At 59.3% G+C, this 57,671-nt stretch carries 56 protein-coding genes and 1 tRNA gene (1 of these 57 running past the window's edge); 19 read left to right on the forward strand and 38 right to left on the reverse strand.

Features of this window, described 5'->3' with window-relative positions; translation table 11 throughout:
• On the forward strand, positions 1-157 hold a 157-nt coding region (locus INT29_RS20280; RefSeq protein ID WP_413463171.1), incomplete at its 5' end, for an IS3 family transposase.
• Between the two features lie 169 nt (positions 158-326).
• On the opposite strand, the gene INT29_RS17530 is transcribed toward INT29_RS20280, so the two are convergent.
• The 3 genes from INT29_RS17530 to INT29_RS17540 are packed head-to-tail and all read right to left on the reverse strand — an operon-like array spanning position 327 to position 3,860.
• Positions 327-1,151, reverse strand: a complete 825-nt coding sequence (locus INT29_RS17530; protein WP_193072617.1) for an enoyl-CoA hydratase/isomerase family protein — start codon at positions 1,149-1,151, stop codon at positions 327-329.
• Positions 1,148-2,368, reverse strand: a complete 1,221-nt coding sequence (locus INT29_RS17535; protein ID WP_193072619.1) for a CaiB/BaiF CoA transferase family protein — start codon at positions 2,366-2,368, stop codon at positions 1,148-1,150. Before INT29_RS17535 ends, INT29_RS17530 begins: the two co-directional genes overlap by 4 nt.
• A 46-nt stretch (positions 2,369-2,414) precedes the next feature.
• Positions 2,415-3,860 (reverse strand): SLC13 family permease, encoded by a 1,446-nt coding sequence (locus tag INT29_RS17540; protein ID WP_319020933.1) that lies wholly within the window; start codon positions 3,858-3,860, stop codon positions 2,415-2,417.
• A 65-nt stretch (positions 3,861-3,925) separates the two neighbouring features.
• Here INT29_RS17540 and INT29_RS17545 point away from each other — a divergent pair, with 65 nt between their 5' ends.
• The 9 genes from INT29_RS17545 to INT29_RS17585 all read left to right on the forward strand — a co-directional run bounded on the left by INT29_RS17545 (position 3,926) and on the right by INT29_RS17585 (position 10,323).
• Positions 3,926-4,684 (forward strand): IclR family transcriptional regulator, encoded by a 759-nt coding sequence (locus INT29_RS17545; protein ID WP_193072621.1) that lies wholly within the window; start codon positions 3,926-3,928, stop codon positions 4,682-4,684.
• Positions 4,685-4,954: 270 nt separating this feature from the next.
• Positions 4,955-5,872, forward strand: coding sequence for an Abi family protein (locus INT29_RS17550; RefSeq protein ID WP_319020934.1), 918 nt, complete (start codon positions 4,955-4,957; stop codon positions 5,870-5,872).
• Positions 5,873-5,962: 90 nt separating this feature from the next.
• Positions 5,963-6,190 carry a hypothetical protein gene (locus tag INT29_RS17555; protein WP_193072622.1) on the forward strand — a complete coding sequence of 76 codons (228 nt, stop codon included), beginning with the start codon at positions 5,963-5,965 and terminating at the stop codon, positions 6,188-6,190.
• Between the two features lie 288 nt (positions 6,191-6,478).
• A complete protein-coding gene (locus INT29_RS17560; RefSeq protein WP_193072624.1) occupies positions 6,479-7,129 on the forward strand; it encodes a hypothetical protein in 651 nt (216 codons plus the stop codon).
• A gap of 24 nt (positions 7,130-7,153) precedes the next feature.
• Complete coding sequence (locus INT29_RS17565) at positions 7,154-7,567, forward strand: hypothetical protein (RefSeq protein WP_193072625.1); 414 nt, start codon at positions 7,154-7,156, stop codon at positions 7,565-7,567.
• Between the two features lie 56 nt (positions 7,568-7,623).
• Positions 7,624-8,136 (forward strand): lipoprotein, encoded by a 513-nt coding sequence (locus INT29_RS17570; RefSeq protein WP_193072627.1) that lies wholly within the window; start codon positions 7,624-7,626, stop codon positions 8,134-8,136.
• 127 nt (positions 8,137-8,263) lie between these two features.
• Positions 8,264-8,809 carry a hypothetical protein gene (locus INT29_RS17575; RefSeq protein ID WP_193072628.1) on the forward strand — a complete coding sequence of 182 codons (546 nt, stop codon included), beginning with the start codon at positions 8,264-8,266 and terminating at the stop codon, positions 8,807-8,809.
• Positions 8,810-9,384: 575 nt separating this feature from the next.
• A complete protein-coding gene (locus INT29_RS17580; RefSeq protein ID WP_193072629.1) occupies positions 9,385-9,897 on the forward strand; it encodes a hypothetical protein in 513 nt (170 codons plus the stop codon).
• Between the two features lie 78 nt (positions 9,898-9,975).
• Entirely contained in the window at positions 9,976-10,323 is a 348-nt protein-coding gene (locus tag INT29_RS17585) for a hypothetical protein (protein WP_193072631.1), read from the forward strand.
• A gap of 234 nt (positions 10,324-10,557) precedes the next feature.
• Here INT29_RS17585 and INT29_RS17590 read toward each other — a convergent pair whose 3' ends face one another.
• From INT29_RS17590 to INT29_RS17620, 7 genes are all read right to left on the reverse strand, one after another.
• A complete protein-coding gene (locus tag INT29_RS17590) occupies positions 10,558-10,875 on the reverse strand; it encodes a hypothetical protein (RefSeq protein WP_193072633.1) in 318 nt (105 codons plus the stop codon).
• Positions 10,876-11,110: 235 nt separating this feature from the next.
• A complete protein-coding gene (locus tag INT29_RS17595) occupies positions 11,111-14,206 on the reverse strand; it encodes a type I restriction endonuclease subunit R (protein WP_193072634.1) in 3,096 nt (1,031 codons plus the stop codon).
• Positions 14,203-15,330: a restriction endonuclease subunit S gene (locus INT29_RS17600; protein WP_193072635.1), complete on the reverse strand. Its 1,128-nt coding sequence runs from the start codon at positions 15,328-15,330 to the stop codon at positions 14,203-14,205. Before INT29_RS17600 ends, INT29_RS17595 begins: the two co-directional genes overlap by 4 nt.
• A complete protein-coding gene (locus INT29_RS17605) occupies positions 15,327-15,806 on the reverse strand; it encodes a hypothetical protein (protein ID WP_193072637.1) in 480 nt (159 codons plus the stop codon). Before INT29_RS17605 ends, INT29_RS17600 begins: the two co-directional genes overlap by 4 nt.
• Positions 15,803-17,368, reverse strand: a complete 1,566-nt coding sequence (locus INT29_RS17610; RefSeq protein WP_193072638.1) for a type I restriction-modification system subunit M — start codon at positions 17,366-17,368, stop codon at positions 15,803-15,805. The genes INT29_RS17605 and INT29_RS17610 overlap by 4 nt, the downstream gene beginning before the upstream one ends.
• 384 nt (positions 17,369-17,752) lie before the next feature.
• The gene (nhaC, locus tag INT29_RS17615) at positions 17,753-19,177 is read right to left on the reverse strand and encodes a Na+/H+ antiporter NhaC (RefSeq protein ID WP_193072639.1); all 1,425 of its coding nucleotides are present in this window, start codon (positions 19,175-19,177) and stop codon (positions 17,753-17,755) included.
• 45 nt (positions 19,178-19,222) lie between these two features.
• The gene (locus INT29_RS17620) at positions 19,223-20,245 is read right to left on the reverse strand and encodes an MBL fold metallo-hydrolase (RefSeq protein ID WP_193072642.1); all 1,023 of its coding nucleotides are present in this window, start codon (positions 20,243-20,245) and stop codon (positions 19,223-19,225) included.
• Positions 20,246-20,355: 110 nt separating this feature from the next.
• On the opposite strand from INT29_RS17620, the gene INT29_RS17625 reads away from it, so the two are divergent.
• Positions 20,356-21,270, forward strand: a complete 915-nt coding sequence (locus INT29_RS17625) for a LysR family transcriptional regulator (RefSeq protein ID WP_193072644.1) — start codon at positions 20,356-20,358, stop codon at positions 21,268-21,270.
• Between the two features lie 110 nt (positions 21,271-21,380).
• Here the strand turns inward: INT29_RS17625 and INT29_RS17630 are convergent, their stop codons facing one another.
• The 5 genes from INT29_RS17630 to INT29_RS17650 are packed head-to-tail and all read right to left on the reverse strand — an operon-like array spanning position 21,381 to position 26,390.
• Positions 21,381-22,154: an aspartate/glutamate racemase family protein gene (locus tag INT29_RS17630; protein WP_226842171.1), complete on the reverse strand. Its 774-nt coding sequence runs from the start codon at positions 22,152-22,154 to the stop codon at positions 21,381-21,383.
• Between the two features lie 29 nt (positions 22,155-22,183).
• Positions 22,184-23,605: an amidohydrolase family protein gene (locus INT29_RS17635; RefSeq protein WP_193072649.1), complete on the reverse strand. Its 1,422-nt coding sequence runs from the start codon at positions 23,603-23,605 to the stop codon at positions 22,184-22,186.
• Positions 23,602-24,372, reverse strand: coding sequence for an aspartate/glutamate racemase family protein (locus tag INT29_RS17640; RefSeq protein ID WP_193072651.1), 771 nt, complete (start codon positions 24,370-24,372; stop codon positions 23,602-23,604). Before INT29_RS17640 ends, INT29_RS17635 begins: the two co-directional genes overlap by 4 nt.
• Entirely contained in the window at positions 24,369-25,040 is a 672-nt protein-coding gene (locus INT29_RS17645; protein ID WP_193072653.1) for a GntR family transcriptional regulator, read from the reverse strand. The genes INT29_RS17640 and INT29_RS17645 overlap by 4 nt, the downstream gene beginning before the upstream one ends.
• Positions 25,041-25,061: 21 nt before the next feature.
• Complete coding sequence (locus INT29_RS17650) at positions 25,062-26,390, reverse strand: MFS transporter (RefSeq protein WP_226842172.1); 1,329 nt, start codon at positions 26,388-26,390, stop codon at positions 25,062-25,064.
• A gap of 813 nt (positions 26,391-27,203) precedes the next feature.
• Here INT29_RS17650 and INT29_RS17655 point away from each other — a divergent pair.
• Both INT29_RS17655 and INT29_RS17660 read left to right on the forward strand, forming a co-directional pair.
• Positions 27,204-27,773 (forward strand): dienelactone hydrolase family protein, encoded by a 570-nt coding sequence (locus tag INT29_RS17655; protein ID WP_193072654.1) that lies wholly within the window; start codon positions 27,204-27,206, stop codon positions 27,771-27,773.
• Positions 27,774-27,862: 89 nt separating this feature from the next.
• On the forward strand, positions 27,863-28,288 hold the full coding sequence (locus tag INT29_RS17660) for a hypothetical protein (protein WP_101569618.1): 426 nt from the start codon (positions 27,863-27,865) through the stop codon (positions 28,286-28,288).
• Positions 28,289-28,303: 15 nt separating this feature from the next.
• On the opposite strand, the gene INT29_RS17665 is transcribed toward INT29_RS17660, so the two are convergent.
• Together INT29_RS17665 and INT29_RS17670 are read right to left on the reverse strand one after the other, a co-directional pair.
• Entirely contained in the window at positions 28,304-29,188 is an 885-nt protein-coding gene (locus INT29_RS17665) for a glutamate ABC transporter substrate-binding protein (protein ID WP_193072655.1), read from the reverse strand.
• A 110-nt stretch (positions 29,189-29,298) separates the two neighbouring features.
• Positions 29,299-29,688 (reverse strand): winged helix-turn-helix transcriptional regulator, encoded by a 390-nt coding sequence (locus INT29_RS17670; protein ID WP_101569616.1) that lies wholly within the window; start codon positions 29,686-29,688, stop codon positions 29,299-29,301.
• 79 nt (positions 29,689-29,767) lie between these two features.
• Here INT29_RS17670 and INT29_RS17675 point away from each other — a divergent pair, with 79 nt between their 5' ends.
• Positions 29,768-30,373: an NAD(P)-dependent oxidoreductase gene (locus INT29_RS17675; protein ID WP_193072656.1), complete on the forward strand. Its 606-nt coding sequence runs from the start codon at positions 29,768-29,770 to the stop codon at positions 30,371-30,373.
• Between the two features lie 137 nt (positions 30,374-30,510).
• Here INT29_RS17675 and INT29_RS17680 read toward each other — a convergent pair whose 3' ends face one another.
• The 10 genes from INT29_RS17680 to mfd all read right to left on the reverse strand — a co-directional run bounded on the left by INT29_RS17680 (position 30,511) and on the right by mfd (position 42,355).
• The gene (locus INT29_RS17680; RefSeq protein ID WP_193072657.1) at positions 30,511-31,884 is read right to left on the reverse strand and encodes an NAD(P)/FAD-dependent oxidoreductase; all 1,374 of its coding nucleotides are present in this window, start codon (positions 31,882-31,884) and stop codon (positions 30,511-30,513) included.
• Positions 31,885-31,964: 80 nt separating this feature from the next.
• Complete coding sequence (locus INT29_RS17685) at positions 31,965-33,260, reverse strand: S8 family peptidase (protein ID WP_193072658.1); 1,296 nt, start codon at positions 33,258-33,260, stop codon at positions 31,965-31,967.
• Entirely contained in the window at positions 33,257-34,204 is a 948-nt protein-coding gene (locus INT29_RS17690) for a Ppx/GppA phosphatase family protein (protein WP_193072659.1), read from the reverse strand. The genes INT29_RS17685 and INT29_RS17690 overlap by 4 nt, the downstream gene beginning before the upstream one ends.
• A 9-nt stretch (positions 34,205-34,213) precedes the next feature.
• A complete protein-coding gene (locus tag INT29_RS17695; RefSeq protein WP_101569611.1) occupies positions 34,214-34,744 on the reverse strand; it encodes a DUF501 domain-containing protein in 531 nt (176 codons plus the stop codon).
• On the reverse strand, positions 34,744-35,235 hold the full coding sequence (locus INT29_RS17700; RefSeq protein WP_193072660.1) for an FtsB family cell division protein: 492 nt from the start codon (positions 35,233-35,235) through the stop codon (positions 34,744-34,746). The genes INT29_RS17695 and INT29_RS17700 overlap by 1 nt, the downstream gene beginning before the upstream one ends.
• 415 nt (positions 35,236-35,650) lie before the next feature.
• Positions 35,651-36,931 (reverse strand): phosphopyruvate hydratase, encoded by a 1,281-nt coding sequence (eno, locus tag INT29_RS17705; RefSeq protein ID WP_193072662.1) that lies wholly within the window; start codon positions 36,929-36,931, stop codon positions 35,651-35,653.
• Between the two features lie 107 nt (positions 36,932-37,038).
• A complete protein-coding gene (locus INT29_RS17710) occupies positions 37,039-37,845 on the reverse strand; it encodes a tyrosine-protein phosphatase (protein ID WP_101569608.1) in 807 nt (268 codons plus the stop codon).
• On the reverse strand, positions 37,842-38,300 hold the full coding sequence (locus INT29_RS17715; RefSeq protein WP_319020936.1) for a MazG nucleotide pyrophosphohydrolase domain-containing protein: 459 nt from the start codon (positions 38,298-38,300) through the stop codon (positions 37,842-37,844). Before INT29_RS17715 ends, INT29_RS17710 begins: the two co-directional genes overlap by 4 nt.
• 148 nt (positions 38,301-38,448) lie before the next feature.
• Entirely contained in the window at positions 38,449-38,643 is a 195-nt protein-coding gene (locus INT29_RS17720) for a CsbD family protein (protein ID WP_101569607.1), read from the reverse strand.
• A gap of 121 nt (positions 38,644-38,764) precedes the next feature.
• A complete protein-coding gene (gene mfd, locus INT29_RS17725) occupies positions 38,765-42,355 on the reverse strand; it encodes a transcription-repair coupling factor (RefSeq protein ID WP_193072665.1) in 3,591 nt (1,196 codons plus the stop codon).
• An 89-nt stretch (positions 42,356-42,444) separates the two neighbouring features.
• Between mfd and INT29_RS17730 the strand changes: the two genes are divergently transcribed.
• Entirely contained in the window at positions 42,445-43,905 is a 1,461-nt protein-coding gene (locus INT29_RS17730) for an arylsulfotransferase family protein (RefSeq protein ID WP_193072667.1), read from the forward strand.
• Positions 43,906-44,011: 106 nt separating this feature from the next.
• Positions 44,012-44,785, forward strand: a complete 774-nt coding sequence (locus tag INT29_RS17735) for a rhomboid family intramembrane serine protease (protein ID WP_193072669.1) — start codon at positions 44,012-44,014, stop codon at positions 44,783-44,785.
• 19 nt (positions 44,786-44,804) lie between these two features.
• Here the strand turns inward: INT29_RS17735 and pth are convergent, their stop codons facing one another.
• From pth to INT29_RS17765, 6 genes are all read right to left on the reverse strand, one after another.
• Positions 44,805-45,404, reverse strand: coding sequence for an aminoacyl-tRNA hydrolase (gene pth / locus INT29_RS17740; protein WP_193072671.1), 600 nt, complete (start codon positions 45,402-45,404; stop codon positions 44,805-44,807).
• Between the two features lie 173 nt (positions 45,405-45,577).
• Complete coding sequence (locus INT29_RS17745) at positions 45,578-46,213, reverse strand: 50S ribosomal protein L25/general stress protein Ctc (protein WP_193072673.1); 636 nt, start codon at positions 46,211-46,213, stop codon at positions 45,578-45,580.
• Between the two features lie 158 nt (positions 46,214-46,371).
• The gene (locus INT29_RS17750; RefSeq protein ID WP_180958881.1) at positions 46,372-47,394 is read right to left on the reverse strand and encodes an alpha/beta hydrolase; all 1,023 of its coding nucleotides are present in this window, start codon (positions 47,392-47,394) and stop codon (positions 46,372-46,374) included.
• 144 nt (positions 47,395-47,538) lie between these two features.
• Entirely contained in the window at positions 47,539-48,510 is a 972-nt protein-coding gene (locus INT29_RS17755; RefSeq protein WP_101569600.1) for a ribose-phosphate diphosphokinase, read from the reverse strand.
• A complete protein-coding gene (gene glmU / locus INT29_RS17760; RefSeq protein WP_101569599.1) occupies positions 48,503-49,960 on the reverse strand; it encodes a bifunctional UDP-N-acetylglucosamine diphosphorylase/glucosamine-1-phosphate N-acetyltransferase GlmU in 1,458 nt (485 codons plus the stop codon). The genes INT29_RS17755 and glmU overlap by 8 nt, the downstream gene beginning before the upstream one ends.
• A gap of 33 nt (positions 49,961-49,993) precedes the next feature.
• A tRNA-Gln gene (locus INT29_RS17765) sits at positions 49,994-50,065 on the reverse strand.
• Between the two features lie 63 nt (positions 50,066-50,128).
• On the opposite strand from INT29_RS17765, the gene INT29_RS17770 reads away from it, so the two are divergent.
• Both INT29_RS17770 and INT29_RS17775 read left to right on the forward strand, forming a co-directional pair.
• Positions 50,129-50,551: a hypothetical protein gene (locus INT29_RS17770; RefSeq protein WP_101569598.1), complete on the forward strand. Its 423-nt coding sequence runs from the start codon at positions 50,129-50,131 to the stop codon at positions 50,549-50,551.
• Between the two features lie 184 nt (positions 50,552-50,735).
• Positions 50,736-53,249, forward strand: a complete 2,514-nt coding sequence (locus tag INT29_RS17775) for a UvrD-helicase domain-containing protein (protein WP_193072676.1) — start codon at positions 50,736-50,738, stop codon at positions 53,247-53,249.
• Positions 53,250-53,347: 98 nt separating this feature from the next.
• On the opposite strand, the gene INT29_RS17780 is transcribed toward INT29_RS17775, so the two are convergent.
• The 4 genes from INT29_RS17780 to purN form a co-directional block, all read right to left on the reverse strand.
• The gene (locus INT29_RS17780) at positions 53,348-53,530 is read right to left on the reverse strand and encodes an antitoxin (protein WP_101569596.1); all 183 of its coding nucleotides are present in this window, start codon (positions 53,528-53,530) and stop codon (positions 53,348-53,350) included.
• Between the two features lie 139 nt (positions 53,531-53,669).
• Complete coding sequence (locus tag INT29_RS17785; RefSeq protein WP_226830707.1) at positions 53,670-53,906, reverse strand: hypothetical protein; 237 nt, start codon at positions 53,904-53,906, stop codon at positions 53,670-53,672.
• A gap of 106 nt (positions 53,907-54,012) precedes the next feature.
• Positions 54,013-55,596, reverse strand: a complete 1,584-nt coding sequence (gene purH, locus INT29_RS17790) for a bifunctional phosphoribosylaminoimidazolecarboxamide formyltransferase/IMP cyclohydrolase (protein ID WP_193072678.1) — start codon at positions 55,594-55,596, stop codon at positions 54,013-54,015.
• Between the two features lie 49 nt (positions 55,597-55,645).
• Positions 55,646-56,266, reverse strand: a complete 621-nt coding sequence (gene purN, locus INT29_RS17795; RefSeq protein WP_193072681.1) for a phosphoribosylglycinamide formyltransferase — start codon at positions 56,264-56,266, stop codon at positions 55,646-55,648.
• A gap of 105 nt (positions 56,267-56,371) precedes the next feature.
• On the opposite strand from purN, the gene INT29_RS17800 reads away from it, so the two are divergent.
• Positions 56,372-56,824 carry a hypothetical protein gene (locus INT29_RS17800; protein WP_193072683.1) on the forward strand — a complete coding sequence of 151 codons (453 nt, stop codon included), beginning with the start codon at positions 56,372-56,374 and terminating at the stop codon, positions 56,822-56,824.
• A 32-nt stretch (positions 56,825-56,856) separates the two neighbouring features.
• Here INT29_RS17800 and INT29_RS17805 read toward each other — a convergent pair whose 3' ends face one another.
• Positions 56,857-57,671, reverse strand: the 3' portion of a protein-coding gene (locus INT29_RS17805) for a DUF6350 family protein (RefSeq protein ID WP_101569885.1). Its footprint extends 466 nt past the window's final position; 815 of the gene's 1,281 nt are visible here — the last part of the coding sequence; the start codon falls outside the window, past its right edge — the gene reads right to left on this strand; it ends in the stop codon at positions 56,857-56,859.

Consider the following 57,671-nt stretch of genomic DNA (forward strand, 5'->3'; position numbering starts at 1 on the left):
CGACCGTCGCCGGTGGACCACTCGCGACCAGTTGAGAATCGCGATCGTGACCTGGATCGAGCGGACATATCACCGACGTCGCCGACAAGCCCGGTTGGGTCGATTGACACCAGTAGAGTACGAAGCAATCATAGAGCCAGCTGCTCTCGCAGCTTGACACTCAAACTGTCACCTTTCTTTGCATCAGTCCCGTCATCCTCAGCGCCACCCTGAATTGGCTACGCCAATAAAGGAGACAGGCCCTAGTCGATGAGATCTCCTAAGTGCGCAACACGTGCCTTGGAGTGGTTGTGACGCCATTGGCGTCACAACCACTCCAAGGAGGGTTATTCGTGCACACCTACTTCGGGATGGTCGTTCCAGAAGCGTTCGCCCGTCCAACCGAATTCAGCGGGCCTCCGATCAAGGAAGGCCTGAACTCCCGTCTCCCTTTCGCCGCTTGTCTCCACCTCAGACCGCCAGACGCCCTCACGGGATTCGACGTCTGCATCCGCGACAATCGCATCGACGATGTTCTTCATCGCTTGAATCGAAAGTTGCGACCGAGAACCAAGCTGATCCGCCAGAGCAGCGATGTGTTCGGTCAGCTCTCCTTCACCAGCCAGTTGAGTGACCATGCCGAAGCCGAGGGCTTGTTCAGCCGTGAGCATTCTGCCTGTCAGCAGCAAATCTTTGGCCACGCTGGGTCCGGCGATGTCGACAAGCCGCTTGATCGCGCTGAGAGGATAGACGATGCCCATCTTGGAAGGCGTGATGGCAAGCTTGGCATTGCGGGTTGCGACTCGAAAGTCGCAAGCGGCAGCTATTTCCCAGCCACCGCCGATGCAGTAGCCATCAATGGCCGCGACAGTCGGCTTCGGGCTGGACGCGATTGCGGTTTCGGCCTTCGTCGTCGCCGAAGCACCCCCTGAGCCCTTGGCAGTGCTGATCGTGCGCAGCTCCGAGATATCAGCTCCAGCGGAGAAGTCATCGCCAAATCCGCGAAGGACGATGACCATCACAGCACTGTGAGCACGTGCCCGCGCTATCAGCTCGGGAAACTGCTCCCACATCTGTGACGTCATGGCATTGCGACGCCCCTCGTTTCGGATCCAGATCGTGGCGACCGATCCGTCGACCTTCATTATGAGGCCCTGGGTGGTTTCAGTCATGCTCGTGCCTCTGCTTCGTCAAGGAGTCTGATGACTCCGTTGCTCGCCAAATTGCGAATTCGGTCTGCTGTGTATCCGATCCCTTCCAGAACTTCCTCGGTGCTGTTGCCCAGGGTCGGAGGGGCTGACTGCACAGGAGTTGGTCGACCATTGACTGACAGCGGACCGCGCACCAGCGGCAGTGTGCTTCCATTCTCGCGGCGAACGGTCTGGACCATCTCGAGTGCGTTCACCTGTTCATCTTCGAAGACTTGGTCGTAGGTATAGATCGGTCCGGCTGGGATCCCCGCCTCACGGATCTCGTGCATCCACTCGGCTGCCGGTTTCTGGACGAGTGCCGCTTCGAGGTCCGTTTTGAGAACATCTCGGTTGGTGAATCTGTCGCCCGATCCCACATACCTCGGGTCTTCAGGCAGATCCGGCAGCCCGATGAGATTGCAGAACTTGATCCAGTGTTTATCGCTTCCGACAGCAATGACGATCGGGACGTCCTTGGTAGCGAAGGCACCATAGGGGACAATCACGGGATGGTCATTGCCATGAGGCTCCGGAACCGTGTGATTGCTCAGAGTCGATTGCCCCTGGAAGACAGAAATGGCTACTGCTGATTCCAGCAGTGAGGTCGCGACGTTTAGTCCCGTGCCCACCTGTGCTCTGCCTGCCAATGCAGCGGTGACTCCCAGAGCGGAGAAGATTCCCGTAACGATGTCGACGATCGGCAATCCAACTCGGAAGGTGTTATCAGAATCCGAGCCGGTCACCGACATGATTCCCGACATTGCCTGTATGACTTGGTCGAGACCGGCATATTGGCTAAGTGGACCGGTCTGGCCGAATCCGCTGATTGACTGAACGACAAGGTCAGGGTTGCCCTTCCGCAGGTCGACCGGATCCAGGCCTGTCTTTGCGAGCACTCCGGGACGAAAGTTCTCAACGATGACATCGGAATTATTCGCAATATCCTTGAGGATCTCTCGACCCTCATCGGAGTAGAAGTCGATGGCGATCGATTTCTTACCGCGATTCACCGCTTCGAAATAGAGACTGTGGTCGCCTTCGTAAGGTGGCCAGATCCTCGCCGAGTCCCCGCTCTTCACACTTTCGATCTTGATGATTTCGGCACCGAGGTCGCCGAGCAGTGTTGTACAGAATGGACCTGAGAGTGCCCGGGTGAGGTCCATGACTCTAATGCCCTGTAACGGGAGCGAATCGCTCATGTGGTTCTCCTTTGGAACGATGATGTGCTGTTGGATGATGTGAAACTCAGAGCGTGCCCGGAAGGACGAGAGTTCCGACGAGAATGACAGGGCCGACGATTGCCATCGACAGGCCCCACCGCAGAAGCAGCTTGGTCATTCGCTCACGCTGGTATTCCTCTACGGTCGCGACGAATGTGGCCCCCACAGTTGAGAAGGGCGAGACATCGACAATTGACGAGCAGACAGCCAGGGCGCAGATGACAGTCCAGCCTGTAACACCACCGTTGGCCACGAGCGGCAGGGCCAGAGGCACGAGCGCAGCGAGGATTCCTGTCGTCGATGCGAAGGCGGAGACCACACCCCCGATAACGCAGATTACGAGTGCGGCGACAATCGGGGCACCAATGCTCGCCGCGCCTTCGCCGAGCAGGTCGACAGCGCCCATGTGTTCGAGCACACCGACGTAGGTGATGATTCCGCCGACAAGCAGCACGGTCGACCAGTCGATCTGCGGAATGGCTTTTTTGCCGCTGGCCGGATCAACGAAAGTGAGAATTGCACCGAATGCGAATGCAAGGACTCCGATGTCCGGATCTTCCCCAGCAATTGCGAGCCCGATGACTGCGACAACTAGCCCGATAATGCAGGCAAATGTGAAGACTTGGATCCCGGAGAACGTCGTCTTACCGCGCATGGATCTGTCGGCCAATGTGTCAACTGCGGTGGTCTCCCCAGCTGGGCTCGGGCTTCGTCCCTCGCCACTGCCGATTCCATACTCTTCACCAGGATTACGAGCACCATGTGAGGGCCCACCTGCGGCGGATCCGCCATCGCTGTCGAGAGACTCACGACCGAACGTCTCCCGAATGAGTTTGGCTCCACCGAACATGAAGAAGCCGCACACGAGCAGCAGGAGGTTCATTCCCAACGCGACGCCGAATGGCGCGAAGGGGTTGATGGCAATGTCTGCTTCCCGGGCTGTGCCGTAGGTGACGATGCCGAAGAGACTGGTCGGCGCGAATGCTCCCGCACTGCCGCCTGTTCCCATAGCCAACGCCATTACCATCGGATCCATTTTGTATCTCCTGGCAAGCGGCATGGCAATCGGGACAACGACGAGCGAGGCCAGCGGCGACCCCATTGCTCCGATACCGAGTGACAAGAGGAAAAAGACCAGTGGAAGCAGAGCGGACCGATTGCCGACCCTGCTGAGCGCGTAATCCACTAGCCGGTCGATCGTCCCGTTGGATCGCGCGACCGAGAAGAAGTAGGTCACACCTACTAGCAGGACGAGAATGTCGATCGGGAACCCGGCTACGACGTCTTCGAGGGACATCGACGCCAACCAGATTCCGATTCCGCATGCTGCTGGAAACATGAAGATACCGATGTGAACACCTCGCCATGAGCAGATGGCGAAGAGGGCAATGAATATTGCTAGAGCAGTCAATTGAAACGCCAATGTTTCATCCATTTCTCTACGAAATTCCTGGTTCATCAGGTGGACCATCGAACTATACTGTGAACCCTGTTTCGATACTATGAATCAAAACACTTACCGTCAAGGAATATCGGATGACTATCAATAGTGTGCTCACAGCATTTCGACTGCTTGAGCTCATCGCGGAAGTTGAGAAAGTCGGACTCACGGCCCTCAGCCGCACAGCGGAGTTGCCGAAAGGCAGCGTGCAACGCTATCTGCTCACTCTCAAAGAGGCGGGGTGGATCGCAGAGACCCCGGAACCACCGGTGCAATGGCAGCTGACGTCACGGGGCTTCTCTGTGTGCAAGAACGCTGGCAGTCCGAGCGACATCCGCCAGATTGCAATGCCCCATCTCAACAATCTCCAGCTAATAACCACGGAGACGATCCATTTGGCTGTGCCCGATGCTCGGGACGTGGTGCTCATCGAACGACTGGACACGTCGCACTCACTGCGAGCGTTTCTGCCAATCGGCGATCGGAACCCGATGCACGCCTCGGCGACAGGCCTCGCGATCATGTCCAGATACGACAATGATCAGATTGAGGACTACATTTCCCAGGGCCTCCTGCAGGTTGCTGAGAAGACGATTACGGACCCCAGTGCACTTAAAGAAAAGATCGAAAGAGCACGGGAACTCGGATATTCCACGAACGACAGGGGGCTCAGCGACGGTATCTGCTCCACAGGTGCCGCTATCGTCGATGCCGAAGGTAAGCCGATTGCATCGGTCTCGGTCTCGGGCCCTGCAAGTCGATTGAGTCCGGACAAGCTGGAAAAGTACGGGCCCAAGGCAGCGGCGGCCGCCGGGGCAATCTCCGACGAGGTTTATAAACTCGGGCCGATTTGAGAGTGAAGCCGCCAGGGTGCTCTGCTTCTAGGGCATATCTCCATTGCCTAAGTTAAGCAGTGGAGAGGGCTGGTTACTCGATGTAACAAGCTGAGGCCGTCACGTAGTCGCGGCTTCTCTCTCCACCTCAGGGATCGATCGTACGGTGGCGCAGTGTTCACCGAGACGCGAGATTGCGTCAACACCCCCGGCACACGATAGTATTGACTCATCACGACCGGTTCCGCCTACTTCGGTAGGTCCAGGGCCGGTCCTCATTTTTCTCAGGTGGTGTTCTTGGACAACGGGGTCAAGGAGTACAAGTCCTACGATGAGCAGATCGACCTGCTGTCTGAGCGCGGTATGGATGTGGGAGATCGCGATACGGCTCTGGCTACCCTGCAACGCGTCAACTACTATCGCCTGAGTGGGTACTGGTATCCGTTCCGGAAGCAATCCAAGACAGGGCGCGAAGATGACTTCTATACCGGCACCCGCCTCAGCGACGTCATCGCACTCTATGACTTCGACGCCCGGTTGCGTGCGGCGACCTTCTCTGTCCTGACGCCCATCGAACTGGCGATCCGCGCACTGCTTGGCCATGAGCTCGGACGCGTCGACCCCTGCGCACACCTTGACCCCGGCAAGTTAGGCCCCACTGCACGCAACGAAAGTGTTTACCGTCGATGGCTCGATGGATATGAGTTTGAGTTAAGGCAGTCGCGCGAGGACTTCGTCGCGCATCATCACGCGAAGTGTGGTGGGGTGCTTCCGGTCTGGGCAGCGATCGAGCTGTTGGATTGGGGTCGTCTGACGCGTTTGTACGGCTTCGCACCCCGCGGTGTCCAGAACACCGTCGCCGACGTGTGTGGACTCACTGCGCCACAGTTGACGAGCTGGCTCAAGGCACTGAACATCGTGCGCAACATCTGCGCACACCATGGTCGGCTATTCAACCGCGTGCATACACTCTCGCCGAAGTTGCCGCCGGTGGGTCGGCAACCGGACCTTGACGCAGTCGCCACCGACTGGTCTCGGACCTTCGGCCAGCTGACGATGATCCAGTTCCTCCTCGACCGGCTCCGGGTAGGACGGCCGACTTTCTTGCCGACTGTGCTCAAGACTTTTCCGTCCGTACCGACGATTCCGATCACGCACGTGGGCGCGTCGAGCGATTGGTCGAGCGCGAGTCGGCTCTGGAATCGCTGAGGCGTCCGGAAAGCGAAACGTTCGCTTAACAGGAAATGGTCAGGTTCAGCCCACGGGAACGTTCAGGGGAAACCGATTTACGGTCGCTGTATGCCGAAGTTGAGAATTGAAATTGCAGCTACCGATCAGATTGAAGCCAAGCGTGTTCAGTCCGTCTACCAACGCGGAGAACGAATTATCAAGCTTGATGACGAGGCCACTGACGAAGCATGGAAGGCCGGGTATACACCTGTAGGTCGTCCTGTTTTCGTCGGTCTCACGAATGGTGAACCACTGATGTATCGATTCGACGTCCCTGTTGAAACGTCGGTTCGATAGCCCACGCTATTGCGGGACAGGACGTTCGTGACGTCGCCATTCGGGGCGCTTGGCTTCGTCGCGGGGCGGCGCTTTCGCCTCGGTTGCTTGGGTCAGCGTTCGGGCAATCTGCCTCTTTTTCTGCGCTCATGGATACATTCTGGTAACAAATTACAGGTGAATCCTAGAATTCGTGATAACTCGTTTCTGATTCAACAACGGCAGTGATACTTTCAAAATACTAAATAGGAGCGGGCCACCCGAAGCAACCGAGTGACCCGCACGACAACGCTGAATAGGAGCGCCGTCATGAAGAAGATTACCGCATGGGCGAAGTCCCACAAGATCGCCGCAGTTTTCATTGGTGCAGGAACATTCGTTTTTGCAGTGTTCGCGGCACTGTTGGTTTCTGGGTTGATCCTCATGGCAAACGGGTACGAAGCTGAACCTGTTGCTGAGGTCACACAGGAGGCGGCTAAGAAGGTCGACGAGTCGAGAGCCGACGAGCCGGTAGAGAAGCCAAAGGAAACGAAGGCACCGGAACCGAAGAAGGCCGAGTCTCCGAAGGTGGAGAAGCCCAAGCCCTCATCCAAAGCTGAGACGGTGAAGCCGAAGAAGGCGGACCCCGTTGACCCACTCACGAAGCGTCTTGTCGCCGCTCAGAAAGATCTCGACGTCTGGTTTGAAGAATGCGACTGGGACAACGAATTCATCGACAGAGGCATAGCTCAGTATGCAACCGGAGTATGCGAGTCCAAAAGTATTGGTGTGATCGTCTCGGGCAGCGACGTGCAGGCGGAAATTTTCATGGAGGGTGTGGCAGAAGAGGCACCCCTGGGTAAGTACTTCATTGATGACGGTATGGCGGTGTGGTCCCTTGACGATGGCGCACTCAACCAGGCGTGGGATGCACTCGGTGCACCAGGCTTCCCCAAGGACATGTCGGACCTCGTTAAGTAACACACGCCAATTAGGAGAGTCACCGTGTCCAAGCTCAAGTCATGGTTCAAGTCGGAGTTGCCGTCTCAAAAATACAACGGATCATTCGGTGGTTCGTTCCTCGACGGATTCCGCATTCAGTACCGCACGAAGACAGGCTTCGAGAAGCTGCCCACGGCTGGACTTACGGCGACTGTGCAGGACGGCGCGAACGTCGGAACCTATGTGAGCGCAAAACGTGTTGTTGCCGGAGGCGTGCTGTTCGGGCCGCTCGGTGCTGGCGTAGGTGCGCTGATTCGTAAGAACCATAATGAAGTTCACGTGGTGTTGGAGCGTGACGACCAGATCATTGGAACGATCAGTGGTAGCGCGAAGCACACTGCAAAGGCTCGGACGTTTGCCGAGAAAGTGAATGCGTCGTCTTCCGATCCTGGCAATACTGGTGAGGTGGAGTCGTGAACTACGGATACGCTCAGCGCCCGCCTGGAGCACTGTGCTCCACTAGGTGAGAACATGTGAAAAGCGTAAAGCTTTGCGCGGTCATGGTGGCCGCTGCGTTGACATTGGCAGGTTGCGGACAAGCACCGGGGAGCAACGAAGTTCAGTCGACGGAGGAAGAAGCGGTTGAGCCGATTGCGGATTACAGCGGGCCTCCAGTGCAATCACAGAACAACTGGCCGTGCTTCACCGTGGCGGAGGTCGGTTCTCAGTTGTCCATGGGATGGGAGCTAGTTGTAGCCGCTCGGGATGCTCCTGACCAGAAGAGCTACATCGACGATCTCTCGGATGATGGAGAAGATCTCATTGGTGACATTGAAGACGATCTCTCCTGTAGCGGAGCAACACAGCTAGCTGACTTCAATCTCGGAGTGGCGACTCTCAATATCGATGTGGCTCTGGATGAGGACACTGATGAACAGTATGAGGAGATCGCAGAGTACGGGAATGAGCTTCTTGATATCTCCGACGAAGAAGGTTACGAGTGGGACTATGAGTTCGTGACTGATGTATCGGAAATTGGTCTGTAATGGGTTGGTTTCGCAAGAAGAAGCACTCCCGGAGAATGAAGCTACATAAAAAGGATGACGTAGTAAATGTATTCGATAGGGCGTCTTATCCGACTCCCTCTAGTCACTACCCCCAAGGACGTTTCCAATGACCAGTTTGCCTCCGACTCAGGACATGCAATTCCCCCCGAAGCAGCACCGCCGCTCGAAGCGGAATTATTGGCTGATTCCCCTCACATTTGTTGTCGGTATCGGTCTCGGCATTGGCGGTACGTCCCTCGTTTACTACACGACAGACTCAAAGGATGAGTCGGCTTCGCCGCAGTCTGCTTTCGACTCACCGGATGCGTTGGGCGAGGAAGCAGACACCGAGGATTCGCCCGAGGTGGAGCCTGACTACAGTCCTGTGGCTAGCGATTTCGAAGTTGAGCTGATCGTGAAAGAGCAGGAGTGCTTCGGCTCAGCGGGGTGCAACGTCAACTTGCGCGTTGAACCGAGCTACGTTGGTACGGAAGTCCCCAGCGGTCAGTGGGAAATTACGTATGAGGTGACTGGCATCGAAGATGAGCCTCAGATCCAGACTTTCACGTTGGACGGATCAGAGTTTTCGTATCAGCCCGAAATTGACGTCCAGACTGTGAGTCGGTCATCTGAACCTTCGGCTGAAGTTACCGACGTCTACGAAGGGTACTGAGGCTCCCGTTCGCGAGTTCTGACCCATGAATAAGAGTGTGCGTACGATCCTCTCAGTTTGAGCCGAGGGACCGGATCCACCGGGCTCTCCCTTGTGGTCCGCATGCGACGTCGAGGGGGCTGCGGAATCGGTTGAACATGTAAGAGCTCCTCATTTTTCAGATGACGGTGATGCCCCCATTCTTCCATGCTGGATTGCCGGTGTTGATTTCCTCGATGCTCCGGCTCACGCGACGGTCGACGTTTTCCATGCCCTGATAAAGGCCATTACCAGAAACCCCCGGGCGATACCCATGGCACTCCGTGTCTGAGGTGGGTGACACTGGATTCATAGTTGTCCTCACCAAATTCAAGTGAATAGCGTGATCCTGGCGGCGGTCGCGAGTTGCCACTTATCGATCTTCGTCCGCGGATGTGGGCAGCAACTGACGGACGTCCAGCCAAAAGCACGGTCAGGGTTCCCTGCTCTTGAGTCTCTTCTACATAAGATGTAGGAGGCTAGTTTTGGTCCGGAGCACATACAGAGACCCCCCTTTTATGCGCGGACGGCGTCGTCGGCAGTGGAAGGAAGCACATTTGGACAGCTCACCCAACGCGGCAGATTGGTTATCGGCAATCGGCACCATTTCAGCAGCAATCATCGCGCTGGGCCTGGCCCTGCTTGGACTTTGGCGGGAACATCTGTCGCGGGCGATGAAGGAGGCCGAAGCAAAACGTGAAATGGCCCGGGTCTACTGCTGGGCTGAACGTGCTGAAGCTTCCGAAGGCCATTCACTTGTCTTCGTGAAGAATGAAACTGACTACCCGGTACATGGACTCGTGTACCAAACGACGACTGATGCCGCCCTAGGTTGGGATCGTCTTGGACGGTCTCAAGGCGGAACTTTGTCGATTCCGCCAAGGGCAGTAGTTACGGAACGACTCAAGTTCGGGGTGCCAGCTGAGAACGTGTACGTCAGTATGGCTTTTACTGACGCTTCCGGTTACGCATGGACGCGGCACTGGAACGGACAACTCACTCCGGGTCTCGTTGCACCGGATGACAGGATCAAACCGCTCCACATTACGGACGGGCAGACGGCCGAATAGAAGGTTACCGATGTACTCCTGCTGGCAGGACGGCAACAGCTATCGTACGAGTAAATGGAAACTAATGGCGGGAGAATCATGGCGAATCATCTGCCCAACCAAGGTCCGAGCAAGCCACGCTTCTTCTCTGTATCCATCGAGATTGAGATCTCCGGTGTGGGTAATCGAGACCGTGTCCTACAATGGCTCCAGACAGCCTATGAAATGAGTCCGAACCTGGATTCATTTGCACACCGCATGACCTTCGATCAGAGCACCAAGTCGGATCTAATTGATCTGGATCTTGTCGTAGAAGCCAGTAGCTTAAAAGAAGCAAGCCAATTCACCACGGGTCTTCTGAATGATATTGAGAAGTACGTTCGCGAAGCGTCAAGTATTGGCGATGTCGGCTTCGAGCAGATGTCTCGCACGCTGACGCCGGCCTGACCTCCCAAGTAGGGCCAGGAGATCGAGCGGATATCAATGCCACTCAGCGGTTCGCCGCGAGATCTGCGTCAACGGCCTTACGCCACGTATCCGAAGCTTGGTCCTACTGCGACGAGGTTGCGCGATGTCTAAAGGCGCACCTAGAGCCCCACCAGCTCGTCCGCTTCTACGACGGAGAGCAGTGGCCATGAAGCAGGCGGACCATTGCGCCACGGGCAAGGCTGCTAACCGTCTTTACTTGATTCGATATGGGTCGCCTGGTCGTTGCCGATAGTCGCGGACGAATCCGGCCACTGCCGTGTATGAGCGATTCAAGAACTCAGCGCGCTCTGCGATCGACAGATCGGTGCGCGTGTATGCGATCACTGCGTCCTCGCGGGTCCACCGCTTCCACTGGTTTTGCGCCAGCGATTGCCCGTATTTTCCGGTTGCTGGCCGTACTCCCCAGTCCCGCAGCCATTTGCCCATCGTCGACTCATTGACGCCCAACGAGACTGCGATGTCGGCGATGCCTTCACCAGCTTCACGACGCTCGGTGGCTTCGCTTTGCACCCGCTCCTTCGTCTCCCGAGTCGTGTAGCGCCGAGTATCGTTCGGGCCGAGGCCACGCCTGTATCTGCCATAGCACCTCTCGCAGACGCCCCGCGCTACTGCAACACGGTCGCACCACACGACTGCGCACGTACTCATGCTGGACTCATCATTGAGAACATGTGCTCAGGATAGTCGAGGTACTGAAAATCCGCGCATGACAGTTCTTACGCCGCTTAACGCACGGTGGACCTTACTACAGCGTCGAGAACCGTTCGAAAAACGCCTGAAGCCGCGCCAACACGCGCCGACGCTTCGCGCTGTAGTCACCTGACCTCTGCCCAAACCGCCGTGTCGGCGGCAAGATCTGCGACAGCTCAGTTCCGCCTTCACGGACGCCACCACGCTCGAAAGACCGGTCGACAAACTCACGAGCTTCATCTTCTCGAAGGCTCTCGTCCTCGATGATTTGGGAGAGTTCGTGATCCTTGCGTTTGTGGATGAACTCCGCCCACTGATCCGACGCCTGCGCGTCCATCGAGACAGTATCCACGAAGTCGACGATGAGGTCTTTCTTGTTCCGAAGCGACGGGCTGGCCTCCACGGCACGATTGATTTCGGCAAGGACTTCCTTGTCCTCCCCATTGCCATGTGCCTGCTGATATCGGGTGACGAGCATGAGGATGTAGTCGACGTTTATCTCGACCTGTTTGATCAGTTCGATTTCGAAGACCACTTCGTCATTGATGAGTTCCTTCTCGCCGCCCCGTTCCTGCCGATACTCGGCGTATAGGTCGAGGTAAGTGCTGCGGTAGTCCTGGCCCTGACGCTCTGTGAGTATCTCGTTGCCGGCAAAGTCGTCGAAGGAAGTTAGGATGTTGTCCAACCTCAGGATCTTGCCAAACAGCTCAATGAATCGCTTCTGCGCACCCTCCCCCACAATCTGCGTACCCAGCGGGAAGTCCTGCAACAGCTCGGAGACGTTCTCGGCGTACTCGCTGTAGTACTCGCTGTAGGGTTTGAGTAGTACGACACCATGAGCGTCCTTGTTGCCGAACAGTTCGAGAGCTTTGTTCGTCTCGGCCTCGAGGTTCCGGAACGCGACGATGTTCCCGTAAGTCTTCACCGAGTTCAGGATCCTGTTGGTCCGTGAGTACGCCTGGATCAGACCGTGGGCGCGGAGGTTCTTGTCGACGAACAACGTGTTCAAGGTGGTGGCGTCGAAGCCGGTGAGGAACATGTTCACGACGATGACGAGGTCGATCTCGCGGTTCTTCAACCGCATCGACAAGTCCTTGTAGTAGTTCTGGAATTTATCCGAACTCGTGTCGTAGCTCGTCCCGAACAGCTCGTTGTAGTCGCCGATCGCGGCCTCGAGGAAGTCCCTCGCATCAGAGCCCAGTCCTTCGGTGTCGAAAGCCTCATCGTCGAGGATGCCGTCGCCAGCATCCGGTGCATCGTTGACACCGTAGGAGTAGATCAAGCCGATCTTCAACCGACGATCAGGACGGAGTCCTTCCTGTTTGACCTGAAACTCACGGTAGTAGCGGCGGGCGGCGTCGATTGAGGCCACTGCGAATAGCGCATTGAACCCGCGTACCCGCTTGCGCTCTCGCAACGCTTCAGCTTGCCGGCGTGTCCGGACCGCCGCCGTCACATTGGTGACGACCGAGTGTTCGTAGCTGGAGGATCGTTTAGTCTTCTGGTCAAAGTGCTCGAGCGTGTAGTCGACGATTTTGCCGACCCGAACAGGAGACAGCAGTGCCTTCTCTGTGTCGATCGAGGAGACCTGTTTGTCGATGACGTTGCCAACGCGGATCGTGTTGACGTAGTCGATGCGGAACGGCAGCACGTTCTTATCCGTGATCGCATCAACGATCGTGTACGTGTGGAGCTTGTCACCGAACGCCTGCTCCGTCGTCTTCAGCTGCGGGTTCCCACCACTGCCGGCATTGGCTGCGAAGATTGGGGTACCGGTGAACCCGAACAGGTTGTAGTGCTTGAACGCCCGGGTGATGTCGGTGTGCATGTCACCGAACTGGGACCGATGGCACTCATCGAAGATGATCACCACATGCTGGTCATAAACTAGGTGGCCCTTGTTCGCCCGGATGAACGTCGAGAGCTTCTGGATCGTCGTGATGATGATCCGCGCATTCGGATCCTCGAGCTGGCGTTTAAGGACTGCTGTCGAGGTGTTCGAGTTCGCTGCACCCTTTTCAAACCGGTCGTACTCCCGCATCGTCTGGTAGTCCAGGTCCTTGCGGTCGACGACGAACAGCACCTTGGACACACTCGATAGCTTCGAAGTGATCTGGGCCGTCTTGAACGACGTCAGAGTCTTCCCCGACCCCGTCGTGTGCCACACATACCCACCGGCATCCACGGTACCGAGACGTTTGTAGTTCGTCGCGACCTTGATCCGCTGCAGGATCCTCTCCGTCGCCACGATCTGATACGGCCGCATCACTAGTAGGAGCTTGTCAGCGGTGAGCACGCAGTAGCGGGTGAGGATGTTCAGCAGGGTGTGTTTGGCGAAGAACGTCTTCGCGAATGCAGTCAGCTCCCTAATCGGCTTGTTCGTCCCGTCGGCCCACCAGGAAGAGAACTCAAAACTGTTCGAGGTCTTCCGCTTGCGACCCGGCTTCTGGCTCTCATCGAGGTGCTGGCTGCGGGTGGTGTTCGAGTAGTACTTCGTCAGCGTCCCGTTGCTGATGACGAATAACTGGACGTATTCGAACAGGCCGGAGCCGGCCCAGAAACTGTCGCGCTGGTAGCGGTCAATCTGGTTGAACGCTTCACGAATGTCCACGCCACGACGTTTGAGCTCTACGTGGACCATCGGCAGCCCATTGACGAGGATAGTTACGTCATATCGGTTGGCGTAGGTTCCGCCGGAGTCGCCGCCTTGAGCGACTTCGTACTGGTTGATCACCTGCAGGCGGTTGTTGTGGATGTTTTTCTTATCAAACAGGCTGATGTTCTTGCTCGACCCATCATCGCGCTTGAGAACCTGTATGTGGTCTTCCTGGATGCGGACGGTCTTCTCGGCGATACCGTCGTTCTTCCCCGCCACGCTTTGGAAGAAGAACCGTTCCCACTCGTCGTCACTGAGCAGTACGTGATTCAGTGCTTCCAGCTGCTGGCGCAGGTTCGCTACGAGTTCCGCTTCGGTGGTGATCGGCAGGTACTCGTACGCCTGCGACTGTAGGAGGCGAATGAACTCGTTCTCCAGCACGGCTTCAGACTGGTAGGCACCCCCGCTATGCGGGCCCGCCTCATACTCAGCGACGACTGTGCTCTCAGCCGAAACCGCGATCGGATCGTACTTTCGCGAAGGAACCTCACTCATGCCGGGACCTCATCGAACGTCAACAGCTTGTCACGGTAGTACTCATACTGCTTCCGACGCGCGTTTAGCTCAGCAGGAAGACCTACACTCAGGTTGTTGACCAAATCGTCAAACTTGTCGAGCAACTCAGCAATACGCCGTTGCTCCTTGATGGCGGGGACAGGTACCTCCAGCCCCTTGAGCAATCGACCCGTAATCAAAGGTTGGCCTCCGCCGACTGCGTACTGGTTAAGGTTCATCGAGGTAAGTTGGTGAAACGCAAACCTCTCATGCCACTTCTCGTTAGGTATCACAATAAGCGTGTTGTCTGAGACGTCATAGGAACCTGACACCGCGTTGACCCGACCCGCATTTGCTCCAACTCGTGCCACAAGAAGAGCATCATTCTCAAAGGACGCCTGATCGGTCGAACCAATTTTGCCCGTTGAACCGTAAACTGGGTACTTTCCACCTTCGACTCGTGACTTGTTTCGTCCCGAACTAAGACCATTGATAAGTTGCGAGAGTTGGACCGTACCCGCATTGGGCAATTTCAAGAGCTCCGCGCGATAGTGTTCGTACTGCTGACATCGGGCCTCCAGCTCCGCCTCCAGCTCCGCCTCCAACTCCGTGAACGTATCTAGAATACGAACGATCTCTCGCTGCACCTCCAACGGCGGCACAGGAATTCTGTAGGCGAGAATTGCAGGCTTGCTACCGCGCGGCATCTTCCCGCCTTTTGCGTGCTGCATATTGTAAGCAAAGAACTCATCTGATGACAGGAGATAGTAAAGAAACTCCGAAGAGAGTACGCGCTGTGCGTCTTCGCTGATACGGATAGCAAGCACATCACCGCTGCATCCGCCGTCAGAGGTCGCACGCCAGGCCTTCTTGAGGTACGGACGGATATTTCCAAGCAGAATGTCACCGCACTTATACCCGGTCAGCCGTGCCGTATTCGGCAAATAGTTCGCGTTTATCTTTCCTCCTTTATTGGCGACGAGATTGTCAACGCCAACGAAAGTGACCTCATCGAGTTGAGAAGCATCTACCCGCGTCGTCGCGTATCCGGCTACTTCTGAGAGGGGAACGTGTCGAACTCCATTTGGGGCAAGCTCAGTGATGAGCTCAACAATTTTACTCATACCCTTGGCCTCACAATGTCTCTAATCTCGTGAAGCGCTTCAGATACCGACCTAAGGCGTCCAGTAAAATCGTCAAGGAAGTCATCTGTAACTTCAAAGTACTTCTTCTTATCGTCGACTCGCCGATGCAGAATTTGCTCCCCGACCGGGTTTGTAATCGGGTAAGCGTGCACGAAGTCGGATCGTTCAGTGTTGAGTCGTTCAAATGCCGTAGCTGCTCGCTTGGCCGGATCATTGATGTCAGCCCCATTCCACGCCTTGACTGTCGCTCGAAACGTATCCAATACTCGCCCTGACATAAGGCCGTGTAGTTGTGAACGGTCAGCCTGCGGGTCCAGATGAGTGATGATCTCCGTCATAAAACTATTGACGGAAGCGAAGCCATACAGCGCAACCCCGAGGCGAAAGAGATAGGCGTCGTCAGCTGGCAGTGCAAGACTCGTATTCCTCCTGATCGCTTCTGTATCGAGACTCACTTCGCACCCTCCAGATCCGCGACGATCTCGTCGATCGAGGTGCGCAGTTCTTGCTGGCGGGTCACAATCTTTGCGATCTCAGCATTGAGCTTGGTGATGTCGACGATTTCGCGGATGTCTTCCTGTTCGACGTACGACGAAACTGCGATGTTGTAGTCGTTCGCACCGATGTCCTCGTTGCTGACGATCTTCGTCGTGTACTCGACGTCCTCACGCTGGATGAACAGGTCAAGGATCGAGTCCTGATGGGCAGGAATGAGCCGGTTCTTGTTGCCCTGGCGTTCGAACTCCGCAGACGCGTCGATGAATAACACGTCGTTTGTGGTCTTAGACTTTTTGAGCACGATGATGCACGTCGCAATCGTCGTCCCGAAGAACAAGTCCGGCGGCAACTGGATGACCGCATCGACGTAGTTGTTGTCGATGAGGTACTTGCGGATCCTCTTCTCCGCGCCGCCACGGTAGAGGACGCCGGGGAACTCGACGATTGCCGCGGTTCCATTGACCGCCAGCCACGACAGGATGTGCATAGTGAACGCCAGGTCGGCCTTCGACTTCGGTGCTAGTACTCCAGCAGGGGCGAACCGCTCGTCATTGATCAGTAACGGGTTCGCATCACCTTCCCACTTGATGGAGTAGGGTGGATTGGACACGATCGCCTCGAACGGCTCTTCATCCCAGTGCTGCGGATCGGTCAACGTATCGCCGTGGGCGAGGTCGAACTTCTCGTAGCCAACGTCGTGGAGAAACATGTTGATCCGCGCGAGGTTGTACGTCGTCAGGTTGATCTCCTGACCATAGAACCCACCAACATTGTCCTTGCCGAGGACCTTCGCGAACTTCAACAGCAGGGAACCGGATCCACAGGCAGGGTCATAGACCCGGTTGACGGAGTTCTTTCCGACGAGGGTGAGCTTCGCAAGGACCTCAGAGACTTCCTGCGGCGTGTAGTACTCACCGCCGGACTTACCGGCCTGTGAGGCATACATCTGCATGAGGTACTCATAAGCGTCACCGAACAAATCAATCTTGTTGTCGGCGAACGACCCGAGATTCAAGTCACCGATCGCATTGAGTAGCTTCGCGAGCTTCTTATTGCGCTTCTCGACCGTATCGCCGAGCTTGGCGCTGTTGACATCGAAATCCGCGAAGAGGCCCTTGAGGTCGCCTTCGCTTTCGGTGCCGTTGGCCGAACCTTCGATGTTCTTGAATACGCGTTCCAGTGTCTCGTTGAGGTTCGAGCTGTCCTCGGCTTCACGCCGAACGTTCTCGAAGAGCTCCGATGGTGCAATATAGTAGCCACGCTCAGCGACCAGGTCTAGCTTGGCATCGCCTGCTTCGTCGTCGGAGATCTCGGAGTAGTCGAACCCTGAGGCACCGGCTTCGACTTCTTCCCGGTTGAGGCCAGCAGAGAGATTCTCCGAGATGAACCGGTAGAACAGGGTACCGAGGACGTAGTTCTTGAAGTCCCATCCGTCGACGCTGCCGCGAAGATCGTTGGCGATCTTCCAGATCGTCTTGTGGAGTTCAGCGCGCTGCGCCTGACTGGTGGTGGGAACCATGTGTCCGTGTCCTTTGCCAAACAACTAAATAGCTGGGTTGATTTAACCCATTGCCGTCATCATATTGCTTGGCACGGGCATAGCCAGCCACGACATGTCGACTCCGCCGGCTTCGATTCCGGGACTGCGTACTGGGCTAGAACCCCGCATCTATCCCGCACATTCAGTGACAGCCCAAAACAGCTCCCGATAGTCAAGTAGACTCCTCACCCGGGACGACCAAAGTTGCTGCTATCCCGCCGAAACTCCTGATAGTGCGGAACTCTTACTCGAAAGTTCTTAGTCCCGTTGTCTCTCGAATTCAAAAGGAGACGTGGCCTCGCACCAATGCAGGCATGAGGTTCCGGCGGCCCCTCAGTCGATGAGACTGTTCGAGCCATAGTCCTACTTCAACGAATCGTTCTTCCTTGGAACCCCCGATACCGACTCTCGATTCAGTCGCTGGATACTGAACCCGGTGTAGCCATAAATAATGTTGAGCAATGGAACGATGAACGCGAACAAAATCCAAGGGATGAACTGGGTGGGTGAGAGGCCGAAGACTCCGGCGGCGAAGACTGCCGGCACACCCCACGGCACGAGGTTGATGCCAACCGTCCCGGCGGCTTCGACAGCTCTGGAGAGATTCAACGGTGAGAGATTCATCTTCCGATAGGATTCCAGGAACCCACGAGCCGGCAGAATGATCGCGAGGAACTGGGCACCGCTGGAGAACCCGACGAGGAATGTCGCAAAGATCGTTGCTGCGATAAGTGAGCCCGTCCGTTTGATCCGACGAATGAGCGGGTCGATCAAGGTGGCGAAGATGCCAGTCTTTTCCAAGATTCCGCCGAGAGCCGTGGCGACGATGACAAGGCCTACCGTTGCAAACATCGACGAAATACCGCCATTGGTCAACAGGCTATCGATTGCTTCCTGCCCAGACTCCGAGATATACCCAGCAGTCATTGCCTGCAGTGTCTCCTCTACTGACCTGCCCTGAACCAGCAGCGCCGTGACTGCCCCCATGAGCGCGATGACGATGAGCGCCGGTATCGCTGGCACTTTCATAATGATGAGGAACAACGCAAGTACGACCACAATCAGAATGAGCGGGCTAATCGTAAATTGGTCCTGCAACCCGGCAAGAATCGCGTCAGGTTCTCCACCTACCGACGGAGAGCCGCCGACGATGTTGAGGCCGATGAGCCAATAGAGGACGGTGCTGATCAACAGCGCCGGAATCGTGTCCCAGAGCATGTGTCTTATGTGGTCAAAGAGGCTCTCTCCAACCATCGCAGGAGCCACGTTCGTCGTATCCGACAGCGGTGAGAGCTTGTCGCCAAAGAATGCTCCTGAGATCACTGCTCCGGCGACGATCGGTGCTGGCATATCCATTCCCTCACCGATTGCCATGAAGGCCAGGCCGATGGTGGCGATCGATGTAAACGAACTGCCCAAAACAAGTGAGACGAAGCCCGTAATCAGGCACACCAACGGCAGGAATAGACTCGGATTAATGATGCTCAACCCGTAGTAGACCAGCGTAGGAATAATGCCTCCACTGATCCACGTGCCGATGATCACGCCGATGAGGATCAAAATGAACACGGCAGGCAACGCCTTGCTCACGCCGTCGGTCAACGATTGCTCAAGCTCGCGCCACGAGTATCCCAGCCCTTTTCCGATGATGCCTGCGACTGCGATGCCGGTGATGATCGGCACCAGCATGCCGACACCCCAATACACGGTTGACATAAAGGCCATTCCGATGAGAGTTAGCAGCGGCAAGGTCGCAATGAGAAAGTTCGGTTTCTTGGGTGTGCACATCGTTGTCACTCCGAGAGGTAAGAGGTTTGTCGCGGACGCATGGCGCTATACCCGTCGACCGAATGGGAGAATCTCCAGATCATCAGGCACTACCGTGTTCAAGCTGGCCTCGTCGGCGAGCTGCCGCTCAAGGGATGGGCCCGATGTTCCTGGAACGAGGTGATGCAACGCCAGTCGCCCGACACCCGCCGCGCGCGCTACAGCCAACGCGTCTGAGATCGATGTATGAGAACGTTCGTGGTGGCTGCGAATGGCACGCGCCCGGGCACTCGTGGGGTCGGGAAACTTCGTGGTTAACCAGTCCAAGTCAATGGCTTCGTGCAAGAGAAGGTCGGCACCAGCGGCAAGAGTGATCAGGTTCGGAGTAAACGCTGTATCGCCTGATACGACTACGGCCCCATCATCGGTGTCGAATCGGTAGCCGCACGCCGGTGCCATCGGCGGATGTTCCACCAGTATCGCCGACACCCGAACACGACTGTCCTCGTACACGACGAAAGGATCCATCTGCGGCGCAGGATTCTCATTCGGGTCGAAGTCGATCTTCTCGGGGAGAACGATGTCCTGAGCTTGGAACATGTCCAACGGGGATGGTCGAAGGCTGTCGAGGATTCTTTCGTTGAGGTCGGTCGCATTCGCTTCGACCAGACGGGTAAACGTCTCGACTGTCCCCGGTGTCGGAGAGTGCTCAGAGATCGGCTTTGGCGACGTCTTCGCATGTGGTGAGACCAATGGCAATACGCCTCGATCCCCTGGACCGATGAGAGTGATTGGGCCTCGCGCTTCGTCTGTTATCTCGAACGTACTGAACATCGCAATCGATGCGAGATCCGCGATGTGGTCCGAGTGCAGATGTGTCAAGAACACCGCTTGCACTGCGTCGAGGCTGTGTCCTGCTTCGACAAGCTGGCGTCCCGAACCATAGCCGCAATCAATCATGTAGACCGCATCGCCGACGACGACAGCAGTGGAAATACCTGCGCGAACCTTCTGCTCACGATAGCGCCACCATCGTGGACCCCCTGCTGTCCCCAAAGTGATGACGTGCGGACTATTGTCTTCAGACATGGATTGATGCGGCCCCTCTTAATCGGTGATGTAACGATCAATTCCCAGTGTGCTTCACATCACCGATTTTGTAGAATCAATAGTTATGAACAAGCACATAGGAATTATTGATGAGTGACATTACGCTGCGTCAGCTCGAATACTTCGTCGCCATCATCGATACCGGATCGGTGACGGCAGCCTCGAGGCAGGTCAATGTCACTCAGGCAACAGTGTCAATGGCTATTGGACAGCTGGAAAGACAACTGGGCACGGATTTGCTCATTCGAAACCGAGCCAAAGGAGTCGTGCCAACCCGAGTGGGGCGAGAGTTCTCCGCACGTGCGCGACAAATTCTCGCGATGACTTCCGACCTCGAGAATTCGGCAACCGATGGTGGCTCCGAGATGTCAGGGCCCCTCGAGATCGGCTGTGTCTCATCACTATCGCCGCACGTCGTACCGCCATTAGCTGCACACTTCGAACGAGAACACCCACAGGTGGCGTTCAACTATCAGGAGGGTTCTGCTGGTGATTTGCAGGCAGCACTCATCGATGGAGTGCTGGACGTAGCCGTCGTCTTCTCGCGGCAGACCATCGACGCTGTCGAGTCCCAAGAGCTCGCCGAAGTCGTTTTGAAAATCATGCTCCCGTCCTCGCATCCCCTCGGCGACAGGACAGAGATTTCCTTCACCGAAGTCGCCCATGAGTCTGCAATCTTGATCGACATTCCACCCAGCCGCGATCGCTCGATAGAGTTCATGCGCGCGGCCGGTGTTGAGCCTCGGATCAAATGGACTAGTGCGAACCTCGCGACCGTGACCGCCCTGGTCGCGAGTGGCCTCGGATATTCTCTCCGCTATTCCCTCCCTAACGAGATCAACACGCTGGCACCGGGAGTCGTCGAAATCCCTGTCGCGGACAGCATTCCAAGGAATGCCATCAGTGCGGTCATACCCGGAGGAATCCGACCTTCTCGACGCATGGACGAAGCTGTGGGGTTACTAAGGAGACTCTTCTCGGACTATGGCGAATTCACCGGTTGAGGGCTCAGACCCCACTAAGCAATGGCGGATGAATGAACGTCAACGTTTCTTGGCCAAGTTGTGTCCTTGCGTTGATCTGTCGACCCTCCGATCCTGGGCAATCCAAGTCATCAGTTGGAGAGTAACCGCCCCCACCGAGCATCCAAAGCGTCTGCTCCCGCAAGATCCAGGGCATGCCACAACGTGACCGCGACCGAATCGAGTACAGGGACATCAAATTCCGTTTCCAGCTGTTCCACCAAGGGCGCACCGTACATGTTGGTGCATAAGTAGACCATGCAATCTGGAGTATTGGACAGAAGCTCGCGCGACTTTGGCAACAGCTCCTGCAGACTCACATTGGCGAAAGACTCATTGTCGGATAGTCCCAAACAGCGGGATTCGACTACTTCGAGTCCTTCATGACCATATGATTCGGCCACCTGCTCGTTGACGTCAGCGGTGTAAGGCGTGAGCAGTGCGATTTTGCTGATGTGGAAACGATTGAAGATCTCGAGGTAAGCCAGAGTACTAGTGGTGGCTGGAACTCCCGTGGCGTCCGAAATGCAGTCTATGATCTCCCGGTCGTGTGCTGCACCCAACCAAGAGCCGCTGGTACCATTCCACGCGATGACATCCACGTCTGCCGTTTTGAGCAGTTCTGCTGCTGATTGCATCGAACCGACATCGAACTGGTGATCGGACTGTTTGTCGAGAGCAATCCTCGTCACAGAAATTCGAGCACTGTGCACGGTGACATCCTCCCGAGGTCCCAAAATCCTGTAGGTCTGTGGTTCCAAACACGTGTTTGACGAAGGAACGATCATGCCGATCCGAGTCGGACGAGTGCCTTTGACCGATGGGTGGTTCAAATGGGGTGATAGCGGTTCGACGTTCTGTGACATCAGTTCTACTCCTGTCGGTGTCATTCGTCTTACTCGGGCTGTCCGGGGAGACCGAGTTCAGGCCATGCCGTTGCCTCGGAAAATGGATGCTGTTTGAGGAAACGGCCGACGGGCCCAGGGTCGATGAACTGCCCCTCTTGAAATACGACTGTGCCACCACTGATGACAACATGTGGCCAACCGCGAAGATTCATCCTTTCGAAGGGCGAGAAGTCCGTGCCCATGTGAAGATTTTCAACATGAACTTCGTGAAAGTGCTCGGGATCAATTAGCACGACATCGGCATCGAAGCCAGGCGCGATTGAGCCTTTGCCCCGGAGTCCATTGATTCGTGCAGGAAAAGTCGCGAATGCCGAGACAAAGGATTCCAACCCACTGAGATCGCCTTCGACCATATGGGAGTAGGTCACGGGCAGTCTCGTCTCGACACCGGGCAGCCCGTGTGGCATCAATCGCAAGTCCTCAATGTGACTGCGTTTCTGGGCGAGATCATAGCTGGAATGGTCAGAAGCAACTGTATTGATTGCACCGGAGGTCAGACGTTCTCTCAGTGTCAACATTGTTTCTTTATCGCGCATGGGCGGACAGCAGGCGAAGAACTCTGGTCTGGGACCGCTGTAGACCTCGTCGCTGAGTGCCACGTAGTGTGGGCACGTTTCTGAGTAGATTGGCAGACCACGTGCCTGAGCTGCTGTGACCAGGTCAACGGCACCTGGGGAGGACTGATGGACAAAGTAGACTGCCGCTCCCGCATATTCAGCCATAGCAAGGACTTCTCGCACACTTGCTTCCTCCGCCAAGATGGGGCGGGTGAAATGAAGATCTCTGGCGTGGACTTCGCCAATGTCGGCGTGCCGTTCAGTGCAGTCCACGATGATCTCGTCGTGCTCAGCATGGACGAAAGTGAGCCCGTCAATTCGCGCCATTTCATGGAGGACTTTGACCATCGTGTCACCATCGGCCATTGTTGTTCCTCTATTGGTGGCGTAAAGCTTCACCGATCGAATGCCACGATCAGCGAGGGCATTGAGCTGATCCGGCACAGTCTCGTCCCACGTGATTACTGAAGAATGAAGCGCTACATCACAACGTGCTTCAGATACTAGTGAGAGCTTGTATTCGGCAGCCTGCAAAGGGGTTTGTGTGGAGTCAGCTGGGATGCCGAAATCCATGACAGTCGTGGTTCCGCCAGCCAGAGCAGCCGCCGTGGTGATTGCATAGCTGTCTGTGGTGAGATGTGGACCAGTCTGTTGAGCAATGTGGCAGTGAGCATCGACACCACCCGGAATCACTACGCGGCCCGTGGCGTCGATGAGACGATCGGCGGTTGGCACAGGTGACGACGCATCTACAACTTCTGAGATTTTTCCATCCCGCAGCACGACATGCGCGTGCTGTCTGCCATTCGAATTAACCACTAAACCATGCGCGATGACCAAGTTTTCGCTCACGCTTCCCCCTCCGAGTAGATAGTGCTCTGACGACGTGCGATCTGTTCATCGAGTGCTGTGGACAGGCCTCCGCGTACCTTTACAGGAGGGGGCCCATAAGAACTAGCTCGATGAGGATTGTTATCCAGTGCCACGATGGCTTCAGTCAATTTCACTCCTGCCGAAATCCCGTCGACGACGGGCACCGGGATTTGATCCTTCACTTGGCGGGCCAAGCCAGCCAATGGGGCACCCGCCAAGACGATGGCATCCGCTCCGTCACGCTCAACTGCCAGATGCGCGAGTTCAACCAATTTCTGGCCGAACTCTTGCTGCACCGATCCGATAGAATTCAGCGGGTCAGATAGCGAATGAATGGACGTCAGTCTGGACGCGTATCCGTATGACTCAACACAATCGCGATACCACGGGGTGATCCGAGGTGATATTGCGATGATGGATATGCGGCTTCCCAGAAGTGAGGCAGCGGCGAGTGCGGCCTCAGTAATCCCGATGACCGGTGCATCGCAGAGCTCTTTCAATGCCGGCATGCCTGGGTCCCCGAACGCGGCGACTATCACCGCGTCGAAGCCAGGATTTTCGGCGATGACTTCTGCCGTCGCTGTCCCCGCTAGCAGTGACTCCAATCGGGTTTCAATGTATTCGACTCCAAACCCAGCAGTGCGAATCGTCAATTGAGTTTCTGGTGCTTTGCTGCGTTCGGCCTCGGCAGCGATCAGTGTGGTCACATCGTTGGAGATATTCGGATTGACAACGAGAAGTTTCATCGTGCTCCTGACAATGCTGATGCGTGCAAGTCGGGGAACTGCATGCGGTATTTGGCAATGTGGCGTGCGGACTGGGCCGCGGCTGTTTCGGGGTCACCGCTTGCGATAGCGGACAACAGCAGACGATGCTCTTCGATGAGTTCGCTCAGATCATTTGCATGTCGAAAGAGCCAATGCAACCGCCCCAGCAGAGGTTCTAAGGCCGACCGCAGGAGTTCATTGTCCGCCAGTGCGAATACTCGATCGTGGAATTCATTGTTGATGCGCTGGGCCCTATCCCGTTGGCCGGTGACGAGGAATGAATCCGCTGCGTCTAACATCTCCGACAGGGTATCGAGCTGGCCCGAGTCTGCACGCACAGCAGCTAGACGACAAGCGTGGACCTCCAGAGCCTCGCGCAGATCGAACAAGTCACGAACATCCTTGTCGGTCAACGATGCTACGAGAGATCCTCGAGTGGACTTCTCCACGACCAGCCCTTCTTGGCGCAACATCCGAAGTGCCTCACGGACTGGAAGTCGCGAGACTCTGAACTCTTCTGCGAGCTGTCGTTCGACAAGGCGAGTCCCCGGAACGTAGTAGCCATCAAAAATGCGCTTCCTGATCGTGTCCCGCACTTGCTCTCGCAGAGGCGCTGCCTTCGCTGGGGTTTCATCAGCTATCGACATGGTCATCCTTTCGTCCTTGCTTCAAATCGCGAGTCGTTTGGAGTAGTCGAGAGTGACCACGGCCAGCCCCATGATCACCGCAGATCCGACAAAATAGAGAAGGGCCCATGTGTAGCCACCGGTCGCGCCGACAATGAGGCCCACGACGATAGGGGTGAGGAACCCGGCGACATTCCCAGAGAGATTCATTGCACCACCGAGGATACCTGCGTTGGCACGACCACCGAGTGTCGCAGGAACGGCCCAGAAGAGGCCCACCCAGCGAAGGAAGAATAGAACGACCGCGAGCATAATCACCGCGGTTATCGGATCGAAGATGATTGTCGTTCCCACCAGACCGAGAGTGACCATGATCGCTGATACTCCCAGCATCGAGCGCATTACCTTGTTTGTTCCGAATCCTTTGGCGCGCAGTGAGTCAGCCAATCGTCCGCCGATGATCTCACCGACAAAACCAGCTCCAAAGATGACGAAAGTGGACCAGCCGATGGAGTTCAGGTCGAACCCCTTTGACTCGGAAAGGTAGAGAGGCCCCCATGTCAATAGTCCGTAGAAAACGCCGTTGAAACCGAACCAACCCAGGCACATCGACCAGAAGGACCGGTATTTCAAGAAGTTGCGTACCTTCCCTTTCCCGTTATTTTCGGGATTTTGTTTGTCTTCCTTCAGATGCTCAGCTTCTATGTAGTCGGCTTCGACCGCGTTCATTCCGGGGTGGCTGCGCGGGCTATCCCGCACATACCACCAGACGGCTATACCGAGCAGCAAGGTGGCGGCACCGGCAATGATGAACGCCCAGCGCCAGGATCCGGTTGCGGCGATCAGTCCAGCGATGGCAATACCACCTACGCCTGCGCCCAGAGGTGCTCCAGCATCCAAGATGGTCGCTCCGCGGCCGCGTTCCTTTTCCGGCAACCACAGGGCGTTGAGTTTGCCGCCCGCTGGCATCACGCCTGCTTCGGTGATTCCGATTCCCAGACGAGCGATGAACATTGAGACGAATCCGCCTGCCAGGCCGGAGCCAGCGGTTGCTGCACCCCAACCTACGCAGGAGGCAGTGAGTATCTTGCGAGGACCGAAACGGTCAATGAGCCACCCGACGGGGACTTGCATTGCCGCGTATGACCAGAAAAATGCGGAAAGGAGTAGGCCGACCAGTTCCGGAGCTAGATCGAACTCCTTCTGAATCATCGGCAGTGCGACGGAGATCGAGCCGCGATCAATATAATTTACCGTGACCAATACGAGCAGAAGTATGAAAAGTTTCCAGCGAACATTGGTCATTGTTGATTGTGGAGTCGTCTTCGGCAGAGTGGGCAAAAGTTTGTCAGATTGCTGATTCTTCGACATTGAAGTTCCTCATTGAAATCAGTGAGTGGGCAGCTAAGTTGTGCACATGTGGTGGTGATTCCGTTGATGCAGATCACTGTTCGAAATTCCGATTTGGGATCCCGATTTGGGATCCCATATCAGCGTAAGCGGGTGTTGTGCAGAGCGGCAAGGTTGTTTTGGGCTGGAATATCAACCCACTAAACCGTTGTGGCTGGTACGTGGGAGTGAAGGAATGCACTCATTCGACCATTCCTCGTCGAGAGTAACGGAGACGCAAGAAGCCGAAGACTTGGCTAAGAACCAACACGGCATTCCTGGCCCCAATTCAGAGGTGGTGAAGAAGTAGCGGCCGACCACGGCTGAGATCGTCTCGGTGAATGTTCGCAACGGCCTCCGGTAGTTAATGTGCGAGACTCTCCAAGTCTTGAGATTCGCGATCGCCTGCGTTGAGGGCATCAATGGCTTGCTGGCAGAAAGAGTCATTCCGGCTACCGGAATAGGATGCTACGAAAACGTTGTGTAACTTGTCGCTTTTTTCAACAAAGATGCGCCAGTCTCTTCAGCCGAAAGACTCAACTCACCCCACGTTTGCCCATCTTTTTCAACGGAATCCCACGGAAACTCATGACAGCAACACGAACCTCAGAAGCGCCGAGACCGTTGAATTCTAGAGGCAGGAGCCACCCCACGGAAACTCCCGGATTCGATGACTCCACATCGATCAAGTGTGGGTTCGAGTCCCACTGGGGGGACTTTTTCTGCCTGCTGTTCTCTTCACTCCTGCTTAGAATCTGATCATCCGCCGCAGGTAATCAAGGGAGATTCAGCGCTATGGCCGAGATCATGCTCTACCACCACGTCCAGGGACTCACCGACGGGGTCGCCGCATTCGCAGAGGGCCTGAGGGCCTCGGGGCATACCGTGCATGTCCCCGACATGTTCGCGGGCCGCACGTTCGCCTCCATCGAAGAAGGGTTCGCTTATACCCGCGAGACCGGATTCGATATTGTCCGACAGCGCGGGCTTGCGGAAACACCAGAACCGGGCGCCGGTCTGGTGTTCGCAGGCTTCTCCCTCGGAGTCACGATCGCCCAGCAGCTCGCTCAAACCCGGGACGACGCCCGCGGCGCGCTTCTCATCGATTCCTGCCTGCCGGTCGCCGAATTCGGATCGGCATGGCCTGAGACTGTGCCGGTGCAGATTCACGGCAAGGAAGACGACGAATTCTTCAACGAGGATCTGCCCTCTGCCCGAGCCTTAGCCGACTCCACGCCGTCCGCAGAACTCTTCGTCTACCCTGGCAGCCAACATCTCTTCGCCGACTCGTCCTTGGACTCGTTCGACGCGGACGCAACCGCGCTTCTGCTCGACCGTGCCCGCGGGCTCCTCGCTGCAGTTTGAGTCTGCTGGATGTGCCGCTGCCTGGGCGTCGTTCGAGCATGAAGGTATGAAGTTTCGCATCCGTCAGTCCGTCCGGGCAAGATAGTCACATGACGAATGTGCTGCTCACCTCACAGGGCCCGCCTCTGTCCGCCGGCGATCTGGAAGATCCCGACGTCGCCTCCACACCGGGGCCTGCCGTACTTTTTGCGACCCTGGCGACCCGGCGTGCCGAAGACACCATGGCTACTGGGTCCAACCGTCCGTTCGCCTACCGCGAGGCGGGTGCCGATTGGCATGAGCTCGGCTACGAGGCAGCCGACCACTGGGAGGGGCTGACCCCCGAGCTGCGCCAACGGCTGATCACAGACCGGACAGCGCAGCTCAGCCGCGAGGAGTACTCCGTCACCACCAGCGGAGCCAGCGCTTCGATGATCACGAGCAACTGGACGTACTCCGACTCGCCGCGCATGTACCGCGTCGCTGGCGAGCTCCGTGAACTCGCCGAGGTGCTCGCGGAGATCACCAGCGACTGACTCCTGCGTGTGTGACTAGTATCGATCAACTGTCGGCAGTTTCACGCCTTCCGAATCCCCCAGGGTATGCTCGAACGCCTGCGTCCAGTCCCCGTTCTCGAATGCTGACTCAACTGCGTCGTTGACGGCGTTCCGGAGTTCATCGTCGCCCTTGGGCAAGCCGATTCCGTAGTGGTCTTCGGAGAAGGGCTGACCGACGACGGTGAGCTCGTCTGAACTCTGTGCAGCATAGCCGCGCAAGATGGCATCGTCAGTCGTGACCGCGTCCACGGAGCCTGACTGCAGGTCGGTCACACATTTTGAGACGGTGTCGTAGGTGACGAGCTCTGCCTCAGGATGCTCCTTTTCCATCCTCTGTCCCGGCACTCCCCCGACAGTTGCGCATACAGTCTTGTCATCAAGGTCGTCCGGACCACCGATGTCGGAATCAGAGCGAACCATGAGGTCCTGCCCTGCTGTGTAATAAGGGCCAGCGAAGTCGATGATCTTCTTTCGCTCATCGTTGATGGTGTAGCCGGCCACAACGAGATCGACACTGCCCTGCTGCAGGAAGGTGTCTCGATTGGACGTCACGGTTTCCACCCACTCGATGTCCTCGGGAGCGAACCCGAGCTGACCGGCCACGATCGTGGCGATCTCGACGTCAAAACCTTCTGGCGTTTCGGCTCCGGCGGTGAGGTTCCCGATACCCGGCTGATCATGAAAGACACCGATCGTGATTGAGCCCTGATCGTGAGCGCTCTTCCATGTCGGCGAGGCCGCGATATCGGCACCGTCGTTCACTTCATAAGAAGGCCTATCCGCACCGCCATCGGGGTCGGCAGGAGTCCCACCCTGACCACATCCACTCAGGACGAGCCCGAGCGCAGCAGACCCGATGACCCAGTTGACCTTGAGCATGCACACTCCTTTGTGAGATTCTATCTGCTGCTCACCGTTGAGCAGATGTGATTCGATAGTACCGGCGAACCGGAGGAGCGAAAGACCGCTCGGAACAAGTCCGAGTTGCCTCAGGAGCCCCGCAACATGGTGGCGTCCTCATGGTGGTCCCTGCTCTCCGAGATGGCTGCCACATTGAGTTCAGCCCACCGTCGCAGAGCAGCCACGGGTTCTTGAAGGGACCGGCCCAGTTCGGTCAGTGCATATTCCACTCGTGGAGGAACCTCGGCAAAGACCTCTCTGGTCACGAGCCCATCGGCAACCAGCGATCGCAGGGTCGAAGTGAGGACCTTCGGTGTGATCCCACCGATTGCCACACGAATTTCGCTGAAGCGCTTCGGGCCTTCATCGAGGATCTCGATGATGAGGACCGTCCATTTGTCACCGACGCGGTCGAGAACGACTCGAGTCGGACATTCAGGATCGAAGGCATCGCCTTCCCAGGAACTGCTCACACTCATATTCCAATAGTATCTTTGAGGTACTCGATATCAAAAGGGTATCTTTGTGGCATCATCCGCATCAACGAAAGGACACACCATGAAGATCGCACTGTTCGGGGCATCCGGAATGATCGGATCCCGGGTCACCAAGGAAGCCGCAGAACGCGGACTCGAAATCACCGCCATCACCCGCACCGGTGCCGAGGTCCCTGGAGCTGCAACGAGCCTCAAAGGCGACATGGGAGATGTTGAATTCGACCGCCAGGTCGTCGCCGATCACGACGTCATCGTCTCGACGACCGGCCCCAGCCGCACCGGCGGACCCCACGAAGAGTGGCTGAAGGGTCTCGAGACACTGGCTCAGGCCAGTGGAGACAAGCGCATCTTCGTCGTCGGCGGCGCCGGATCCCTCTTCGTCGGCGGCACGATGCTCAAAGACACCAAAGGCTTTCCCGAAGCATATAAGACCGAGTCAGAGACCGGCACGAGAGCACTCGAACTGATGCGTGCCGGCAGCTACTCCCCCTGGACTCTGATCTCCCCGGCCCCGGAGATCGGCCCCGGTGAACGCACTGGAACCTACACAACCGAGCTCGAGGTGCCCGCCGGTGATTCGATCTCCGCCGAAGACTTCGCGGTGGCCATGGTCGATGAGATCATCAACGCGAAACACATCGACACTCGCTTCACCGTCGCCAACTGAGACCCCCGGGCGTTTTGAATCCCTCGTCCTCTTGAATGACAAGAACGCTGGGAGTGCGATTGCACTCCCAGCGTTCTTCAGACCTCATCAGGGTTCACATCACGGTGACGGCCGGACGCGAATCCTGCGCTCAGGTATCAGGCCTTTGCGGTTTCCTTCTTTGGAGCAGGCTTCGAGTTGGCTGCCTCGACGAAGTTCTTGCGAGGAACATCGAGATCGGCCAATGGCATGGTGTCGCGGCCGACGACGGCGTTGAGGATCCAGTTGCCGAAGACCTTGACCTTGCGGTCAACTGTCGGGATCGCGTAGCCGTGGTAGGCACGGTGCATCAGCCAGGCGAGGACGCCGCGGGCTTCGAAGTCGCCCATCTGCGAAACGCCCTTGTACAGACCCAGGCCTGCAACGGTGCCGATGGTCTTGTGGAAGTACTGCTTGAACTCAGTCTCTCCGCGCAGAGCGGCGAGAACGTTGGCAGCCAGCACTGGCGCCTGGCGCACGGCGTGCTGAGCGTTGGGCACGCAGTAGCCACCCACGCCGCCACCGGAGAGATCAGGTACAGCTGCGTTGTCGCCGGCGGCCCATGCGCCCTCGACCACACCGTTGTCACCCTCGACGCGCAGATCGGCGCGCACGGTCACACGGCCGCGCTCATCGAGAGGCAGGTCTGAATCGACGAGGATCGGGTTGGCTTTGACGCCAGCCGACCACACGATGGTGTCGGCGTCGAATTCTTCGCCGCTGGAGAGCTTGACGTGCTTGTCAGTGCAGTCCTGGAGGAAGGTCTCGAGGTACACATCGATGCCGCGTTCGCGCATGTGCTCGACGACCCACCGAGCCTGAGCTTCGCCGACCTCAGGCATGACACGGTCAAGTGCTTCGACGAGGACGAAGCGGACATCAGCTTCGGTCAGCGTCTCGTACTGAGCCACTGCGGAGCGGACAACGTCTTCGAGCTCGGTGAGGAGTTCGATGCCAGCGAATCCGCCGCCGACGAAGACGAAGGTCAGTGCCTTGCGACGTTCCTCGTCATCTTCCATCAGCGAGGCATCGGACAAGCGGCTGAGGAGGTGATCGCGCAGTGCGACAGCTTCCTCGATGCGCTTGAGCGCGATGGCGTTCTCCTTGAGGCCGGGGATCGGCAGAGCACGCGCCACCGAACCGGCAGCCATGATGATGTGGTCGTAGTCGAGCTCGAACGCTTCGTCGTTCTCGGGCTCGACGGTGACGAACTTGTCGCTGTGGTTGATCGAGGTGACCTTCGCGGTGATGACTTCAGCACCGGAGAGGTTGCGACGCAGCGGCACGACAGCGTGACGCGGTTCGATGGACCCGGCTGCCACCTCGGGGAGGAACGGCAGATAGGTCATGTACGGGTTGGGATCGACCACGGTCACTGTGGCTTCGCCACGACCGAGGTTCTTCAACAGATTCTGAGCGGTAACGAGACCAAGGTAGCCGCCACCAACGACGAGGATTCGAGGACGCAATTTTGAGTTTCTGATGAGTGCCATATCCCCATCTTAGGCCCTTGTGAAAACTTTCACTAATTGCATCTCGACGCTCCAGATCAGAGGTTCAGCGCCGGGTTTCCTCACCGTCTGCGACGGATGAAAGCCACTGCCGAGAGCACGAAGAGGATGATCGCGATGAGGCCCCCGGCGCCCAGAATCGCGAAGCCCAGCTGGGGCGTCGACTGCGATGAGACAACGTCCTTGGGCGCGACCGCTTTCGGGTTGTTGTCCTCCGCGGGAGCTGCGTTGTCAGTCTCAGCCGGGTCCGATTGTCCGCGTCTGTGCATCTTCACCCAGTCGGCGAGAGCATCGGCCGCGCTGGGCACCGTCTTCGGGACATCGGATTTCATCGCGGCCTTCGGATCGAGGCGACCCCAGCCGACGATCGGATCCGGTTTGCCCTTCTTGCTCTGTCCCTTGTGTCCGGGGACAGGTTTGGCCGTCGAGGTCAGTTTTGCGGCGACCTCGTCGGCGCTGAGGTCGGGGTCTTCGGCCCGGATCAGCGCTGCCACGCCGGAGACGATGGGTGAGGCGAAGGAACAGCCCTGCCCCTCTGCATAACCGCCCGAGTAATACGGGATCGGAATGTCTGCCGCCGGTCCCATCAGGTCCACGGCCGTTCCGGGAGCGGTCGATTCGGACAGAACACGGTTGTTTTTGCCCAGCCCTCCGACGCCGATGACTCCGGGCACCGTCGATGGCGACCACGCCTGTGTGGCCCCTTGGGAGGCATTGCCGACGCAGGCGACGATGACGACGTCCTTCTCATAGGCGTAGGCGAAGGATTTGTCCCAGCTGGAGGGCCAGGCAGGATCGTCCCAGCCCAACGACATGTTGATGACCTTGGCTCCGGAGTCGACGGCCCATCGGATGGCCTTGTCGGCCTGCTCACGGGTGGAGCCTGATTTCTTCGGCCGGTCGGGCCCCAACCACATCGAGGCAGAAAGGATGTCGACGTCGGGGGCGACTCCTGTCGGCCCGGCGCCTTTGCCCTGCCCGGCGATGACACCGGCGACTGCGGTGCCGTGGTGGATCGTCGTCTTGCCGCCGATCGGCGTCCTGCCGTCTTTGTCGAGCCCGCTGAAGTCTTTGGATTTGGTCACCACGCCACCGAGGTCGTCGTGCTTGGCGTTGACTCCCGAGTCGATGACGGCGACCTTCACGCCTTTGCCCGTGGATTTCTTCCACAGATCGTCGATGCCGTAGTCCTTGATGAACCACTGCCCTGGCCCGGCCTCCGGCGCTGCCATGGCCGGCTGCGTCGTGCCCATGAGCAGACCCAGCACGAGGGAGCCGACGAGGGCGAGTTTCGCGGTGCGCTTTCCAGCGCGTGGACGCCTGGGTGCTGTCGATGTCCGCGCGGTGGCGGACCTCACGACTGCTGGCGCGCGAGGTCGAGCGCGGTGCCGTCGAGGATGTCCGTCTCCGAGACCATGATGTCGAGTTCGGCCCCGGAGCTTTTAACCGCAGCATCGATGCGGGCCGCAATTCGGGCGAACAGCATTCCCCCTGCCGCAATGACGTCGACGCGTCCGGGATGCATGTATGGCAGTGCTGCGCGGGCCTCACGCTCCATGCTCAGCAGCTTCTGGGCCTCACCGTCGATGTCTGCCACGCGCAGATGGGTCCCGTGGATGCGCTCGCGCTGGTAGCTGTCGAGGTCGAGAATTCCTGCGGTGAGTGTGGTGACGGTGCCCGCGACTCCGATCATCGTCCGTGGAGCGCTGATATCGACGATCTCTGCGGCCTTGTCGAGGTTGGCATCGATATCGTCGATGGCGGCCTGGATCTGGGCCTGGTCGGGGAGGTCGACGGACATGTGGCGTTCGGTCAGGCGCACGGACCCGATGTCCATGCTGACCGCCGAGGTGACTCTGTCGGTTCCGAGGACCAGTTCGGTTGAGCCCCCGCCAAGGTCCATGACGAGGAACGGGCCACTGTCGGCGCCGTGTCCGACGGTGGCTCCGAGGAACGACAGATGAGCCTCTTCGTCTCCGGTGATGACGTCGGGCACGACGCCGAGGATGCCGAAGATGCCTGCGAAGAATTCGTCGCGGTTCTTCACGTCACGGCTGGCGGAAGTGGCGACGAATCTCAGCTTCTCAGGTGAGTACTCGGCAGCAACCTCGGCGAACTCCCGGGCCGCGGCGAACGTACGTTCAAGGGCTTCAGGGGCGAACTCACCCGTCGCGTCCACACCTTGGCCGAGGCGCACGATACGGGTCTCGCGACGAAGCTCGGTCATCCGTCCCTGTGCGTCGACCTCGGCAATGAGCAGGCGCAGGGAATTGGTCCCACAGTCGAAGGCGGCAACTCGCATGAGTCTCTCCTATTCGCTTGCCTCGGCGGAGGCATTTTCTGCGCCCGCAGGGCTGGGGACGTCTGTCATGAAGGAGATGGCGCGGTCGCCGATCGGGTTGACGCCGGCTCCTGCTGCCAAGGAGTGTCCGACCAGAGCGTGCAGGCACTTCACTCGAGTGGGCATGCCGCCGGCGGAGTAGTCCTTGATCTCCTCCACCTCGGCGATGCCGGCGCTCTTGCCGATCTCCGATCGTGTTGCGAGGTAAGCGGCGTGGGCCTTGGCGTAGGCTGCGGCGAGTTCTTCGTCTTCGATGAGCTCAGCGGACCATTCGGTCATGATTCCCGACGCTTCGAGACGCGAGCACTCGGTGACGAAGGCCGGGTGGGTGAGGTAGAAGGTCGTGGGGAACGGCGTGCCGTCCTCGAGTCTCGGAGCTGTGGCAACGACCAGAGGCTCTCCCGACGTGCTGCGGGCCGCAATCCCGACGACGCCGCGCGGAATCCGCCCGAGCTGGTCCTTCAGGATGGCGAAGTCCGCCTCGGTGCACTCTGTGATCATCAGCCCTTCTCCACGGTATTGCCGACCTCTTGAATCGACTCCAGCAACTCAAGGTACCAGGCTTGTTTGCGTTGCGGGCGGTCCGTATCCGAATCGTCACCCTTGATCGCCTCCTGGTTGGTGACGATGACCGCGTTCTTGCCCTCTTCCACGTAGTACTGGTCCTTGCGCGCCTTGCGTTTGATGTATGCAGGGTCCTTGAGGTTCTCGTTCTTCTCTTCCAACCCCTGGACTTCGGATTTCGTCGATTCGATCTCGCTGTTGAGTGCCGCAATCTGCTGTGCCTGCTTGAGAGCGGAGTTGATCGAAGGCAGGAAGGTGACGAGCACGATGGCGACGACGAGAAGGAAGACGCCTGTCTGCCAGGACAGCTTCCGCTTGCGAGTGTCCTCGCTGGCCTGAGCCTCAACGACCGGCGCGGGACGTCGACGGGGAGCGGCTCTGCCTGGAGCGGATTTGGGGGCGCTGTTTCTCGGCTTGCTCGGAACCATGTCTCTTTCCTCTGCGACCGGGGATGGGGGAAGGCTGTCGCAACACATCTAAGTCTGCCGTGTCAGTAACCCGACTTCGAGGATTTGAGTGTCGTGGCGTGTTCTATTTTTCGAAAGGTTCCATCGGGCCGGTCGCTGAGGTTATTCTCTGGCAACAGTCGCTCATCCGATGCGCACTGAGGAGTTGGGAAATACCCGGGGGTGTTCTGTGCGGGGCGGGCGGTTTTGTGATCGCCGGCTGCCGAGGTATTCGCCATCGTCAGAGCATTCGCCGGGAGAATTTGTCGATGAATATCGCCGAGGCGGGGGCCGGGTGACCGTTGATGATCACCCGGCCCCCGCCTCAGGGACGAAGCTATTCAGCACCGCAGTGCCTTAACGCCTCAGCGCAGTACCGCCTTAGCTCCGCAGCGAATCAGCCGTCGAAGCGGGGGAAGGCTCCCCGGCCGGCGTAGCGAGCTGCGTCGCCGAGCTGCTCTTCGATGCGCAGCAGCTGGTTGTACTTGGCCACACGCTCGGACCGTGCCGGAGCACCGGCCTTGATCTGGCCGGCGTTCGTGGCCACTGCCAGGTCGGCGATCGTCGTGTCCTCGGTTTCACCCGAACGGTGAGAGATCATCGTCGTGTAGCCGTTGGTCTGTGCCAGCGACACTGCGTCGAGGGTCTCCGTCAGCGTGCCGATCTGGTTGACCTTGACCAGCAGAGAATTGGCGGTGTTGTCGTCGATGCCGCGCTGGAGACGCTCGGGGTTCGTCACGAACAGGTCATCGCCGACGAGCTGAACCTTCGAGCCGATGGTCTCGGTCAGGGTGGCCCAGCCTTCCCAATCGTTCTCATCGAGTGGGTCTTCGATGGATACCAGCGGGTACTTGGCGAGCAGACCCTCGTAGTATGCGGCCATGTCCTGTGCCGACTTCTTCTCACCTTCGAACTCGTAGGCTCCATCGGAGTAGAACTCAGACGAGGCCACATCGAGTGCCACCGCGATGTCACGGCCCGGACGGTGCCCGGCAAGGTCGATGGCTTCGAGGATGAGATCGAGTGCTGCGGCATTGGAGTCAAGGTTCGGTGCGAACCCGCCTTCGTCGCCGAGGCCGGTGGACAGACCCCGCTCCTTGAGCACGCCCTTGAGCGCGTGATAGACCTCGACGCTCCACTGCAGGCCCTCGTGGAAGCTGGCCGCGCCGATCGGGGCGATCATGAATTCCTGGATGTCGACGTTGGAGTCGGCGTGCGATCCACCGTTGAGGATGTTCATCATCGGAACCGGCATGACGTGGGCGTTCGGTCCGCCCAGGTAGCGGTAGAGCGGCAGGTCAGCGGACACTGCGGCTGCTCGAGCCACAGCCAACGAGGTGCCCAGCATTGCATTGGCGCCCAGACGGGACTTGTTCTCGGTGCCGTCGAGCTCGATCAGTGCCTGGTCTACCAGACGCTGATCATCGCTTTCGAGACCGACGATGACTTCGTGGATCTCATCGACGACTGCGTCAACAGCACTGGTGACGCCTTTGCCCAGATAACGTTCCGGGTCGCCGTCGCGCAGCTCCACAGCTTCGAACTCACCGGTGGAGGCGCCGGAGGGGACCCCGGCACGGCCGACGGATTCATCGGCTAGCAGCACTTCCACCTCTACGGTGGGATTTCCCCGGGAATCCAGGATTTCACGGGCGTTTGCGGCAACAATCTCAGCCACTGATTACTCCTTCGCAATTGGTTTCACATGGGGAACATGTGCCTGCAGGACAGCTTAATGCACCAGAGGACCGAGCTCATTCTCAGCCCAGGATGGTTGCTTCGCTGTCAGGGGGCGACAACGTCGGCAGGCGTCAACAGCTGCCGCCGTAGTTTCTCCGGACTTGCCGGGTCCATTCCATGGTCGAGCAGATATGCTTCGACACCATTCTCGCCATACTTCGCGTCGATGGAGTCGAGGGTCTTCGCCATGAGTTCCGGCGGTGCCGCAGTTGCGGTCTCGGCGAGGTTCCCGGAGATCCCGGCATCGGCGAAGTTCCTGACGATGTTCTCGAGGAATCCTCCTGACAGGTGCTGTGAGGTGATCGAATACTCGTCGAGGATCTCGTGACGCCCGACGCCGAGGAGGGTGAGGATGAATGCGGCGACCACACCTGTCCGGTCCTTGCCAGCAGAGCAGTGGAAGACCACTCCGCCCTCGCAACGCTGTGCAATGACGTCAACGGCCAAGGCGAGACGGGTTCCGAAGTGACCGATCATGAGGTCATAGATCTTGCTCAGCGAACGATCGGAGAGGTCCATTCCGGTCTCCTCGGCGGCCTTTTTCATCTCCTCGCGGCTGAGCTGCTTCGCCGGGAAGAAACGATCGTCGAAGATGGGCAGCTCAATGAGCTCCGCGTCGATGCCCTCGAGCGCGTCGGGAAGTTTGGAACGTTCCCCGACGTCACGCAGATCGACGACGGTGCTGACGCCGAGCGCTCGGATGTCGGCTCGTGACCTGTCGGTGAGTTGGGCGAGACCGTCGGAGCGGTAGACCTTGCCCGTGCCCACGTTCGACTCCCCCGCCGAGGTGGGAGAGCCTCCGATGTCACGGAAGTTGAACGTGCCTTCGATATCAATGCGTTCCAAGCTCACTGCTGCGTGTCTTTCTGCTGTTTCTCTTCGGTCTTGATCCGGCGGTATTCGGCCTCGACGTCTTCGAGGGAGGCCATGTGCTCGTCGCTGGCGTCCTCGCCGAAGGCCAGAGGATGGCGTCGGATGAGTTTGGCTTCCAAGCCTTCGACTATCAGCCCCAGAGTATGCCCGTAGGGAACGGAACCGCTCTCGTCCAACAGCGCGGAATGGAAGAGGACCTGGTAGAAGACGTCGCCGAGTTCTTCGACGACGGCGGCACGGTGGCCCGGATTCGGATCACCTCGGAAGTCCTCGAGTGCTTCGATGAGCTCCTCGGTCTCTTCCCGCGCATACTTCTCGAGGCTTCCATGGTCCTGACGGCTCGACCACGGGCACCGGCGCCGCAGCGTCGCCATCGCCTCGGTTACTCCCTCGGTGCGAGCACCGATGACGCCCGCTGACTCTGCCTGCTCCACTGCAGTGCCCCTTCCGATTCCTGCTTCGCTGTGACGGTTCGACTCTCCAGCCGATAGCCGGACTCGCAAGCCGACGGTCCGACGCACGAAGCGTGTCGAACAATAAGAACGGCCCCCACCGCGGGCGCGATGGGGGCCGAGTTCCGCATTACTTGCTGAACTTGTCCTTGATGTCGTTGCCGAGGTCCTTGACCTTCTCGCCGACCTGTTTGGTCTTGCCCTTGAGCTGGTCTGCAGAACCCTCTGCTTTGAGCTCGTCATCGCCGGTCATGTCGCCGACGGTCTCCTTGGCTTTGCCGGAGAATTCTTCAGTCTTGTTCTCGAACTTATCGTCAAAACCCATAGTGGCTCTCCTTAAGTCGTACGGTACGTCTGTACCCGTATTCGCACTCTACGCTAGGAACAGCTGTTGAATGTGCACTATCAGAATACGTACAGATTGCCTCTGCGTCGATCACCGCAGCTCAGACTCCAGCCTCGACGACCTCGGAGGCGACGACTGGGACGATCGCGTCGAGGAATTGGTGAGCCCAACGCAGGATGTCGGAATCCGTCATCTCCTTCGCATCGAAGCCGTTGCCTGTCATCGGCTTGGGCACGAGCACCGACCTGACCGCCGGCTTGAGCAGAGACTTCGGGTACAGGCGCTTGAGCCGCACGACCTGCGAATCTTCGAGTTCGACCGGACCGAATCGGACGAAGTTGCCTTGGACGACGATGTCGTTGATGCCCGAGGCTTTGGCTCTGATCCGCAGTCTGGCGACATCGGCGAGCACACCCACGGCCTCCGGGTAGGCACCGTACCTGTCGACGAGTTCGTCGAGGACTTCCTGCAGCTCGCTCTCGTTCGCCGCAGCGGCGAGTTTCCGGTATGCCTCAAGTCGCAGTCGTTCATGATCGACGTACTCTGACGGCAGGTGTGCATCGACTGGCAGCTCGATGCGCATGTCCGCTTCGGGTTCGGTGTCCTCGCCGCGGAATTTCGCGACGGCCTCCCCCACCAGCCGCACATAAAGGTCGAATCCGACTCCCTCGATCTGTCCTGACTGCTGTCCGCCGAGGAGGTTGCCGGCGCCACGGATCTCGAGGTCCTTCATCGCCACCTGCATACCGGCGCCCAATTCGGTGTGGGCGGCCAGCGTCGTCAGCCGGTCGTGGGCAGTCTCGGTCAGCTGTGTGTCTGCAGGGTAGAGGAAGTAGGCGTAGGCACGTTCCCTGCCGCGACCGACGCGACCGCGCAGCTGGTGCAGCTGGGAGAGTCCGAAGCGATCCGCGTGATCGATGATGAGCGTGTTGGCATTGGAGATGTCGATGCCGGTCTCGACGATGGTCGTGCACACAAGCACGTCGAACTTCTTCTCCCAGAAGTCGACGATGACCTGCTCCAGGCGCTGCTCGTTCATCTTTCCGTGGGCAATCGCGATCCGAGCTTCGGGGACGAGTTCGGCGATGTGGCCGGCCACGGCTTCGATGTCCTTGACACGGTTGTGGATGTAGAAGACCTGGCCTTCGCGCATCAGCTCACGGCCGATCGCGGCCTTGATCTGCTTGTCCTCTTTCTTACCCACGTAGGTCAGCACCGGGTGGCGTTCCTCGGGCGGGGTGGCCAGGGTCGACATCTCTCGGATGCCGGTCACAGCCATCTCCAGGGTCCTCGGGATCGGGGTCGCTGACATCGCGAGCACGTCGACGTTCGTGCGCATCGCTTTGAGCGTCTCCTTGTGCTCGACGCCGAAGCGCTGCTCCTCGTCGATGATGACCAGTCCCAGGCTCTTGAACCGCACTTCTCCGCTGAGCAGACGATGCGTGCCGATCACGAGGTCGAGCTTGCCAGCTGCGAGATCCTCGACAACCTGCTCCGACTCCTTCTTCGTCTGGAAGCGTGAGAGCGCGCCGACTGTGACGGGGAAGCCCGAATAGCGTTCGGCGAAGGTTTCGAGGTGCTGCTGAACGAGCAGCGTAGTGGGCACGAGCACGGCGACCTGCTTGCCGTCCTGGATCGCCTTGAACGCGGCACGGACTGCGATCTCGGTCTTTCCGTAGCCGACGTCGCCGCAGATCAGACGGTCCATTGGGACCGCTTTCTCCATGTCCCCCTTGACCTCGTCGATGGTCGTGAGCTGATCGGCGGTCTCCACGTAGTGGAAGGCATCCTCGAGTTCACGCTGCCATGGCGTGTCCGGCCCATATGTGTGGCCGACGGTGGCCTGTCGTGCAGAGTAGAGGCGGACGAGTTCGCCGGCGATCTCCTTGACGGCCTTCCTGGCCTTGGTCTTCGTGGCCTGCCAGTCGGAGCCGCCCATCTTGTTCAGGTTCGGGCTCTCCCCGCCGACGTAGCGGCTGACCTGGTCCAGAGCATCGCTGGGCACGTACAGGCGATCACCGGGCTGCCCGCGTTTGGCCGGGGCGTATTCGACGATGAGGTACTCACGGGTGTGCTTGTTCGCGCCCTTGCCGGTCGTGCGCTGCGTCATTTCAACGAACTTGCCGACACCGTGCTGATCGTGGACGACGAAGTCCCCGGGAGCCAGGTTCAGTGGGTCCACCTGATTGCGTTTGCGTCGAGTGGGCAGACGCCGCATGTCCCTCGTCGAGGTGGAGGCGGCGCGACCGAGCACATCGGCTTCGGTGAGCACGGCAAGCTTGAGGTCGTCGAAGACGAAGCCGCCGAACGGCGCGGCAGTGGTGACTGTCACCAGGGCCTCGTCGATGTCCGTCGGGTCATCGACGAAGGTCGCAGGCACGCCAGCTTCGGAGAACACCTCGACCATGCGCTGGCCCGGCCCCTGCCCTTCGGTGAGCACGAGGATGCGCCACCGGTCGTGGATGAGCTCCTTGACATCAGCGAGGATCGCTTCCACGTCGCCGGCATATCCTCGCGGCGCGCGAGCCGGAACGGAGAACAGATTCTGAGTGGGTGAGGCGAGTTCTTCGTCGGTGGCGAATCCGCCGAGCTCCCACCACGCCAGGCCGATGAGGCGAGCGCCTTCTTCCATCTCTTCCATCGTCCGGAATGTCGCAGCGGACAGGTCGATCGGGGAATCGCCGCCGGCAGCGGCTCCTGACCACGCGGCCTCGAGGAATTCGTTCGTCGTAACGACGAGGTCGGCGGCCCGGGCCTGCACCCGTTCAGGTTCGGTGATGACGATCTTCGTGGATTCGGGCAGCAGCGCGATGATCGGCTCCATGCCATCGGCCAGCACGGCTGAGAGTGATTCCATGCCTTCGACGGCGACGCCACCGGCGATCTTGTCGAGCATGTCCGATGCCGCCGGCAGGGTCTGTGACAGCGAGGCCGCACGTTCCCGGATGGAGTCGGTGAGCAGAAGTTCACGGCACGGCGGTGCCGAGAGTTTCAGGGGTGGGGTGTCCTCCTCGGCGGGAATGGACCTCTGGTCGCTGACGGAGAACTCGCGAATCTCGTCGATCTCGTCACCGAAGAACTCGATGCGCAAGGCATGGTCTTCCGTCGGCGGAAAGATGTCGACGATGCCGCCGCGAACCGCGAACTCACCTCGGCGGGAGACCATGTCAACGCGTGAGTATGCCAGCTCGGTCAGGCGTTGGGAGAGCTGATCGATCTCGTATTCGTCGCCGACGGCCAATTCCACCGGCTCGATATCGCCGAGACCTTTGACCAGGGGTTGGAGGAATGCGCGAACGGGCACAATGATGAAAGCCAGGTGTCGGTCCGGGCTGGGGTGGGCCAGACGGTGCAGAATCTGCAATCGAGCTCCGACGGTGTCAGACCGGGGTGAGAGCTTTTCGTGCGGGAGGGTCTCCCAACTGGGGAAGACCGCGATCGAGTCCTCGGACACCCAGTCCGCCAGTGCCCGCGCCAGGTCCTCGGCCTCACGCGTGGTGGCCGTGACGATGAGCTGCGGCGCCGAGGTAGTGGGATCGTTGTCGGCCGACACCAGAGTTCGGCGCAGGATCGATGGCCACAGACCCCGGATCGCATCAATCGTTCCACCTGCCGTCTCCGGGGCGTTGAACGCTGAGACGAGGTCAGCGATGGTGGAGTTCTGGCGTGTGAGATCGAGTCCGTTGAGCACCCTGCAATTCTAGGCCACGGGTCGGACACGAGAAACGGCGGCGACTGCGCTCCGTCCACTCCTGGGTGGAAACGTGTGAAGATGGGGTCATGTCCTACCGCACGCTTCTTGCATCTGTGGCGGCCGCAACGCTGCTCCTGTCAGGGTGCACCACCGAAGAGGAAGTCCCCCAACCCGAACGCTGGGACTTCAGCACCAGGCCGGACTTGAACCCGCCGAAGATCGACATCGACGTCAGCTCACAGCCGCCTGAGGAAGAGAACGACCTCAAGACATTCCTCGCGCCCAAGGGACAGGCCGCCGATGATGAGAAGTCCTGGGTCGGTGGGCTCATCCTCGACTCGGCCGGAGAACCGGTCTGGATCCGACACGGGTCGGGCCAGATGTGGGACCTGCGGGTTCAAGAGTACCAGGACGAACCTGTCCTCACCTGGTGGGAAGGGCTGGCCGAGACTCCAGAAACAGCCGGCGAAGTGGTGATGCTCGACGACAGCTACAACGAGATAGCACGGGTGGGCATGGGCGGGGACCTAGCGCACAAGACCGCCGATCTGCACGAAACGACGATCACCGAAGACGGCACGATGCTCCTCCTCTCCTATATCAAGACCCAGACGGATCTCAGCCCCGTCGACGGCCCGAAGGACGGCTGGGTATGGGAAGGAGTGGTCCAGGAGGTCGACATCGCATCCGGTGATCCCGTTGTCGAATGGCGATCGCTCGACGACGTTCCCGTCGACCAGACGCAGTCGAAGATCAAGGATGGCGAAGGCACCGAGGAGGAGCCCTTCGACTACATCCATCTGAATTCGGTGTCAGAGGACGACGACGGCGACGCACTGCTCGTCTCCGCCCGCAACACCCATGCGATGTATCAACTCGATCGGGAGACGACCGATCTGAATTGGGTGCTGGGCGGATCGGCCAGCGATTTCGAGATGGGTCACGGCGCGACCTTCGCCTGGCAGCACGACGCCATCCGCCGCGAAGACGGCACGATCACCCTCTTCGACAACCACGCTGCGCCCCGCCTCGGCGATACCAGAGGGCTGCGCCTCGACGTCGATGAGGGAAAGAAGAAGGTCACTGTCGACACCGAGTACCCTGCCCCCGACGACCGCTCCTCGGGAAGTCAGGGCAATCTGCAGGAACTCGACAACGGCAATGTGTTCATCGGCTGGGGCTCCGAGCCGTACTTCTCGGAATTCACCTCCGACGGCAAGCTTCTCTACGACGCGACATTCACCGGCGGTTCAAACTACCGGGCCTACCGCTTCGACTGGGAGGCAACCCCCTCAGCTCCGCCAACCGCGACGAAGTCCGAACCTAGTGAGGGCATCACGCGAGTGCACATGAGTTGGAACGGAGCCAGCGAGGTTGCAGCCTGGCGCATCCTCAGCGGAGACGACGAGGAGCAGCTTGAAGAGACCGCCGTCGTCGATCGCACCGGCTTCGAAACCGCAGCCGACATCACTCCCGCTGGTTCCCGGATCGTCGTCGAAGCCTTGGACGAGGAGAAGGAACCGATCGGCAGCACGACCGTGGACTGATTCACCGGAGATCTCAGGACTGTAACGGGACTAACGGAACGGACACGATTGTCTCCGAGCCCCGGTTCTTCGGCGTTCTCCAAGCTTCATCACCGACAATTGAGACATGAGTTCCGACCAGTCCCCTCGTTTCTCCGCTGAAGAATCCCAGTACATCTTCGGCAACGATTCATCTGTCCCCAATCCACCCAGGTCAGGCGGCCACCCACCCGCAAAGCCACCCAAAGTCGCCAACCTGCAGACCACTGTCAGCCGCGATCACCGACTCTCACGCTTCGTCCCAGTCCTTGTTCTGCTGGCCATCATGTGGGTCATTGAGATCGTCGACACCATACTTCCCGCCAATCTCGACATGTTCAGTCTGCAGTCGTGGAATCCGCTGTCCCTCTACGGTGTGGTGACGTCTCCCCTGCTGCATGCGGGGTTCGGTCATCTGACGGCCAACACGTTCCCGTTCCTCATTCTCGGCCTGTGCATCGCCGTTGAGGGGGCACGTCGGTTCTGGCTCGTCACCATCATCACGGCGGTGGTATCCGGGCTCGGTGCCTGGTTGACGACGCTGCCGACCGGTCAGCACATCGTCGGCGCCTCCGGCATCGTGTTCGGATTCTTCGGCTACCTGGCGGTGCGCACATGGTTCACCGACGACATGCTTCGCAAAATCGTCTACTTCGCCATCGGCTTCTTCGTCTTCGTCACTTTCGGCGCATCGATGGTCTTCGGGATGCTGCCCCAGGCCAATGGGATCTCCTGGCAGGGCCATCTCTTCGGCTTCGCCGGCGGCGTCTTCGCCGCTTGGATGATCCATCGCAGGAGTCAGAACAAGCTCACCTCTGAGAAACGTTCCACCTCTGAAAAGCGGTCCGGCGACGGGAAGTGACACCGACTGAGCGCCGCTGTCACTTCGAGTGGTACTTGAGCTGCACCTTTTCAAGGCCCTCGACGATGTACATCTCGACGGCATCTGCGATATCCGAGATGAAGATCGGAAGTGTTTCGCGTTCGTCCTTGGAGAAGGGTTTGAGCACGTAGTCTGCGGTGTCCTGGCGTCCCATGGGCCGTCCGACACCGGCCCGGATGCGAGGATAGCTCTTCGTCCCCAGCGCCGATGTCATCGACCGCAGGCCATTGTGTCCGCCCTCTCCCCCGCCGACCTTCGCCTTGATCGTGTCGAAGGCGATGTCCACATCGTCGTGGACGGCAATGATCCGGTCGGTGTCGATCGAGTAGAAATCGGCGAGCTGCCTCACCGGTCCTCCCGATTCGTTCATATAGCCCGTCGACGTTGCCAGCACCACGCGTGGTCCGGGAATTCCGGGAACCGAGCCTGACGGCAGTCTGGACGTGCCGACGTTGGCACGCAGTTTGGTTCGGGTCAGGTTGACGCCGATGCGGTGTGCGAGTTCGGCGATGACCATCTGCCCGATGTTGTGTCTTGTCGTTTCGTATTTGGGGCCAGGATTGCCCAAGCCGAACACCAGCCATGCTTCATTCGTCATCGTCGTCCTTCGCTCATTCGTCTTCACCGCTCTTCGAGGACACCTGATCTGTCAGGAACCCTGACAGCACATGTGCTCACAGAACGAATTCGGTGGGCCGTTTCGTCAACGACCCACCGAATTCACTTTTCAGGCTGTGCCCAGAAGCTGGGCGCAGACGGAAGAAGTCGAGGTCACTCGTCCTCTGACTTCTCCTCTGCTGCACCTTCGGCCGACTCTTCGGTCGACTCTTCGTCGGTCTCGTCTGCATCCGACTCGGTGTCCATCTCGGCCTCTTCCGAGACGTTGACGACGAGAAGTTCGGGATCAGCAGCGAGTTCGACGCCTGAAGCCATTTCGACCTGTCCGGCCAGAACGTGCTCACCGGCGGCGCGCCCCTCAATGGTGACCTCGATGTACTCAGGCAGCTTGGTGGCGTCTGCCTTGATGAGGAGCGTCGACTCTTCCTGCTGCACCATGGTGCCGGGAACGGCTTCGCCGATGATGTGAACAGGAACGTCAACCTCGACCTTTTCGCCGCGCTTGACGATGATCAGGTCAAGGTGCTCGATCTGACGGGTGACCGGGTCGGTCTGCACGTCGCGAGCGATTGCGAGAACGTTCTTGGCACCATCGGTGCTTTCGATCTCGAAGAGGGCGTTGGCGTGCTTGAGGGCCATCATGGTGGCGTGGCCGTCAATCGAGATGTGCACAGGATCTCCGCCGTGTCCGTAGACGACTGCGGGGATGCGACCTGCACGGCGGGTCCGGCGGGCAGCGCCCTTGCCGAATTCATTGCGGGGTTCGGCGATGAGTTTGAAGTCAGCCATTTTCTCTCCTTCGTGGTGTACTTATCTTGCAAGCACCACGGCGAAACAGCCTTCAACCACAATGTCACTGTCTCAATTCGGCTCCGAAGGGCCGGTCAGTGTTGTGGGTCAGGACCGCGTCGATAACGGAAACATGAGTTTCCCTCGCCGAGGCAACCCTATGATTCTAGGTCACTGTCGTCGGTGACGCCAAGTCGGGCGGTCACAGCTTCAGCACACGCATCGATGCCGGTCTCCGTGAGGAGGATGTCGTAATGGTTCGTGCCGGGCACCTCGACAACGTTCAGCTCTTCCCAGCGCTGCTGGTAGGAGGCCACGAGTTCCGGCGGGTAGAGACCCGGCTCGGAGGCAACGAGGTCACGTTCGGCGAAGAGGAACGTCACCTCGGACTGACGCCGCTGACTGCTCATGATCTGGGCCAGTGCGTTGCGGTAGGCGCCGCCGGTGTACATATCCGCCGAGTCGGCCTGCATCGCCTCAATGGACGTCGACGGCTGGAAGCTGTGATCGTCCTTGGCCGCGAGATCGTAGACGAAGCTCTCCGTGGCCACATTGTCGAGACCATCGACGAAAGCTGGATGGGCGGCGAAGAACGCGAGGTATTCCTCAACCGACGCGAATGACATCGACAACCGTTCGGCGGCCGGCCCGAGGACTGCGGCGATGAGATCGTCGGTGTCAAGATCCTGATCGTTGAGCTCATCGGGTGCTGCGATGTCGACGTCTCCCCCTGCTTCTGGCACCGGCAGGGGAAGTCCTCCGTCGATGAGGACAGGTCCGTGGAAACGGTCGGCCACCTCGGCATCGGAATCGGCACCTGCACCCATACCGGCCAGGGTCATGGCAACGAATCCGCCCATAGAATGTCCGACCAGTGTGACCGGCCCGGGCTCGGCGAAGGCCTCGATGGCGGTGAGGACGTCCTCGGCATGGGCCTTCATGCCGAACGGCGGCCCCAACAGACGAGAGTCGGCACGTCCGCGCAGGTCGGGGCCGATGATGCGCACACCGGGCAGTGAGGAGACCAGCCCGGCGAAGAACAGATGGTTCGAGGTGATTCCGTGGATGACGCACACCGTGGGGACGCGGCCGGGCCCGTAGGCCACGGGTTCCCAGACGCCGACGGACAGCTCGCCGCCGGAGACGCTCACCCGGTACCGGTTGTAATCGTGGGACGACATCGTCACGGTTCCCTCCACTCGGTTGTCTCCAGTGTAGAGCGTCGATCGTTCCCACGGCAGGTGATGGTGCAGATAAGACAGAGCGAACCCCGAGCCGGACTCTCGGCTCGGGGTTCGCTTCGGGAGACGCGTTGCGGCTCTGGCTCAGACCTCGAAGAGGCTGGTGACCGATCCGTCTTCGAAGACCTCGTGCACGGCACGGGCGATCAGCGGAGCGATCGAGAGCACGGTGAGCTTGTCGAACATCTTGTCTTCGGTCAGCGGGAGCGTGTTCGTCACGATGACTTCCTGCGCCACGGAGTTCGACAGGCGCTCGACGGCCGGTCCGGAGAAGACTGCGTGTGTCGAGACGACGATGACTCCGGTGGCTCCGGCGGCCATGCAGGCGTCGGCGGCCTGGACGATGGTCCCGCCCGTGTCGATCATGTCATCGACGAGGACACAGGTTCGGCCCTCGACCTCACCGACGACACGGTTGGCCTTGGTCTCATTCGGTCGTGTGATGTCGCGAGTCTTGTGGATGAATGCCAGCGGCACTCCACCCAGGGAGTTCGACCAGTTCTCGGCGACCTTGATGCGGCCGGCGTCGGGTGAGACCACCGCCAGCTCGGTCGGGTACTTGTCCTTGACGTAGCCGGCGAGGATCGGCATCGCGATGAGGTGGTCGACCGGTCCGTCGAAGTACCCCTGGATCTGCGCAGTGTGCAGGTCCACGGTGATGATGCGATCGGCACCGGCTGTCTTGTACAGATCGGCCACGAGACGAGCCGAGATGGGCTCACGTCCGCGATGCTTCTTGTCCTGCCTCGCGTAGGGGAAGAACGGTGCGATGACCGTGATCCGCTTGGCCGAGGCACGTTTGAGTGCGTCGACCATGATGAGCTGCTCCATCAGCCATTCGTTGATCGGTGCACAGTGCGACTGGAGGACGAAGACGTCACAGCCGCGGACCGATTCGGAGAACCGGACGTAGATCTCTCCATTGGCAAAGTTGTAAATGTCAGTGGGGAGAAGTTCCGTCCCCAGGTTCTCAGCGACTTGCTCAGCGAGCTCATTGTTCGCGCGCCCGCTGACCAGGACGAGCTTCTTTTCGCTCGCCGTCGTTATTTCATTCACTTGCCGGTTCCCCTTCAGATGCGGCCTCGGCTGCCTGCGCTGCAGGCGTACCGGGGCGGTTGCTGACGACCCAACCCTCCAGGTTACGCTGTGGCGCCACGGTTATGGCAAGCGCTCCCGCAGGGACATCTTTGCGCACAGTTGTGCTCGCACCTGAGTAGGCGCCGTCGCCTACCGTGACAGGGGCAACGTACATGTTGTCCGAGCCCATGCGTGCGTGCTTTCCGACGACGGTGCGGTGCTTGTTGACACCGTCGTAGTTGACGAAGACCGATGCGGCTCCGATGTTGGATCCCTCACCGATCTCGGCATCGCCGACGTAGGACAGGTGCGGCACCTTCGCGCCCCGTCCGATGTCAGCGTTCTTCGTCTCCACGAAGGTGCCGATCTTTCCATCCTCGCCGAGGTTGGTCCCAGGTCGCAGGTACGCGAACGGTCCGACCTTGGCGCCGGCTCCCACAACGGCGAGTTCCGAATGGGTGCGCACAACCTGTGCCCCTGCACCCACCTCGGTGTCCTTGAGCGTTGAGTCGGGGCCGACGACAGCGCCGGTGGCGATATCGGTGGCACCGAGCAGCTGGACTCCGGGAAGGATCGTAACGTCTTCGCCCACGGATACATCCATGTCGATCCAGGTCGTGTCGGGGTCGATGATGGATACGCCTGCACGCATCCACTTTTCGCAGACGCGGCGGTTGAGCTCCTTGCCGAGGTTGGCCAGCTGCACACGGTCGTTGGCACCCTCGACCTGCCACAGGTCTTGGGTGGCGGTGGCGGCCACTGACTGACCAGCATCACGGGAGAATCCGATGACGTCGGTGAGGTATTTCTCACCCTGTGCGTTGTCCGTCGTCAGTGACGCGAGACCGGCCTTCAGTGCCGAGGCGTCGAAGGCGTAGATTCCGGAGTTGATCTCTCGAATGCTGCGCTGGTCATCGCTGGCGTCCTTCTGCTCGACGATGCGCAGCAAGGCTCCGGAGGCGTCGCGGACGATGCGTCCGTACCCATTGGGGTCGTCGACTTCGGCAGAGAGGACCGTCACGGCATTGTGGGAGGACTCGTGGACCTCGACGAGGTTGTTGATCGTGTCAGTCGTGAGAAGGGGCACATCGCCGTAGGTCACGACCACTGTACCGTCGAGGTCATCTGGCAGCTGTGTCAGCGCGCATTCGGTGGCGCGGCCGGTGCCGGGGACCTCGTCCTGATCGGCGATGAGGACTGTCTGCGTCGAATTGATCGGCAGGGACTCGAGATGGGAGATGAGCTGGTCGCGTTCATGCCTGACGACGACGACGAGGTGTTCCGGAGTGGCACCGGCTGCCGCCGCGATGGAGTGGTGGAGCAGGGAGCGTCCGCCGATCGGGTGCAGAACCTTCGGCAGCGTTGACTTCATACGGGTGCCCTGGCCTGCTGCCAGAACGATGACGGCGATGGGTCTGGTCTGCGACATCTGTTGAATCCTTCGCAAGTCGGATTGGGCCAGCTCCGCCCATAGGATTCGAACCTATACCACACGGCTCCAAAGGCCGGCGTGCTGCCATTACACCAGGGCGGAACAGCGTGCACCAGTTGAGGGCCCGCGCTCACGAGACACCATCATGCCACTACGATGAACCGTATGGAAATTCTTCGCGAGATTTTAGTTGCTCTGCACCTCATTGGAATGGCGATCATCGTGGGTGGGTATTTCTCCCTCATTCGCACTCCCAAAGTTGCTCCCGGCATGCTGCACGGCTCTTATCTTCAGCTGATCACCGGTCTTCTCCTGCTCACCATCGCTGAGATGGGTTCGGGCGAAGTCAACCACATGAAGATCGGCATCAAACTCCTGATTGCGATTCTCGTCACCGTCTTCGCATTCATCGGCAACAAGAAGCAGAAGGCCTTCGCTGCCGGATCTTCGACTGCTGGTGTCGCACCCGCTGGAGGCGGCGCCGATGGAACCGTGGCGACCGCGGTGAAGAACCCTTCGGCGACGATGGCGCACCTCGTATTCGCTGGAGCGATCATCAACGTGTTGGTGGCCGTCTTCGTCCACTGATCTTCGAATCTCAACTTTCGTTGAGCCGGCTCCGCCCCGTTCGCACCGCTGTTCGCGATCGGGGCGGAGCCTTTTCTCTGCTCGCCCCGCTGCACTCTCCTCGGCTTCCTGCTCCGTACTTTCTTCGCCCATCTGCTCCGTACTTTTCACTGCGTCAGCGGCTGACGGTATCGTTGACCCGGACATGACTGCTGCAGCTGAAAACATCGAAGAAGCCACTCCGGGAGCCGACTCACGTGCGGCCGAACTCGTCACCGGACTCAACCCACGACAGCGTGAGGCCGTTGCCCACACGGGCTCCCCCCTCCTCATCGTGGCGGGCGCCGGATCAGGAAAGACGACCGTCCTGACCAGGCGCATCGCCTATGCGCTGGCCACCGGTCGGGCCCATCCCGGTGAGGTCCTGGCGATCACGTTCACGAACAAGGCCGCCAAGGAGATGGCTGAGCGCGTGCGCTCCATCGTCGGTCCGGCATCGCGAGCGATGTGGGTCTCGACCTTCCACTCCTCTTGTGTACGGATCCTCCGCCGCGAGGCGAAGGTGCTGGGCATGAAGACCAACTTCACGATCTACGATGCCCAGGATGCTCAACGGCTCGTGTCTCAGATCCTGAAGGAACTGGGAATCGACACGAAGAAGTACACGCCTCGGTCGATGCTGCACAGAATCTCCAATCTCAAGAACGACCTGCAGACGCCCGATGACTTCATGCCCCGGCCGAACAATCCCGCCGATGAGGTCCTCGCCGATGTGTTCAGGCGATACACCTCTCGCCTGCGCCTGGCCAATGCTTTCGACTTCGATGACCTCATTGCTGAGACCGTTCATCTCTTCGGCGCCTTCCCTGAGGTCGCCGACTTCTATCGCCGACGGTTCCGACACATCCTCGTCGACGAGTACCAGGACACGAACCCGGCCCAGTATGCGCTCATCAAGTCTCTCGCCGGCAACGGCGCCGGTGGTGCCACCGGGGCTGAGCTGACGGTCGTCGGTGACGCCGACCAGTCGATCTATGCCTTTCGCGGGGCGACAGTGCGCAATATCGTGGAGTTCGAGAAGGACTTCCCCGATGCGGAGACGATTCTGCTGGAGCAGAACTATCGCTCCACGCAGAACATCCTCGATGCTGCCAACGCTGTCATCTCGAACAATCAGGACCGCAAGGACAAGAAACTGTGGACCTCAGAGGGCACGGGCGAATCCATCGTCGGCTGGGTGGCGGAGAATGAGCAGTCCGAAGCTCGCTTCATCGTCGACCGTGTCGACGAGCTCATCGACAATGAGAAGTACACATATGGTGACTTCGCGGTCTTCTACCGCACCAATGCTCAGTCCCGTGCCATTGAGGATGCTCTGGTCCGCTCGGGCATTCCCTATAAGGTCGTCGGCGGCACACGGTTCTACGAACGTAAGGAGATCAAGGACGCTCTCGCATATCTACGTGTAGTCGCCAATCCGGATGACGATGTGAATCTGCGGCGCATCCTCAACGTTCCCAAGCGGGCCATCGGTGATCGCACCGAGGGCATCGTCGCTGACTTCGCCGACCGTGAGGGCATCAGCTTCTACACGGCGCTGGGACGCCTTGATGAGATAGTCCATCTGTCCGCCCGGGCAAAGGCCTCCGTGTCGAAGTTCTACGATCTCATGCGAGATCTGGCAGCCATTGCCGAAGCGGCTCCACTGTCGCGGGTCATCGAGGCGATTCTCGAGCAGAGCGGCTACCTTGAGTCGTTGCAGAAGAGCACAGACCCGCAGGACGAATCGCGTGTTGATAACCTCGCCGAACTCGTGGCCGTGGCCGAGGACTTCGTCGCCACACAGGCCATGGCCGGCACCGGCGATGACGACGATGAGCCCGAGGGGGAACCACAGGCGGAGACTGAAGCGCAGGCGGAGACTGAGGCTGAGGTTGCTCCTGAGGTCGAGGCTGTTCCTGAGGCTGAAGATGAGGAGTCTCCCACGTCGGGCGGTTCCTCGATCGAGGCCTTCCTCGAGCAGGTGGCGCTGGCCTCGGACACGGATCAGATCCCTGATGCCGAACTCGGTCAGGTCACGCTCATGACCCTGCACACGGCGAAGGGCCTGGAGTTCCCGGTCGTATTCCTCACCGGCCTCGAAGACGGTGGCTTCCCGCACGCTCGTTCCTTCGAGAATCCCAATGAGCTCTCAGAGGAGCGTCGTCTGGCCTATGTGGGTCTGACCCGGGCTCGACAGCGCCTGATCGTGACTCGGGCGGAGACTCGCAGCATGTGGGGACAGCCGCAGTACAACCCGCCGAGCCGGTTCCTCTCTGAAATTCCCGAGAGCCTCATCGAATGGGAGAACACCGGCACCTTCTCATCCAGCGGCGGCGGATTCTCTTCCGGCGGCTATGGCGGGGGAAGCCTCGGCGGCTACAGCGGCTCGCGCGGCGGCGGGTTCGGTTCCTCACGCGGATCCGGCTCTTCGTCTCGCTCGCGCTCAAGCTCTGCGAACTCTTCGTCGCCTGTGGCCGGTTTCCCGAATCGGATTCGACCCAACCGAGAGGTCATCACCGTATCGGTGGGCGAGAAGGTCTCACATGAGTCCTTCGGTCTTGGAACCGTGACAGAGGTCAAAGGTGTCGGCGATAAGACAGTGGCCGTCGTCGACTTCGGCTCCCTGGGCACGAAACGACTCTTGCTGCGCTACGCCCCCATCGAAAAGCTCGGCTGACAACCGGGCACGGACCTGGAGACATAAATGAAGCGCCGAGGTGAAAATAATTTCACCTCGGCGCTTTTCCATGCCGGACGCGGCGATGGATTCAAAAATCAGTCGTTGCCAATTTTTCCGTCGACTCCGTCGCGACCCTTGTTGATCTGGTCGTCGAACTTGCCGCCGGTCTTGTCATTGGCGAAGTCAGTAGCCTTATCAAGACCCTTATCGCTGAACTCTTCACCCTTGTCGCTGTTCATGGCGTCCTTGGCTTTGTTTGTAAGATCGTCGAGTCCCATACTGTCTCCCTTCAATGGAAAAGGTTCTTGCGAACCTTCTTACACCAATCACCCTGCCACTTATCGGACGCGGGTGTAACCGAATCTTCCCGCTTCTCAGCAAATGCACAAAAAGACTGTGGTTCGGCTTCCGGCAGGTTCAGCGTGACTCCGGAACTACGAACGCCAATGCCACGAGAACCACGGCGAAAAACAGCCCGGTTCCAATGTCGACGCTCTTCGACCGGTTGGTCCAGACCTCTTCCCACGGCTCCGGCATCGCACGCATCATCGCCAGCCCTGCCGGCACGACAGCCAAAACGATCGCACCGAGTCGGAAATCGATGATGGTGCATGCGGCTGCAATCAGGATTCCCAGCAGGCATGCCAATAGCACCCAGTCGCGGAGTACAGGGTTTGCGTAGCGCCGTTTCCAATAGATCCAGCGTTTGGCGATCGGGCCGCGCCCACGCCTGGCATGGCGTGGGTGGGCCCTCCCCTTCTCAGTGGAAGAAATGGCGGCTCCCGGTCAGGTACATGGTGATCCCCGCCTTCTCAGCCGCTTCGACGACCTCATCATCGCGGATCGAACCACCGGGCTGCACAACCGCGCTGATGCCGGCATCGATGAGGATCTGCAGTCCGTCTGCGAACGGGAAGAAGGCGTCCGAGGCGGCCACGGCCCCGGTCGCTCGCTCCTCACCGGCACGTTCAACGGCCAGCTTCGCGGAATCGACCCGGTTGACCTGGCCCATCCCCACGCCCACGGACGCACCGTCCTTGGCCACGAGAATGGCATTGGACTTCACTGCACGGCAGGCCTTCCAGGCGAATTCCAGGTCGGCCAGAACCTCGGCGGTAGCGGCAGTGCCTGCGGCCAGTGTCCAGTTCTCCGCAGCATCGCCGTCGGCCTGGAATGCATCGCGGTCTTGGACGAGGAACCCGCCGGTGATCGGCTTGATCTCCGAGGGTGCGAAGTCGACGTCGCCGAGTTCAAGCAGGCGCAGGTTCTTCTTGCCCGACAAAAGCTCCAGGGCTTCGGGCGAGAATGAGGGGGCGGCCAGGCACTCAGTGAAGATCGGCTTGATCGAAGCGGCCAGTTCGGCGTCGACCTCACGGTTGGTCGCGATGACGCCGCCGTAGGCGGACAGAGAGTCGCATTCGTGGGCTGCCTTGTGTGCGGCGGCTGCCGTATCGGCCACAGCGATCCCACAGGGGTTGGCGTGCTTGATGATTGCCACAGCCGGACGGTCGAAGTCGAAGGCCGCGCGAATGGCAGCATCGGTGTCCGTGTAGTTGTTGTAGGACATCGCCTTGCCGCCGAGGAGTTTCGCACCGGCGATTCCACGGGTTCCGTCGGAGTACACCGCCGCTGCCTGGTGGGGGTTCTCGCCGTAGCGCAGGTCCCTCAGCTTCTCCCCCGTCACTCCGGCGAAGGCTGGCTGGCCGGCAGCCGCGGCCGCTTCGTCGGTTCCCGCTTCTTCTGCACCGGAAGTGAGTTCGGCGGCGAACCAGGAGGCCACGGCCGTGTCATAGGCCGCGGTGTGAGCAAATGCTCGAGCGGCGAACCCGCGCCTGGCGTCAAGGTCGAAGCCCTGGCCCTGTGCCGCTTCGATGACGGCGGGGTAATCGCTGGGATCGGTGATGACGGACACGCTCGGGTGGTTCTTCGCCGCAGCCCGCACCATGGAGGGGCCACCGATGTCGATCTGCTCTACGCAGTCGTCGAAGTCGGCGCCGCTGGCCACGGTCTCGGCGAAGGGGTAGAGGTTGACGATGACGAGCTCGAAGGGTTCGATCTCGAGCTCATCGAGCTGGCTCATATGATCCGGCTTGCGCGAATCGGCGAGGATGCCGGCGTGGACCCGCGGGTGCAGGGTCTTGACTCGGCCTTCGAGGCATTCTGGGAACCCTGTCAGGTCTTCGACCTTCGTGACTGCAGCGCCCGCCTCGGCGATCTTCGCTGCTGTCGAACCGGTGGACACGATCTGCACTCCGGCGGCTTGCAGTCCGCGGGCCAGGTCCTCCAATCCCGATTTGTCGTAGACGCTGACGAGCGCTCTCTTGATCGCGCGGGTTCCTGTCACAAGTCCTCCTTGAAGGCTCGATTGCCGTTTCGTGCGGTTGGTGAGTAGGTCAGGACGAAGACGCCGAGGTGGCATATCCGCTGACATGCCGTCCATCGATGACGAGGTCGTGATGGACGAGGTGGGTCAGGAGGCGGACAAGTTCCGACCGCTCCTGAGTCTTGATGCGTTCGTGCACCGTATCTTCGGTGTCTTCGTCGCTGATGGGAACAGCGAACTGGGTGATGATCGGACCCGTATCGACCCCGGAGTCAACGAGGTGGATGGTGCCGCCGGTGATGCGCACACCGTGGGCGAGGGCATCACGGACACCGTGGGCGCCGGGGAAGGCCGGCAGCAGGGCCGGATGTGTGTTGATGATGCGATCGCGAAAGGCCGCGATGAACGAGGACCCGAGGATCCGCATGAAACCGGCCGAGACCACCCAGTCGGGTGACAGGTCTGCCACAGCATCCCGCAGGCGGAGATTCCAATCCTCACGGCTCGCGCAGTCCTTGGGTGCCACGACGAAGGTGGGGACCGAATGCGCTTTCGCCCGGTCGAGAACACCCGCCGTCTGTGAGTCGGAACCGACTCCGACTATCTCAACCCCACGACCCGATGTGGCGAAGGCGTCGATGACTGCCTGTGTGAGGGTACCCGAGCCGGATGCCAGAAGAACGATGCGCACAGACCCATTCTAACGTTTGAATCATCGGCTGTCGGTCACAGCATCAGAATGCGGACTCCGGTGGCCGCCAAGGTTTTTGTCAGTGGACTATGACAAACTATTGCTGTGACGTCACCAAACAATACTGAAGAGAAAAGCGCGCCCACTCCCGAAGAGGAGAAGCAGGCCGCGCCCGCTCGACACGGCCTAGTCCTGATCCTGCTGATCCTCGCCTCGGTCCTGACGTTCACGTATCCGCTGCCGTTCAAGGTTGCGGCGATCGCCTTCGCCATTGCCGCCGTCGTCTGGTCGATCCGTTACATCATCGCCGTGGTCAAGGCGAAGCAGAAGCGCAATATGTCGCTTGGGATCCTAGGCGGATTGCTCGCCATCTACCTCATCTTCTCGACGATGTCGTCCGTCGTCCTCTGGCCCGTCCAGTCGAAGTATGAAGAGTGCGTGCGCGATGCCATCACACAGCAGGCGCAGCTCTCCTGCACGACGGAATATCAGACCGGCCTCGGCGACTGGTTCAAGCAGATCACCGGCCAGGACCTGGACCTGCCCGGCACAAAGTAGGACATCCTCGGCCGAGAGGCCGTTGATTCGGCTCAGTCCTCGTCCCAATAATCGGCGTGTCGTTCATCGGCGATGCGACCGAAGGGTTCCTCGTCTTCATCGAAACCGTCCCGATCGCCGGAAGATCCGGACCCGGTCTGCATGTCCGAGAGCCTGGTCAGGAGCAGGCCTCCAGCCATCCCCACCGTGAGCCATGCAGTGATGACCAGCGCAGACGTCAGCGCCGAGGGCCCGAACGCAGACAGACCCAACGGGCCCATGGCCCCTCGCGCGAAGAGCGCGAGGACCTGAAGCACGACGAAGCATTTGATCGCCGCAGTGACCAGCCCTGCCCACGAACCCATCATCACCAGACGGGCATGATCGCGACCGAGGATGACGCTGAGGACTCCCAACAGAACGAGCAGCACCGGTGCCGCGTTCGTCCACGCCGGATAATCACCGACGAGCAGCTGGAGCACCGGGACGTGCGGAATCGGTCCGGCCGCAGTCTGGAATACCGAACTCAGTGCCCCGTCGCCCACGCTCACTCCAGTGCCTGCGATCCAGGACAGCGAGGCGTAGAAGATTCCTGGGGCGAAGAGAATCTGAATGATCAGCAGGCCCACACCTGCAGACAGCGGTGAGCTGTAGATCTGCAGTGACTGGGCCAATTCGTTCCACCTCAGTACGATGCCGGTGGCGATGACGAGCACCGACAGGAATGCCGCACCCCAGAGTAGCCGCTTGACCAGTTGCGCACCGGCAACCCAAGCATCGCTGTCGAGATTGTGCAATCGCGGGATATCGTCGACACCGCGAACCCACATATATCCGGCCGCAGAGGCGGACAGCAGCATGAGAATCA

This window comes from Brevibacterium sp. FME37, from assembly GCF_014897485.1.
Lineage (GTDB): Bacteria > Actinomycetota > Actinomycetes > Actinomycetales > Brevibacteriaceae > Brevibacterium.

What these genes read in the sequence shown, in the direction of transcription:
- INT29_RS17530 (WP_193072617.1), bottom strand. Translation starts at nt 1,151, where the DNA reads ATGACTGAAACCACCCAGGGCCTCATAATGAAGGTCGACGGATCGGTC.
- INT29_RS17535 (WP_193072619.1), bottom strand. Translation starts at nt 2,368, where the DNA reads ATGAGCGATTCGCTCCCGTTACAGGGCATTAGAGTCATGGACCTCACC.
- INT29_RS17540 (WP_319020933.1), bottom strand. Translation starts at nt 3,860, where the DNA reads ATGGTCCACCTGATGAACCAGGAATTTCGTAGAGAAATGGATGAAACA.
- INT29_RS17545 (WP_193072621.1), top strand. Translation starts at nt 3,926, where the DNA reads ATGACTATCAATAGTGTGCTCACAGCATTTCGACTGCTTGAGCTCATC.
- INT29_RS17555 (WP_193072622.1), top strand. Translation starts at nt 5,963, where the DNA reads ATGCCGAAGTTGAGAATTGAAATTGCAGCTACCGATCAGATTGAAGCC.
- INT29_RS17560 (WP_193072624.1), top strand. Translation starts at nt 6,479, where the DNA reads ATGAAGAAGATTACCGCATGGGCGAAGTCCCACAAGATCGCCGCAGTT.
- INT29_RS17575 (WP_193072628.1), top strand. Translation starts at nt 8,264, where the DNA reads ATGACCAGTTTGCCTCCGACTCAGGACATGCAATTCCCCCCGAAGCAG.
- INT29_RS17585 (WP_193072631.1), top strand. Translation starts at nt 9,976, where the DNA reads ATGGCGAATCATCTGCCCAACCAAGGTCCGAGCAAGCCACGCTTCTTC.
- INT29_RS17595 (WP_193072634.1), bottom strand. Translation starts at nt 14,206, where the DNA reads ATGAGTGAGGTTCCTTCGCGAAAGTACGATCCGATCGCGGTTTCGGCT.
- INT29_RS17600 (WP_193072635.1), bottom strand. Translation starts at nt 15,330, where the DNA reads ATGAGTAAAATTGTTGAGCTCATCACTGAGCTTGCCCCAAATGGAGTT.
- INT29_RS17610 (WP_193072638.1), bottom strand. Translation starts at nt 17,368, where the DNA reads ATGGTTCCCACCACCAGTCAGGCGCAGCGCGCTGAACTCCACAAGACG.
- nhaC (WP_193072639.1), bottom strand. Translation starts at nt 19,177, where the DNA reads ATGTGCACACCCAAGAAACCGAACTTTCTCATTGCGACCTTGCCGCTG.
- INT29_RS17620 (WP_193072642.1), bottom strand. Translation starts at nt 20,245, where the DNA reads ATGTCTGAAGACAATAGTCCGCACGTCATCACTTTGGGGACAGCAGGG.
- INT29_RS17625 (WP_193072644.1), top strand. Translation starts at nt 20,356, where the DNA reads ATGAGTGACATTACGCTGCGTCAGCTCGAATACTTCGTCGCCATCATC.
- INT29_RS17630 (WP_226842171.1), bottom strand. Translation starts at nt 22,154, where the DNA reads ATGTCACAGAACGTCGAACCGCTATCACCCCATTTGAACCACCCATCG.
- INT29_RS17640 (WP_193072651.1), bottom strand. Translation starts at nt 24,372, where the DNA reads ATGAAACTTCTCGTTGTCAATCCGAATATCTCCAACGATGTGACCACA.
- INT29_RS17645 (WP_193072653.1), bottom strand. Translation starts at nt 25,040, where the DNA reads ATGTCGATAGCTGATGAAACCCCAGCGAAGGCAGCGCCTCTGCGAGAG.
- INT29_RS17650 (WP_226842172.1), bottom strand. Translation starts at nt 26,390, where the DNA reads ATGTCGAAGAATCAGCAATCTGACAAACTTTTGCCCACTCTGCCGAAG.
- INT29_RS17655 (WP_193072654.1), top strand. Translation starts at nt 27,204, where the DNA reads ATGGCCGAGATCATGCTCTACCACCACGTCCAGGGACTCACCGACGGG.
- INT29_RS17660 (WP_101569618.1), top strand. Translation starts at nt 27,863, where the DNA reads ATGACGAATGTGCTGCTCACCTCACAGGGCCCGCCTCTGTCCGCCGGC.
- INT29_RS17665 (WP_193072655.1), bottom strand. Translation starts at nt 29,188, where the DNA reads ATGCTCAAGGTCAACTGGGTCATCGGGTCTGCTGCGCTCGGGCTCGTC.
- INT29_RS17670 (WP_101569616.1), bottom strand. Translation starts at nt 29,688, where the DNA reads ATGAGTGTGAGCAGTTCCTGGGAAGGCGATGCCTTCGATCCTGAATGT.
- INT29_RS17675 (WP_193072656.1), top strand. Translation starts at nt 29,768, where the DNA reads ATGAAGATCGCACTGTTCGGGGCATCCGGAATGATCGGATCCCGGGTC.
- INT29_RS17680 (WP_193072657.1), bottom strand. Translation starts at nt 31,884, where the DNA reads ATGGCACTCATCAGAAACTCAAAATTGCGTCCTCGAATCCTCGTCGTT.
- INT29_RS17690 (WP_193072659.1), bottom strand. Translation starts at nt 34,204, where the DNA reads ATGCGAGTTGCCGCCTTCGACTGTGGGACCAATTCCCTGCGCCTGCTC.
- INT29_RS17695 (WP_101569611.1), bottom strand. Translation starts at nt 34,744, where the DNA reads ATGATCACAGAGTGCACCGAGGCGGACTTCGCCATCCTGAAGGACCAG.
- INT29_RS17700 (WP_193072660.1), bottom strand. Translation starts at nt 35,235, where the DNA reads ATGGTTCCGAGCAAGCCGAGAAACAGCGCCCCCAAATCCGCTCCAGGC.
- INT29_RS17720 (WP_101569607.1), bottom strand. Translation starts at nt 38,643, where the DNA reads ATGGGTTTTGACGATAAGTTCGAGAACAAGACTGAAGAATTCTCCGGC.
- INT29_RS17730 (WP_193072667.1), top strand. Translation starts at nt 42,445, where the DNA reads ATGTCCTACCGCACGCTTCTTGCATCTGTGGCGGCCGCAACGCTGCTC.
- INT29_RS17735 (WP_193072669.1), top strand. Translation starts at nt 44,012, where the DNA reads ATGAGTTCCGACCAGTCCCCTCGTTTCTCCGCTGAAGAATCCCAGTAC.
- pth (WP_193072671.1), bottom strand. Translation starts at nt 45,404, where the DNA reads ATGACGAATGAAGCATGGCTGGTGTTCGGCTTGGGCAATCCTGGCCCC.
- INT29_RS17745 (WP_193072673.1), bottom strand. Translation starts at nt 46,213, where the DNA reads ATGGCTGACTTCAAACTCATCGCCGAACCCCGCAATGAATTCGGCAAG.
- INT29_RS17750 (WP_180958881.1), bottom strand. Translation starts at nt 47,394, where the DNA reads ATGTCGTCCCACGATTACAACCGGTACCGGGTGAGCGTCTCCGGCGGC.
- glmU (WP_101569599.1), bottom strand. Translation starts at nt 49,960, where the DNA reads ATGTCGCAGACCAGACCCATCGCCGTCATCGTTCTGGCAGCAGGCCAG.
- INT29_RS17770 (WP_101569598.1), top strand. Translation starts at nt 50,129, where the DNA reads ATGGAAATTCTTCGCGAGATTTTAGTTGCTCTGCACCTCATTGGAATG.
- INT29_RS17775 (WP_193072676.1), top strand. Translation starts at nt 50,736, where the DNA reads ATGACTGCTGCAGCTGAAAACATCGAAGAAGCCACTCCGGGAGCCGAC.
- INT29_RS17780 (WP_101569596.1), bottom strand. Translation starts at nt 53,530, where the DNA reads ATGGGACTCGACGATCTTACAAACAAAGCCAAGGACGCCATGAACAGC.